The sequence below is a fragment of the Serratia sp. TMDUHS_CL genome, from assembly GCF_037137105.1.
GTDB classification, from domain to species: Bacteria; Pseudomonadota; Gammaproteobacteria; order Enterobacterales; family Enterobacteriaceae; genus Serratia; species Serratia nevei.
The window spans coordinates 57672-101122 of sequence record NZ_JBBBDV010000018.1; the positions used below are offsets into that span (position 1 = coordinate 57672).

The following is a 43451-nucleotide window of genomic DNA, read 5'->3' on the forward strand; positions in this document are numbered from 1 at the left end:
TTCTCTGCGCCGTGATAACCGCTGCCACTGCCTGCAGGTTTGTGCTAATGATAGCGGTATGTAGGGTAAAAACAGTTGAGGAACAGCAACATGATTATTTTTGTTACCGGCGCCACCTCCGGTTTCGGCGAGGCCATTGCGCGCCGTTTTATCCGTGAAGGCCACCAGGTGATCGCCGCCGGGCGCCGCCTTGAGCGTCTCGAAGAGCTGCAGGAAGAACTCGGCCAAGCCCTGCACATCGTGCGGCTCGACGTGCGCAACCGCGCCGCCATTCAGCAGGCGATCGAAGCACTGCCGGCCGAGCTGCGCCAGATCGACGTGCTGGTGAACAACGCCGGGCTGGCGCTGGGGCTGGAGCCGGCGCACAAAGCCAACGCCGATGACTGGGAAACCATGATCGACACCAACGCCAAAGGGCTGGTGAACATGACGCGCGCGCTGCTGCCGGCCATGGTCGAGCGCAACGTCGGCCATGTGATCAACATCGGCTCCACCGCCGCCAACTGGCCTTACGCCGGCGGCAACGTGTACGGCGCCACCAAGGCGTTCGTCAAACAGTTTAGCCTGGGCCTGCGCGCCGATCTGCACGGCACGCGCATCCGCGTGACCGATATCGAGCCGGGCCTGGTGGGCGGCACCGAATTCTCCAACGTGCGCTTCAAGGGCGATGACGGCAAGGTCAACAAAACCTACGAAGGCGCCGATGCGCTGACGCCGGAAGACATCGCCGAGTCGGTGTTCTGGGTCGCAACGCTGCCGGCGCGCGTCAACATCAACACGCTGGAAATGATGCCGGTCAGCCAGTCCTTCGCCGGGCTGAACATCCACCGCGGCGCCTGATCTCCATCGGCGGGAGGCGACTCCCGCCCTGTTTCCTCAGGCCGCACGCCAGCCGGAAACGATGATCAGCATGCCCACCAGCGCCACCCCGGCGCCCACCCAGTCCAGCGCGGACAGCTTCACCCCGTCCACCACCCGCAGCCACAGCAGCGCCGTCGCTACATACACGCCGCCGTAGGCCGCGTAAACCCGCCCGCTGGCCGCCGGATGCAGCGTCAACAGCCAGACAAACAGCATCAGGCTCAATGCCGCCGGCAGCAATAGCCAGGCGCTGCCCTGCTTCTTGAGCCAGAGATAAGGCAGGAAACAGCCGATAATTTCGGCGAGCGCAGTGGCGAAAAACAACAGCGTGGTTTTTAACATCGGTCGCAGTTTTCTCTCGGTAAATTAAACGAATCGGCGCTTGGCTGGTGAATTCCAGGAACGCAGTGGTATATTTGTCACCACGCCTGCGGGCGAGGTAACGCCAGTGTCGCCATCATCAGGCGCACTCACTCATAAGGATGAAACGATGAAAACATTTTCGACCCAACGACTGCTACGCGGGATGCTGCCGGTCGCCATGCTGGCCGTCATGGGCGCCTGGCAGGCGCCGGCGCTGGCCGCCACCTGCACTCAGGGCAGCACCTGCGTCACCGTCGATGGCAAAGGCAGCGGCGCGATGAGCACCGAAGAAGCGCGCCAGAGCAAAGAGCAGTGGAATGATACCAAAACCCTGCGCCACAAGGTTAACACTCGCGTCGAGAAAGAGTTCGACAAGGCCGATCGCGCGGCGGATGACGAAGACCGCTGCAACGACAGCAACAACGTCAACGCGTACTGGGAGCCGGACACCCGTAAATGCCTGGATCGCCAGACCGGGCGTCGGATTATTCCTTAATCCGCCTGCGGCGGGCGGGCAAGCGTGAAACCCGGCCGCCGTTACTGCTATCCTGTTACAGGAAGTCCATTGTCTAAAAGGATGACGTGATGAAAAAAACGCTGATATTAACCGCTGTATTGCTGGCCGGCGCGCCGTTGGCGGCCCTGGCCTCCTGCGAAAGCGTGAAAGCGGACATTTCGCAAAAAATCATCAATAACGGCGTTCCGGAGTCCGGCTTCAAACTGGAGATCGTGCCTAACGATCAGGCCGATCAAGCCGGCGGCCAAGTGGTTGGCCACTGCGAAAACGACACCCAGAAGATCGTCTATACCCGCCTGAACAACGGCGACGATCGCGGTGACGCGGCGCAGACCGGCACCAGCCAGGACACCTCCAACACGCAGTAAGCCGCTTCGGCTACCCAGGGCGCGCAACAGCCGCGCCCTTTCCTTTTCCCTTAAGCCTGCTCCGCCTCTTCCTCTTCGCCCTGCGGTCGACAACGCGCCGGGATCAGCATCGCCGCCGCCAGCGCCAGCAACGACACCAGCGCCGACACCAGGAACACCCAATGCAGCGAAGCCGCCACCTGCTGGATAAGCTGCGCCAGCGCTTCGCTCCCCATGCTCTGCCGCACCGCCGGCTCCATCAGCCGCTGCACCGGATCGTCGATTTCCGGCAAGCGCCACTGCAGGTTGAGGTTCAGCGTGGCGCCCAGAATGGCGGTGCCGATGGCCGACCCCACCATGCGGGTAAATACCGTACAGGCGGTGGCGATGCCGCGAATGCTGTAATGCGCCGCGTTCTGCACCGACACTAAAAACGTGGTGTTGCACAGCCCCATGCCGGCGCCGACCATAAACGCCGCCACCCGGCCCCACAGCAGGCCGCCGTTCGGCTGCAGCATCAGCAGGATCAGGCCGCCCGCCACCAACAGCAGCGCCCCCAGCAGCGCCGTCGCGCGATACGAGGTCATCAGCATCAAACGGCCGCTCAGCGTGCTGGCCAGCGGCCAACCGATCGACATCAGCGCCAGCGTGGTGCCCGCCTCCAGCGGCGAGCCGCCCATTACGCCCTGAATGAAAGTCGGCAGGAAGGCGCTGATGCCCATCATCGCCGCGCCGATCACCAGCCCGCCGATGTTACCGGCAACGATCACCCGGCTTTGCCACAGCGCCAGCGGGAACAGCGGTTCGACCGCGCGCCGCTCCTGGCGGACAAGCAAAGCCAGCGAAGCCGCCGCCAGCGCGAGCAACGGCGCCACCCACCATCCCAGGCTTTCCATCTGCAACAGCGCCAGCAGCAGCGCCGAAACGAACAGCGTCAGCCAGGCGGTGCCCGCCAGATCCAGCGCGTGCCGCCGCAGCTGCTGATGCGCCGGCAGATAGCGCCAGAGGAAGAACATCGCCAGCAGGCCGATCGGCAGGTTGACCCAGAACACCAGCGCCCACGGTAGATGCTGGACGATAAACGCGCCCAGCAACGGGCCGATGATCGCCGACACGCCCCACACGCTCGACAGGTAGCCCATCACCTTCGGCCGCTCGGTAGCGCTGTAAATATCGCCGATGATGGTGGAGGCGATCGGCATGATGGCACCGGCGCCCAACCCTTGCAGCAGACGGAAGCCGATCAGCCAATACATGTCGGGGGCGAAGCCGCACAGCACCGATCCCAGCAGGAACAGCGTAGCGCCGAAGAAGAACACCCGCTTGCGGCCGTAGAGATCCGCCAAGCGGCCGTAGATGGGAATGGTGATCGCCTGCGCCAGCAAATAGACCGCGAACACCCACCCCAGCAGCGAGAAGCCGCCGAGATCGCCGATGATGGTCGGCATGGCAGTGGCGACGATGGTGGCTTCGATCGCCGACATGAACATCGCCAGCATGCAGGCGATCAGAATCAATGGGCGGTGGGCGATGGGTGCGGGTGAAACGTTATTTGTCATGGCGTTATGCAGGTTTCCTGGCGTTTTTATTTTCCCTGAGTATATCAGCAAGCGCCTGCGCCAAGTCTATCCGCCCTCACATCCTGTCTTTGCCGGCGGCGAATCGCACCATTTGGACTGATTGTTACGGCGTAACGTTTTGCTGCGGATTTTTTTCACTTTCCGCGCATCCCAGCGCTGACGCGGGCTGAGGCGCCGATCCGCGTAATCTCAATCAACTGATTTTGTTCATAAAACTTGGCATGGCCAACGACAGGGTGCTATACCTTCCCTAGCCGGGGTCATTGGGCTTCGTGCTTTCTCTAGTTTAAATATCAGTATCTTATACTGATTAACTCACGTATTGAGCCACCGTTCAGCACGCTATGCCGAACACACCCTTCGCTCAATGTCGCTAACCTCATGCGAAACGCCCGTTTTGTACCGCCACGCCCGCCGGGCAGTGGGTAACAATCAGAGCGGAATGCGCCGTCTCATCGGCCGCTCCGCGCAACGGAGGACGCAACATCATGCACAAGTCAGCGCCATACCGGCGCCTGCTCCTCGGGAGCCTGCTGTTTATCGCCGTCATCGCGCTGCTGGTTTACGGCATCGGTTGGGAAACCCTTAAGTCGCGCCGGGAAGATTTGATTTACCTCGGCCAGCAGCACATGTTCCTGGTGGTGTGTTCCATGCTGCTGTCGCTGCTGGTCGGCATTCCCAGCGGCATCCTGCTGAGCCGCCCCTTCGCCCGCCGCTGGGCGGAGCACGTGATGCAGATCTTTAACGTCGGCAACACCCTGCCGCCGCTGGCGGTGCTGGCGCTGGCGATGGTGATTATCGGCATCGGCGACCGGCCGGCGGTGGTGGCGCTGTTCCTCGCCTCGCTGCTGCCCATCGTGCGCAATACCTATGCCGGCCTGCGTTCGGTGCCGCCGGCGCTGGTCGAGGCCGCCAACGGTATTGGCATGACCGCCGGGCAGCGGCTGCGCCAGGTCGAACTGCCCAACGCGCTGCCGGTGATCTTCGCCGGGGTGCGCATCGCGATGGCGATCAACGTCGGCACCGCGCCGCTGGCGTTTTTGATCGGCGCCAGCAGCTACGGCGAGCTGATCTTCCCCGGCATCTACCTGAACGACTTCCCGACGCTGATCCTCGGCGCCGCCGCCACCGCGCTGATCGCCCTGCTGCTGGATCTGGCGCTGGCCGGTCTCGGCCGCCGGCTCAGCCCGCACACCGCATCCTGATGGGAGAAACGCGATGACTCGATGGTTACAACGCCTCCGCCACGCGCTGCTGTTCTCTTTGCTGATGACCGGCGCGGCCGCCTGGGCCGCCCCGCTCACGCTGGCGAGCAAGAACTTTACCGAACAGCGCATTCTGTCGGCGATCACCGTGCAATACCTGCGGGCCAAAGGTTTTCAGGTCGAACCCAAGACCAATCTGGCCACGGTGATCACCCGCAACGCCATGATCAACAAACAGATCGACATGACCTGGGAATACACCGGCACCTCGCTGATCATCTTTAACCACATCAATAAGCGCATGACGCCGCAGGAAACTTACGACACGGTGAAAAAGCTCGACGCCAAACTCGGCCTGGTGTGGCTGCAGCCGGCGGACATGAACAACACCTACGCCTTCGCCATGCAGCGCCAGCGCGCGGAAAAAGAGCAGATTCGCACCATGTCGCAGCTGGTGGCCAAAGTGGAACAGGTGCGTAAAACCGACCCGAAACACAACTGGCTGCTGGGGCTGGATCTGGAGTTTGCCGGCCGCTCGGACGGCCTGAAGCCGATGCAGGCGCTGTACGACATGCCGCTCGATCGTCCGCAAATCCGCCAAATGGACCCCGGCCTGGTTTACAACGCCATCCGCGACGGCTTCGTCGATGCCGGGCTGGTGTACACCACCGACGGCCGGGTGAAAGGCTTCGATCTGCAGGTGCTCGAAGACGACAAGGGCTATTTCCCGAGCTATGCGGTCACGCCGGTGGTGCGTGCCGACGTGTTGCAAAACACGCCGGGGCTGGAAGCGGCGCTGAACACGCTGTCGAAACAGTTCAACAATCAGGTGATCACCGAGCTTAACGCCAGGGTGGATATCGACTACCAGACGCCGCAACAGGTCGCCGACGCGTTCCTCAAGCAGCGCGGCCTGATTTAGGGAGGCATGTGATGAATACTGTACTTTACGCCTGGCAAAACTGGGCCTATATCGCCGGATTGACGCTGGAGCACCTGCTGCTGGTCGGCGTCGCCGTCGGCCTGGCGATCCTGATCGGCGTACCGCTCGGCGTGCTGATCGTCCGCCACAAATGGCTGGCGACGCCGGTGCTGAGCCTGGCCACGCTGGTGCTGACCGTGCCCTCCATCGCCCTGTTCGGGCTGATGATCCCGCTGTTTTCCTTAATTGGCCACGGCATCGGCTACGTGCCGGCGATCACCGCGGTGTTCCTCTACTCGCTGCTGCCGATCGTGCGCAACACCCACACCGCGCTCGACAACCTGCCCGGCGGGCTGCGCGAAGCCGGCCGCGGCATCGGCATGACGTTCTGGCAACGCCTGCGCTGGGTAGAGATCCCGGTGGCGCTGCCGGTGATTTTCGGCGGCATTCGTACCGCCGTGGTGATGAATATCGGCGTGATGGCGATCGCCGCAGTGATCGGCGCCGGCGGCCTCGGCCTGCTGCTGCTCAACGGCATCAGCAGCAGCGACATCCGCCAGTTGATTACCGGCGCCGTGATGATCAGCCTGCTGGCGATCGTCCTCGATTGGTTATTGCACCGCTTGCAAATTGCGCTTACGCCCAAGGGGATCCGCTCATGATTAAATTGGAAAATCTGACCAAACAGTTCATACAGAAGAACGGCACGCCGTTCAACGCCGTCGACAACATCAATCTGGACGTACCGGAAGGCGAAATCTGCGTGCTGCTCGGCCCTTCCGGCTGCGGCAAAACCACCACGCTGAAGATGATCAACCGCCTGATCGAACCCACCGGCGGCACCATTCTGATCAACGGTGAAGACACCAGCGCGCTGGATACCGTCAGCCTGCGCCGCAAAATCGGCTACGTCATCCAGCAGATCGGTCTGTTCCCCAACATGACCATCGAAGAGAACATCACCGTGGTGCCGCGCATGCTGGGCTGGGACAAAAAACGCTGCCACGATCGCGCCGAGGAGCTGATGAGCATGGTGGCGCTGGATCCCAAGCGCTTTTTGCACCGCTACCCGAAAGAGATGTCCGGCGGGCAGCAGCAGCGCATCGGCGTGATCCGAGCGCTGGCGGCCGATCCGCCGGTGCTGCTGATGGATGAACCCTTCGGCGCGGTGGACCCGATCAACCGCGAAACCATCCAGAACGAGTTTCTCGACATGCAGCGCCAGCTGAAAAAGACCGTGATGCTGGTGAGCCACGACATCGATGAAGCACTGAAGCTCGGCGATCGCATCGCGGTGTTCCGCCAGGGCAAAATCGTACAGAACGCCAGCGCCGATGAGCTGCTGGCGCGGCCGGCGAACGAGTTCGTCGCCTCCTTTGTCGGCCAGGACCGCACGCTGAAGCGCCTGCTGCTGGTGCAGGCCGGCGACGTGGCCGATCGGCAGGAAACGGTGACGGTGCGGCGGGAGACGCCGCTAGTGGAAGCGTTTGGGTTAATGGACGATATCGACGCCCGCTCGGTGACGGTGGTGGACGCCGACGGCAAGCCGCTGGGGTACGTCAAACGCCGTGAGGCGCGCGGCGCGCCGGGCGTCTGCGCCGACAGTCTGCACCGTTTCCGCGTCACCGCCCGTGCGGAGGAGAACCTGCGCGTGGTGCTGTCGAAGCTGTACGAGCACAACACCTCCTGGATGCCGATCGTCGATGAAGACGGCCGCTACAGCGGCGAAATCTCGCAGGATTACATCGCCGACTACCTCAGCTCCGGCCGCACGCGCCGGGTGCTGACGCCGCAATAACTCACTCAGGGGCGCTCACCGCCCCGCCCACGCCGCAGTTTGCTAAAGATTCACTGGTCATCGGCCGGAGCGCCAAGCACAATGCGCTGATGACCCTTTGATTTTTCTCACGACGCCGCCCACGCATGAAAAGATTGGTCCACCTGCACCACTATCGCGCCCTGTTGCGCAGCCTGTTTATCGCCGTGTTCATCGGCGTCGCCGCCGCTCTGGCGGTGTGGCTGTTCCACCGTTCGATGATTGGCCTCGAGTGGCTGCTGCTCGGCAATGCCGACGGCAGCCTGGTGGCCGCCGCCGCCGCGCTGCCCGGCTGGCGGCGCGCCCTCACTCCGGCGTTGGGCGGCCTGGCGGCGGGCCTTCTGCTGTATATTCACCAGCGCTACCGCCACCAGCGCCCGGCGGCGCCCACCGACTATATGGAAGCGATCGAGACCGGCAACGGCAAGCTGGACACCGGCGCCAGCCTGGTGAAATGCCTGGCGTCGCTGCTGGTGGTGTCGAGCGGCAGCGCCATCGGCCGCGAAGGCGCGATGATCCTGCTGGCAGCGCTGGTGGGCTCGCTGTTCGCTCAGCGCTTTACGCACGAGAAAGAGTGGAAACTGTGGGTGGCCTGCGCCGCCGCCGCCGGGATGGCCAGCGCCTATCATGCGCCGCTGGCGGGCAGCCTGTTTATCGCCGAGATCCTGTTCGGCACCCTGATGCTGGCCTCGCTCGGCCCGGTGGTGATCGCCGCGGTCAGCGCTCTGCTGATGACCAACCTGCTCAACGGCGGCCAGGCGCCGCTCTATCTGGTGACGCCGCTCGCGGCTCCCTTGCCGACGCAATATCTGCTGATGGCGCTGGTCGGCGTGGTGGCCGGCGCCGGCGGGCCGCTGTTTTTATGGCTGATGACCGCCACCGGCCATGCCTTCCGCTCGCTGCGGTTGAAGCCGCCGTTGCAGCTGGCGCTGGGCGGCCTGATCGTCGGGCTGCTTTCGCTGCTGTTCCCGCAGGTATGGGGCAACGGTTACAGCGTGGTGCAGGCGCTGCTGATCGCGCCGCCGGGGGTGCTGCTGCTGGGGGCGATCCTGGTGTGCAAACTGTTGGCGATCCTGGCCAGCAGCGGGTCGGGCGCGCCGGGCGGGGTCTTCACCCCGACGCTGTTCGTCGGCGCCGCGCTCGGTTCGATCATCGGTCAGCTGTTTGGCCTGTGGCCGGGCATGGATACGGCGGTGCCGCTGCTGCTGGCGCTGACCGGCATGGCTACCCTGCTGGCCGCCACCACCCATGCGCCGATCATGGCGGCGCTGATGGTGTTTGAAATGACCGGCGAGTACGCCCTGCTGCCCGGCATTCTGCTCTCGTGCGTGATCGCCACCACCGTGTCGCGCGGCCTGCGGCCGGTGTCGGTGTATCATTCGGCGCCGCCACCCAAACGCGAGGCTTAGAACTCGCCCTGCTGCAGGATTTTCCTGAACTGCGGGCACTGCAGGTGCTCGGGTTCAGGGCAATCAACCAAGTGGCGCAGCCCGTCGCGCACCTGCACCAGGCGCTGGATATGGCGATCCAGCTCATCCGCCCGCGCCGCCAGCAGCCCGCGATCGAGCGCTATCTTGCCCCGTTCGTCAAACAAGGCGCTCATCTCGTCCAGCGTAAAACCGGCCAGGCGCGCCAGCGCGATCAGCCGCAGTTGGTCAAGCACGCCGGCGGCGTATTGGCGACGCAAACCGTGGCGGCCCGTCGACGCGATCAGCCCTTTCTTCTCGTAATGCCGCAGCGCGGAAGGCGCGATCCCGCTCAGGCGCGCCACCGTGCCGATATCCAGTTCTTTTGCCATTGACTTGAAGCCGACTTTAAGTTGCACACTGTGCGCACATTATCACGTCACTGAGCCAAGGACACCCCTATGACCCCTGAACTGTTAGTGCGCATTCTGTTAACCGGCGTTGGCGCCACCCTCTGCATGGATCTGTGGGCGCTGCTGCTGAGGCGGCGCTTCGGCATCCCTTCCCTCGATTATGCGCTGGTGGGCCGCTGGTTTCACGCCACCATCATTACGGCGCCGCCGCGCCGGGGAGAGAGAACAATCGGCTGGATATTGCATTACGCCATCGGCATCGCGTTTGCCTTTATCCCGATCGGTTTGGCGGGCATCGGGTGGTATGCGGCGCCGGAGCCGCTCATCGCGCTGTTGAGCGGCTGGCTGAGCCTGGCGGCGCCGTTTCTGGTGATGCAGCCCGCGCTGGGCTTTGGCGTGGCGGCGGCGAAAACCGCCTACCCGCGAAAAGCGCGGCTCCTCAGCCTGCTCACCCACACGGTGTATGGGCTGGGCCTGCTGATTGCCGCCCGGCTGTTGGCGGCGCTGTGCACCTGAGCAGGCTTACAGCAGCGTGGAAATATCGAGGTAGTGCGCCAGCTCGCGCTGCTCTGCGCGTGGCAAATAGGGAATCTCACCCAGCAGCGGCGCGGGAATGCGCTGCTGCAGCGCCGCGATGGTTTCGGCATAGTGCGCCAACCCCGGGTTGATGCGGTTGGCCACCCAACCCAACAGCGGCAGGCCGTCGTTGATGATCGACTGCGCGGTCAGCAGTGCGTGGCTGACGCAGCCCAGCTTGATGCCCACCACCAGCACCACCGGCAGCTGTTCCTGTACCACCCACTCGGCGTAAGGCCGCAGATCGTTCATCAGCACCCGCCAACCGCCGCTGCCTTCCACCACCACCGTGTCGGCTTTGGCGGACAGATCCCGCAGACCGCTGCTCATCACGCCATAGTTGATGTCCTCGGTCGCATGCGCGTGAAACACCTCATCCAGGCAGGTGATGGGATTGATCTCCTCGTAGGACAGCGGCAGGGTTGACGATGCCTGCAACACCAAAGCGTCTTTATTGCGGATGCCCTCGCTGGTTTCCTGGCAGCGTGCGGCGATCGGCTTGTAGCCGGCCACTGAACGGCCCTCGGCGGCCAGCGCCTGCATCAACCCGCGGGAAACCACGGTTTTACCGACGTCGGTATCCGTGCCTGTCACAAATAAACGCTTCAACATGAATAAAATGCCCCAGAATGCCCCGTTAACAATGTGTCGCCGCATCGGCGGCGAAGAAGTCTTTCGGAAAAATTCTAGGGGATGCGCCCCCATAGGGGCTTGAGGTAGCTCAATCTTTTGCGGAATTAATAAGAAGTTCTGATGTTAGCCCTGCAGCAGCTGTACCAGCAACGAACCGTTGTACAGCGCCTCTTTCACCAGCGCCGCGCCGGGCATGGTGCCCTGATTGAAGAACTGCGTGGATTCGACCTTGACCTGCTCGCTGTAGGCCGGCAGCGCCTGCTGGCGAATGCAGGAGGCGATGGCCGGGTGCAGGATCTCCGCCGCGCGGTTGAGCGGCGAGCCCACCAGGATCTTCTCCGGATTGAACAGATTGACCATGATTGCCAGAATGCGCCCCACGCTGTGCCCAACGCCGAGAATGATGTCCCGCGCCAGCTGATCGCCCGCCAGCGCGGCGTCGCACAGCGATTCGACGGTCAGCGGCGCGCCGTGCAGGCTGGAGCTCATCGAGCCGCTCAGCCGCTGCTGGGCGATCTCCAGCATGTTTTCGATGCTGGCCACGGTTTCGAGACAGCCGTGGTTGCCGCAGTAGCAGCGTTTGCCGTAGGGATCGACCTGGGTGTGGCCGATCTCCACCACGCTGTGGCTGCCGGCGTGCAGCACATGGCCACCGGTGATCACCCCGGCACCGACGTTGTGGTCGATCACCACCTGAATGACGTTCTGGCTGCCGCGCGAGGCGCCGTACAGCGCCTCGGCCATGGTCCAGGCGCTGATATCGTGCTGCAGGTAAACCGGCAGGCCGGTGCGGGTTTCCAATGCCGGACCGAGCGGCATCTCCAGCGCGTCGTAAAACGGCATGCGATGCACCACGCCGGACTGCACGTCGATCATGCCCGGCAGCGTGATGGCGATCGCCGTCAGCCGCTCCAGCTTGCTTTGGTGGCGGATAAAGAATTGGTCGACTTCGGTCAGGATGCGTTTCAGCAACGGTTCAGGGTGTTCGGCCGCCAGCGGCAGCTGCTCCTCAACCACCAGTTTGCTGCTGAGATCGCGCAGCGCCAGCGTGATGCTGCCGCGGCTGATGCGGGCGGAAAGGTAGTGCCAGGCCTCGGTGTCCAGCACCAGCCCCACCGCCGGGCGGCCCCGGCTGCCGATTTCCTGGTACTCGGTTTCCTTGACCAGATGGGCTTCCAGCAGTTCGCGCACGATCTTGGTGATGCTGGCGGGCGCCAGCTGCGCGCGTTTTGACAGTTCGATGCGCGAAATCGGGCCCAGTTGATCGATTAGCCGATAAACCGCCCCCGCATTGGTCTGTTTGATTTGATCGATATGCCCAGGCTGCCCAACCGCAATCACAAACCTGCTCCTACTATTTTTCGCGCTTCTAAATAAAGACTAGGGGTTATGGTGGGGCTTTTGTCATACAGCGTCAACTATTTGATTCGTTATGTGATTTGCTGCACAAATTCCTCGCAATTTCAGCGTGAATTGATTTTTATTTGCCCAAGCTCAACGTCATTTCAGCATCAACGCCATCAGCGCCTGCGCGGCGGCGGTCAGCGGCCGCCGGCGGTGATGCACCAGCCACACTTCGGTGGTGGCGTCCGGCTCCGCCAGCGGCAAATAGCGCACGCCGTCCACCCGCACCCGGGCAAATGAGGCCGGCAGAATCGACACCCCTAACCCGGCGGAGACCAGCCCGATGATGGTCATCGCTTCCCCCACTTCCTGGGTGATGTACGGGGTAATGCCTGCCTTGCCGAGCAACAGCAGTATTTCGTCGTACAGCGCGGTGCCCACTTCGCGCGAGAAGAACACGAACGGCTCCTGCGCCAGATGTTGGAAACGCAGCGCGCCGCCGGGCGTTTCCGCCAGCGGATGCCCTTCCGGCACCACCGCCACCAGCGGTTCGCGCAGCAGCAGCTGGTAGTGGAGCGCCTCCGGCAGCCGCGTGTTGCGCATTACCCCCAGATCCAGCTCACCGTTCAGCAACGGCTCGATCTGCTGTTTGGTGTTGATTTCGCGCATTTTGATATGCACCTGCGGAGACTGCTGACGGAAAGCGCGCAGGCTGCGCGACACCACGCCGATGAAGGGCGCGGAAGAGGTAAAGCCGATGGTCATTTCCCCCAGCTCGCCGCGATCCAGACGCGCCGCCTTTTCCGCCGCCCGTCCGACCTGATCGAGCACCTGATAGGCTTCTTTGAGGAACATCTCCCCGGCCTGGGTCAAACTGACGTTGCGGTTGTTGCGCGCCAGCAGCCGCGCGCCGACCATCTCTTCCAACGCCTGGATTTGCTGGCTGAGCGGCGGCTGGGAGATCCGCAGCCGTTCGGCGGCGCGGCCAAAATGCAGCTCCTCCGCCACGGCGATAAAGTAACGCAGGTGTCTCAATTCGATATTCATATTTAAAACGTCTTAATTTGAATTATTAATATATTAGACAAAAAATTCGCCGCTCCCTATCATTTTGTTATCTGTAAAGTGTCTGTTTATCTCCCCGAAGTTCGGTAAGGAAACGCTGTGACAACCCCTGTGCGTTCTGCGGCCGCGATGCCGTCGACGCTGGCCGCCAACGATGACGCGGCCGCTGCGCCAAAAGTAAAACGTTCCACCCTCAACAACAAACTCCCCTATATCGAACGCGGCACACCGCAGTTTATGCGCGTGACGCTGGCGCTGTTTTCCGCCGGGCTGGCGACCTTCGCGCTGCTCTACTGCGTGCAGCCGATTCTGCCGGTGCTGTCGCAAGATTTCGGCGTATCGCCGGCGGAAAGCAGCCTGTCGCTTTCGGTCTCCACCGGTCTGCTGGCGATCGGCCTGATGTTCACCGGGCCGCTGTCCGACGCCATTGGCCGCAAGTCGGTGATGGTGGTGGCGCTGCTGTTGGCGGCGGTCTGCACGCTGATCTGCGCCTTTATGACCAGCTGGCACGGCATTTTGCTGATGCGCGCGCTGATCGGCCTGTCGCTGAGCGGCGTGGCGGCGGTCGGCATGACCTACCTCAGCGAAGAGATCCACCCCAGCTTCGTCGCCTTCTCAATGGGGCTGTATATCAGCGGCAACTCAATCGGCGGCATGAGCGGCCGCCTGGTGACCGGGGTGTTGACCGACTTCTTCTCCTGGCGCGTATCGCTCGGGGTCATCGGCCTGTTCGCCCTCGCCGCCGCCTGCATGTTCTGGCGCATCCTGCCCGCCTCGCGGCATTTTCGCGCCAGCTCGCTGCGCCCGCGCACCCTGCTGATCAACTTCAAGCTGCATTGGCACGATAAGGGCCTGCCGCTGCTGTTCGCGGAAGGGTTCCTGCTGATGGGCAGCTTCGTCACCCTGTTCAACTACATCGGCTATCGCCTGCTGGCGGATCCTTACCACCTGAGCCAGGCGATTGTCGGCCTGCTGTCGGTGGTATACCTCACCGGCTCCTACAGCTCGCCCAAGGCCGGCGCGCTCACCTCGCGCTTCGGGCGCGGCCCGGTGCTGCTGGCCTCGATCGTGATTATGCTGATCGGGATTCTGATTACCGCGCTGCCGCAGGTGCCGGCTATCTTTATCGGCATGATGCTGTTCACCGCCGGTTTCTTCGCCGCCCACTCGGTGGCCAGCAGTTGGATCGGCCGCCGTGCGCGCCGCGCCAAAGGCCAGGCGTCGTCGCTGTATCTGTTCTGTTATTACGTTGGCTCCAGCGTAGCCGGCACCCTCGGCGGCGTGTTCTGGCACAGCTTCGGCTGGAATGGCGTGGCGGCGTTCATCAGCCTGATGCTGCTGCTGGCGCTGTTGGTGGTGCATTACCTGAAACGCCTGCCGGAAGCGGCCCGCCTCTGAAAAGAAAAAGCCGCGGTGGTTTGCCGCGGCTCGTCATGTCAGTGCCTGTGATTATTGACCGGTTTTCCAGCGGGTGCGCAGGTACTCCACCGCCTTGTCCGTTTGCGGCTCAGTCAAATAACGTTGCCGGAACAGAATGGTTCCCCCCATTCCCGGCAGGCTCTCGTTGAGATCCAGCTGCCTTTTCAGCTCGGGAACGCCGCCGTCGACGGTCCAGGCCGGCTCGCTAGCCGCAGGCGTACCCACTTTATACAACGCCACCCCGGCATAGAGCCGAACCGGCGTGCCTTTCACCACCTCGGCCCACCAGTGGGCCAGCACGTCGTAACGGACAATTTCACGATCAAAAGGCCAATACAGCTGCGGCGCGATGTAATCGAGCAGCCCCAGTTTGACCCACTGGCGCGTATCGGCATAGGCCGTATCGTACGATGGCGCGCCGGCCCGCGTCGCCGAGCCGGCAGGATCGTCCGCCTGGTTTCGCCAGACGCCCGCCGGGCTGACGCCAAACGCCACCGCGGGCTTCAATGCTCGGACGGTGGCTGAAACCTGTTTTATCAATTGCAGCGTGTTGTCCCTGCGCCAGGCGGCTTTGTCTGCAAACCCTTTGCCGTATGCGCGATACGTTCGTTCATCATCCAGCGGCGATTGCGGCGTTTCGTAATAGAAATAATCGTCAAACTGAATGCCGTCGACCTCATAGTTTTTGACAATTTCGGTCACCACGCTGGTGATCCAGTTGCGCACGTCGGGCAGACCGGGATCGAGCACGAAGCGCTCGTTGGCGGTGCGAATCCAGTCGGGATGCAGCGCATAGACGCTGGCCGGCGGCGACTGCAGCGTATGATTAAGTGCGTCAATCGTTTGTGGGCGGGTATTCATAGAAACCCGATAGGGATTCAGCCAGGCATGCACTTTGATGCCGCGGCGGTGCGCTTCTTGCAGCATAAAGGCCAGCGGATCGTAACCCGGATCCTGGCCCACGGTGCCGGTCAAGACTTCTGACCAGGGCAAGATATTTGAGCGCCACAGGGCCGTGCCGTCCGGTTTAACCTGAAAATACACCGCGTTAATCCCGGTTTTCACCATCTCGTCCAGCGCGTCCGTCAGCCCCTGTTTCTGCAGGCGAACCCGCTCTTGCGCGGTTTCCGCTTTCAGGGAGGCCGCCGGCGGCCAATCCAGGCCAATGACCGTGGCCAGCCAGATGCCCCGCATCGGTGTTATCGGCGGCGTCGGTTGCGGGGGCTTCTCCGGTTCGGGCGGCTTGGCGCACCCGCTCACGCCCAGCATGGCGGCCATCAACAGCCATCCGCCTAATTTTGTTGCGCCTGTCGGCATTCTGGTTCTCCTTCCGTGAGTGACGGTTATCCCATGTCGTTGCGTGCAGAGCAAGAAACGCCCCGATTTGTCAGTGCTATTTCGCTGCCGGCGTCGCCCTGTTCAGACGACGCCGGTGTCCTTATCCCATTACCAGCTCAGCCCCGTGCCGCGAGGGAACGCCACCTTGCCCGTATTGGTTTCCACATCGTAGTCATGCCAGGTGTTGACCGGCAATTTGCCCTGCGGTTTGATTTTACCCGTCAGCACCTGCGCCAAAGAGACCATCGAAGGCCCACGCCACACGCCGCTGTCATAGCCGTAATAGGAATAGGTGGCGACGGCCGCCTCCACCTCGGCGGCATAGTTCACGATATCGTAAGGTGCGCGCAGTGAGAGGTGAACGCGTTTCTTCCCCTGCTCGGCGGCGTATTTCAACCAGCCCGGATAAGGGCTGCTGTCATTGCTCGCTCCGGTTGCGGAGGTAACGACCCCATCCTGTTCAGCCGGCGTAAAGCGGGTTGATAGGGTTCCGAGCAAGAACACGTCGCAGCCGGCAATATGTTCCCTAACCTGGGCGTCGCTCAGCTCCGTTTCCTTCGCGGCAACGACGTTCTGATACCCCTCCTGCGCCATCACGCGCGCAATGCCGCTGGCTTGCTCGCCCCACGGCGTCAGAATAAAGTAGCGCAGCGCCTTGTCCTTTAACGGCAACAGGCTGTGGCGGTTGATCACCACGGTAATGGAACGATCGGCGATGCGTTTTTCCAGCTTGTGCGCTGACGACGCAACGTCGTTGGAACACGGCCTATCGCTATGGCCCATCAGGCTATGGCGTAATTTCAGGCGCAAAATTCGCTCGACCGAGGCATCGATATCGGCCTCGCTGAGATGCCCCGTTTTCACTCTGCCCGCAAGGTACCGGATCAACGCCGGCAGCTGGCTGGCCTGGGCCGGCGAGGCGATGCTGACAGGCATCAAAGCAATATCCACCCCGGCGGCAAAGACGTTTTCAGCCGCCGCTTGCTGGCTGAAATGCTCGGCAATCGCGCCCATATCCAGCGCATCTGAAATCGTTACGCCCGCATACCCCAATTCATTGCGCAGGATCTGGGTCTGAATTTCATGCGACATGGTGGCCGGCACCGTGATTTTTTCACCGCTGCGGGTATCTATCTGGCGGTTATCCAATGCCGGATACTGAATATGCGCGGTCATGACCATGTCCGGCGCCACGCAGCGATCGATGGCCTGCTTGTAAGGGGCGATATCGATGGCAAAGGCCTCTTCCCGCGTGCGATCGACGCGCGGCAGGCCGGTATGTGAGTCGGTGGAGGTGCTGCCATGGCCGGGGAAGTGCTTATACGCGGTGATCAGCCCCTGGTGTTTCATGCCCGCCACCATTTTCTCTGCCAGACGAGAAACGGTGTTCTTATCATCGCTGAAGGCGCGAACGTTAATCACCGGGTTGAACGGGTTGGTGTTGACATCCACGACCGGGGCAAAGTTGGTATTGATATGCAACGCGCGCATATCCTGAGCCATCAGCTTGCCCTGTTCAACGGCGAGCTGTTCATCCGCTCCCCCTTCAATCGCCGCCGCCAGCGCCATATTGCCGGGGAATGAGGCATAGTCGCCGCGCGGCAGCCGGAAAACGTTACCGCCTTCGTTATCCGTGCCGATAAACAAACGAATGCCCGCGTGGGTTTTCATCGCGGCATACCAGGCCGTCAACGTGTTGATCTGCTGCTTGTCTTTCAGATTATTGGCGAACAGGATCACCCCACCCACGTGGTTATCGGCGATCAGCTTGCCAATGGCTTCATCGGGGACGGTCATATCCTGATTGCTGCTACCGTTCCGATCCCAGTAGCGAAAATCCAGCATGATTTTTTGCCCGATCTTCTCTTCCAGCGTCATGTTTTTGACTTTCTGTTTAATATCCACAGTGAACCTCCGTTTAAAGCACCCGTTAATGACAGAAGAAAAGATAACCCCAAGGGCTCATAGCGTCCTGCCATTCTGTTTGTTCCAGTGATTGGACAACGGCGATCGGAAAATGGATTAAACAAAACGCAAACAAACAGGAGAAAATCCATCAATGAATCAAAACACTACGCATACCGGGTGTATTACGTGCCCTGCCGTAGAGGCCGCTATGGCGCATTTTCCGCTGGTAAGCCGGGTGGCCGGTGAAGCTGCCGTCGGCTCAGGGGCCGATGTTGCCCCCAGTTCGCCACTCTTCTATAGTATGTTGTAACTAATATAGGAGCATGCGATGAGCAGATACGATGTAATTGGCCGGATGAACGCCTGCTTTACCGAGCTGGAGCAGGCGCTCGGCGCGCTGCAGCAGCAGATCGCCCCGCTGCGGTTGCTGGCGGCGCGGGTGTTCAGCCTGCCGGAGGTTGAAAAAGGTCAGGAGCATCAGGCTATCTCGCATATCGCGGTCGAACAACATGTGGGGCAAGCGGCGCGCGATCTGGCGCTGGAGCATTATCAGCGGCTATTCATCCACCATAACCGGGAGAATGTCAGCAGCAAGGCCGCCGTGCGCCTGCCCGGCGTCATCTGTCTGGCGGTGGAGCAGCCGGAGTATCAGGCGCTGCAAACGCAGCTGGCGCTCATCAACCGACTGAAGGGCGAACTGGAACAGATTATCACCGTCGATTCCGGCCTGGCGCCGGAGCAGCGTTTCGAGTTCGTGCACACCCATCTGCACGGGCTGATTACCCTCAGCGCCTATCGCACCCTCACCGCCCTGACCAATCCCGACTCCGTGCGCTTCGGCTGGGCCAACAAGCACATCATCAAAAACGTCAAGCGGGACGACATCCTGGCGCAGCTGGAGAAAAGCCTGAAAGCCGGCCGTGCAGTGCCGCCGCACAGCCGTGAACAGTGGGCTGCCCTGGTCAGCCGCGAGATAGACGACGTCAGCCGCCTGCCGCAGCACGCGACGCTGAAAATCAAGCGGCCGGTCAAAGTGCAGCCAATCGCCCGAGTGTGGTATCAGCAGCAGCAAAAACAGGTGCAACACCCCTGCCCGCTGCCGCTGATCGCCCTGTGTCAGGCCGAGAGCGGCGCCACAGTGCCGAAGATTGGCGAACTGCTCAACTACGATGCCGACGCGGTGAAGCACCGCTACAAACCCGACGCCCGGCCGCTGCGGCTGCTGGTGCCGCGTCTGCACCTGTATACCGACGACGCTACTCGCTGAGGGCATACACCCGCAGGCGATGGCCGTCCGGATCTCGCGCCACGAAGGTGTAGCCGAATTCCATCTCGGTCGGCGCTTGCTCAATCGGCAGCCCGAGTTCGCGCCACTGGTTATAGCGCGCCTCGACCTCTTGCGGATCCTGGCACAAAAAGCCCAGTTCACCGCCGCCGCCGGTCAGGGTAGCCGTAGGTTTTACCCCCTGCTTGGCCCACATCCCCAGCTTGAAGCCGTTGTTGAGCACGAACAGGGCGAAGCCGGGAGAAAGCTCTACCGGCGCCTGTCCCAGTAAACGTTGATAAAAGGCGGCGCTGTTCAGCGGGTTGTCGACGTAAAGCAGGGTCATGCTGGGAAGGGTCATCGGTCTGTCCTCTGGGTGATGGGAACCGGCCGGTTCCCGATAGGCACAGACTAAGGGGTGCGACTGACAGTTTATGGCAGCAGCGTGCCGCTACTGCTCCGCAATGCCCTCGCGGAGGCGCCACTCTTTCAGCAGCCGCCGCCGGCCGCGCGGATAGCGCTGTTCCAAAGGCGTAGCGGCCTGAATGCGATCGAGGCGAAAATGGCGAAACGCCTGGCGCAGCTCGCACCAGGCGACCAGCATCTGGAACTGGTCGAAAAAACCCAGCGCAAAGGGCCACAGCAGGCGTTCGCTGCGCTGCCCCGCCAGATCGAGATAGTCGATATGCAGCTTGCGCTCGCGGCGGATGGTGTCACGGATCAGCACCCGCATCACATCCGCCACCGGCGGCGCCTGAACCGGCGCGATCAACAGCGTGTTGGCCTCCAGCTCCTCCCGCAGCGCCGGCGGCAGCACGTCGGCGATCTTGGCCAGCGCCTGGCCCGCCGCACTCGCCAGCTGGCTGTCGCCGCGGCGGCTGACCCAGCGCATCCCCAGCACCAGCGCCTCTGTCTCTGCCTGCGAGAACATCAGCGGCGGCAGCATAAAGCCGGGCCGCAGCACATAGCCGACGCCCGCCTCGCCGACGATCTCCGCCCCCTGCTGCTGCAGCGTAGCGATATCGCGGTACAGCGTGCGCATGCTGATGCCCAGCGTTTGCGCCAGCGCATGGCCCGCCACCGGATAACGGTGGCTGCGCAGCAGCTGCATCAGATCGAGTAAACGTTGTGCGCGCGACATATCACGGCTCCCTGCATAACGCAGTTTGGACAAAGTCGGCAAAGGCCCGCGCCTTGGCCGAGACGAAATGACCGCCGGGGAACACCGCCCACAGCGCCAGCGGCGGCAGCTGCCAGTCCGCTAATGCCGCGATCGCCGCCCCGCTTTGCAGCTCGCTGCGGAACATGCCTTCGCTGGCGATAGTGGGCCCGAATCCCGCCAACACCAGCTCGCGCACGCACTCCGCCGCATTGACCCGCATGCGCCCCGGCAGCCGCAGCGCGCGCTGTTCTCCTTCGCGGCTGAAGCGCCAGTGCTCGCCGCCACCACGGCGGTGGTAAATCACCAGCTCGTGCTGCAACAGATCTTCCGGCCGCTGCGGCATGCCGGCGGCGGCAAAATAGCCGGGCGTGCCGATCACACATTGCTTTACCTCACCCAGTTTACGGGCGGTAAAGCCGGAATCTTCCAGCTCGCCGATACACAGGGCAATATCGATGCCCTCTTCAATCAACGACAGGTTGCCGTCATCCAGCAGCAGATCGATGCTCAAACGCGGGTTGGCGCGCATAAACGCCGTCAAATCAGGCAAGGGAACGATGCGGGCGAACACCGCCGCCGAGGCGACCCGCAGCCGGCCGCTCAGCGTTTCGCCGGCGTTCTGCACCAGCGCTTCCGTCTCCGCCAGCTCGTTCAGGATACGCCGAGTGCGTTGATACAGCTGCTGCCCCGCATCCGTCGGCTGCAGGCCGTGGGTCGAGCGCAGCATCAGGCGTGTGCCGAGCTGCTGTTCCAGCCGCGCCACCGCTTTCGAGACCGCCGGCTGCCCCACGTGCAGCCGCCGCGCCGCTGCGGTAAAGGAACCGCTCTCGTAAACGCAGGCATAGGTTTCGTAATCGGCAAACTTGCCCATAGCATTCCTTACTGGAATAACGGTTAGCATTTATTGCAGTCTACACGCGTCATTCAGGAATGGGCAAGATGAGCGCAACCCTCACTCCTGTCAGGAGAACGCATGACACTGCAAGACAAACTCGATGCCTTCAAAGCGGAGTTCGAATCCGGCCAACTGCCGTTCACACTCACAGAACAAGAGCACGCGCTGATGCGTAAGGCGATCCAAACGCAGATCGCTGCCGGCATCGCCGAACGCGCCCTGAGGGTCGGCGACGCCGCGCCCGACTTTACCCTGTCGGACTGCGAAAACCGGCCATGTTCCTCCGCGGCGCTGTTGGCGAAGGGCCCGCTGGTCGTCAGTTTCTATCGCGGGATTTGGTGCCCCTACTGTACGCTCGATCTGCAGGCCCTGCAGGCCGCATTGCCCGCCATCACGCAGTACGGCGCGCAGCTCGTGGCCGTTTCGCCACAGAGCGCGGTGCATAACCGCCAGGCCATGCGCGATCACGATCTCATCTTTGCGCTGCTCAGCGATGCCGGCAACCGTCTGGCGGCCCAATTCGGCCTGCGTTACCGCCTGCCGGACGCGCTGATCGCCCTGTATCAACAGCGGCTCGGCCTCGATTTGGCGCAGTTCAACCAGGATGATAGCTGGACGCTGCCGCTGCCGGCGCGGTTCGTCATCGCCCGCGATGGCCGTATCGCCTATGCCGAAGCGCACGCCGATTACACCCGGCGGCCTGAGCCGCAGGCGCTGTTGTCGGTGCTGGAGAGATTGGCTTGAAAAGACGGGGCGCAAACGCGCCCCGTTTGAACATGACGTGATTATTTCTGCATGCTGCCGACCATCGCTTCCGGCCGCACCCACTCGTCGAACTGCGCGTCGGTCAGGTAGCCGAGCTTCAGCGCCGCGGCTTTCAGCGTCAGCCCTTCCTTGTGCGCCTTCTTGGCGATTTCCGCCGCCTTGTCGTAGCCGATGTGGGTGTTGAGCGCCGTCACCAGCATCAGCGATTCGTTCAGCAGCTGGGTGATGCGATCTCGGTTCGGTTCGATGCCCACCGCGCAGTGCTCGTTGAAGCCCTGCATGCCGTCGGCCAGCAGCCGAATCGACTGCAGGTAGTTGTGGATCACCATCGGGCGGAACACGTTCAGCTCGAAGTTGCCGGAAGCGCCGCCGATGTTCACCGCCACGTCATTGCCCAGCACCTGGGCGCACAACATGGTCATCGCCTCACACTGGGTCGGGTTAACTTTGCCCGGCATGATGGAGCTGCCCGGTTCGTTCTCCGGGATCGAAATCTCGCCGATGCCGCAGCGCGGGCCGGACGCCAGCCAGCGCACGTCGTTGGCGATCTTCATCAGCGAAGCCGCCAGCCCTTTCAGCGCGCCATGCCCTTGCACCAGCGCGTCGCAGGTCGCCAGCGCTTCGAACTTGTTCGGGGCGGTGACGAACGGCTGATGGGTCAACTCCGCCAGCGCTTTGGCCACGCGCACCGCGTACTCAGGATGGGTGTTCAGGCCGGTGCCAACCGCCGTGCCGCCCAGCGCCAGCTCGGCGATGTGCGGGATACTGTCTTCGATGTGCTTCAGGTTGTGCGCCAGCATCGCCGCCCAGCCGGAGATCTCCTGCCCCAGGGTCAGCGGCGTGGCGTCCTGCAGGTGGGTGCGGCCGATTTTGACGATGTCGCGGTAGGCTTCGGCCTTGTCGCTCAGCGTCTTGTGCAGCACTTTCAGCTCGGGGATCAGGTGCTCGCGCAGCGCAATCACCGCCGCCACGTGCATCGCGGTGGGAAACACGTCGTTGGAGCTCTGGCTTTTATTGACGTCGTCGTTCGGGTGCACCTTGCGCTCTTCACCGCGCACGCCGCCCAGCAGCTCGCTGGCGCGGTTGGCCAACACTTCGTTCATGTTCATGTTGGTCTGGGTACCGGAACCGGTTTGCCAGATGGACAGCGGGAACTGATCGGCATGGCTGTCCGCCAGCACTTCGTCGGCGGCGTTGATGATGGCGGCGCCCCGCTCGGCCGGCAGCAGCCCCAGATCCACGTTCACCTGCGCAGCGGCGCGCTTGGTCAACGCCAGCGCATGGATCAGCGCGGTCGGCATCTTTTCGGAGGAAATGCGGAAATGCGCCAACGAGCGCTGGGTCTGCGCGCCCCACAGCTTGTCGGCCGGTACTTCGATGGGGCCCATAGAGTCTTTTTCGATACGAACGCCTGCCATCATTGTCTCCTTAGCATAATTCCTAAAATTGTAGGGTTAGGCCGACGCGCTACCCCCCGTCGGCACGCACTCCCAGTATAGTGACATAATAACTATTCGCATTAAGAGAGTTATCTCACAGCACGTTTCATCTCTTTTACTCCTTCATGACGCGGTTATTTGCCGCCGGTTAACCCGCGCCAAAATAAACGGCCGGGCATGCCCCGGAGAATAAAAGCGTGGGTCACGATTAACGCGGATGGCGCGAATTAAAATTATTGATGCGCTGGGCCTGTAAATGATTAAGCTCATCGATGCGTTGCTGCTGCAGATGATTGATTTCGTCGTAGGCGTCCTGCCGTTCATTATGGCGATAGGCCCCCGCCGCCGCCGCGCCGGCGGTGAGCGCCAGCGGATGGGCCACGGGCGCGATCGCGGCGGGAAGCACGACCGGCGCGGGTGCAACGACAATCGGCGCCGGCGCGATCACCACAGTGCGCGGCGCGGCGTAAGGATAGGTGACAATCACCGCCGCCTGGGCTGCGCCGGTGCAAAGCCCCAACAGCAACAACAGTTTTTTCATGCAACAGACCTCTGGTTTCGTTAAATCGACTCGTTAGCCCTTACGGTAAAGAGGTCTGGCGCGCCGATTTAAGCTCGGCGTGTGATCGCCCCGCGCAGCGCGAAAATAATAATAAGGGAATGGCTCAGACGGTAAAAAATAAATTCAGCCGACATATTTTGACATGCTGAAAAATAAATAATGAGGCAGGATGCCCGGGCTATCGGCAATAACCCCACTGCCCCAAAGAATAATCGATTAGCGGCTTTTGACGGCCGCCTTGAGGCCCAGTGCGCCATTTGAGGCGCCGATCGTTATCACGTTATACTTTGGCCCGTTGCCGGGCGCGACGTTATCCGGCGTTATTTTGATCGCGCCCATGATTTTTCCCGCCGACGCGGGCGTATGATGGTCGTCGGCATAGATTAAGTTAATCTTATAAAATCAGTGAGTTATTGCTATGCAGTGCGGCAATGACGCAGAAGGACGTTTATCGACATGCAAAAAATGACCAACGCGGTACAGAATTACGCCTGGGGCAGCCACGATGCGCTGACCCGTCTTTACGGCATCGCCAACCCCGATAATCAGCCGATGGCCGAACTGTGGATGGGCGCCCATCCCAAGAGCCCTTCCCGCGTGCCGGGCGCCGATGGCGCACTGCGTTCGCTGCGCGAGCTGATCGATGAAGACCAGCCAAAGCAACTGGGCGCCGACGTCGCCAGCCGCTTTGGCGAGTTGCCGTTCCTGTTTAAAGTGCTGTGCGCCGATCAACCGCTGTCGATCCAGGTCCACCCGAGCAAAGCGGCGGTCGAGATCGGCTTCGCGAAAGAGAACGCCGCCGGCATCCCGCTGAGCGCCGCCGAACGCAATTACAAAGACCCCAATCACAAGCCCGAGCTGGTCTTCGCCCTGACGCCGTTCCTGGCGATGAACGGCTTTCGCGAACTGACCGATATCGTTTCCCTGCTGCAGCCGATCGCCGGCGCGCACCACGACATCGCCACCTTCCTGCAGCAGCCGGACACCGCGCATCTGTCCACCCTGTTCGCCAGCCTGTTGACCATGAGCGGCGAGCAAAAGTCGCTGGCGCTCGGCGTGCTGAAAGCCGCGCTCAACAACCAGCAGGGCGAGCCCTGGGATACCGTGCGCTTTATCGCCGGCTTTTATCCGGACGACAGCGGCCTGTTCTCACCGCTGCTGCTGAACGTGGTGCAGCTCGCGCCGGGCGAAGCGATGTTCCTGTACGCGGAAACACCGCACGCCTACCTGAAAGGGGTGGCGCTGGAGGTGATGGCCAACTCGGATAACGTGCTGCGCGCGGGCCTGACGCCGAAATTCATCGACGTGCCTGAGCTGCTGGCCAACCTGCAGTTCCGCCCACAGCCGGCGTCCGGCCTGCTGACCCAGCCGGAGCAACGCGGCAACGAGCTGTTCTTCCCGATCCCGGTGGAGGATTTCGCCTTCTCGCTGCACGATTTGACCGCCGCACCGCAGGCGCTGGCGCAGCGAAGCGCGGCCATCGTGTTCTGCGTCGCCGGCGAAGCGACGCTGGAAAAATCCGGGCAGCGCCTGACGCTCAAACCGGGCGAATCCTGCTTTATCGGGGCTTTCGAATCCCCGGTCAACGTCAGCGGCAGCGGCCGCATCGCCAGGGTTTATAACCAGCTGACCTAACCGTTGATAAATTTCAGCAAATTGCTTGCTGAAAGCGAGAGCTACCCCCACAATTAAACGCCTGCGGGCGTTGTTTGTCGGCCCCTATTTGCCCCTCCCGCGCAACGGAGGGTGATAAGAAAAAAGGATGAAACAGAGCTATGAAAAAATCGTTAGTCGCTGTCAGCGTCATTGTGGTTCTTGGCGCAGCATGGACCGGGGCATCCTGGTACACCGGGAAACTGATCGAGCAGCACATGGGCGAAGTCGTCGACAACGCCAACGGCCAGCTGAAAGCTTACCTGCCGAAAGCCGGCGTGAAGCTGAGCTATGAAAATTACCAGCGCGGCCTGTTCAGCAGTAAAGTGCGTTATGTGCTGCGTTCCGACGGCACGGATACCAGTGAAAACGCGGCGCTGAAAGCCGGTGAAGAAGTGGCGTTCCTGGAAACCATCGATCACGGCCCGTTCCCCTTCGCCCAGCTGAAAAAATTCAATCTGCTGCCGAGCATGGCGTCGGTGCATACCGAGCTGGAAAATACCCCGGCGGTGAAAGGTCTGTTTGACACCACCAAAGGCAAATCGCTGTTTACCGCCGATTCGCGCATCTCTTACAGCGGGGACACCTCGTCTGCCATCGACATCATCCCGCTGGACTACCAAAAAGATAAGTCTTCGCTGAAATTCAGCGGCGCCACCATTAACGCTGACGTGTCCAGCGATCTGAAAAAATTCGTGCTGGACGCCAATAGCGACAATATCGTGTTCGCCAGCCCGAACGAATTCGGTCAAAACGAGCAGATCACCTTCCAGGGCTTCAACCTGAAAGGCAACAGCAACGAGAGCAAGTTCGGCGTGAAGCTCGGCGATCAGACGATGACGCTGAAGCAGTTCAAACTGACGATCGACGGTAAAGATACCGTGGCGTTGGACGGTTTCAACCTGGTGAGCAAGTTCGGCGAGCAAGGCAGCAGCAACATCGGCGGCCAGATCGACTACACCATGGACGCGCTCAAGGTGCAGGGCAACGACTTCGGCGCCGGCAAGCTGGCGCTGAAAATCGACAACGTCGACGGCAAGGCGCTGAAAGACTTCGCCGACAGCTACAACCGCCAGACCATGGCGCTGCTGCAACAGGGCGAGAACCTGGATCCGGCCGTGTATGAGCAGCAAAACGCCGAACTGCTGCAAAAGAACCTGCCGCTGCTGCTGAAAGGCAACCCGAGCCTCAGCATCGCACCGCTGAGCTGGAAAAACAGCAAGGGCGAGAGCACCTTCACGCTGGATCTGGCGCTGACCGATCCGAGCAAGGCCGCTTCCCCGGCACAATCGCCGGATCAGCTGATCGCGCAGGCGGTTAAAAAGCTGGATATCAACCTGACCATTCCGGAAGCGATGGCTACCGAAGTGACCGCGAAAACCGCGCTGTTGCAGGGTTACAACGAGGAAGACGCGCAGAAACTGGCGCAGCAGCAAGTGCAGGGCCTGGCGGCCATGGGCCAGATGTTCAAGCTGACCACCCAGAAAGACGGCGTGATCGCGAGCACGTTCCACTATGCCGACAATCAGGTTGACCTGAACGGCAACAAAATGTCGCTGCAGGAGTTCATCGGCCAGTTCGGCCTGCTGGGCGCCCCGGCGGAAGACGGCGAACCGGCGCAGGATGCACAACCTGCTCCGGCACCGGCGCAGTAAGCGTTTGAAAGCCTGATCAAGGGCCCCAATGGGGCCCTTTTTATTTACGTCGCGTAAACCGCATCGCGGATCTGCTGCGGATAGCGGCCGCACATGCCCTCAAACGCGGTGTTGGTCAGTATCACTACGCTCAGCTGCGCCTGTGGATCAAAGAACCAGCTGTGGCCGTAAACCCCGCCCCAGGTCAGCGTGCCGGCATGCTGCGGCGTCTGCGCCGCTTCTGCGTCCACCAGCAGCGCCCCGCCAAAACCGAATCCCCAGCCCGGCCCTTGCGTTTGCGCCTGCGCGCCCACGTGCGGGCTGCGCAGCAACGCCACTGTGTCCGGCTGCAAAATACCCTGCCCGCCGCTGCGTAATGCCTCCACCAGCTTCAGCACGTCGTCGGCATCGCCGACCATGCCCGCGCCGCCGGAAGGATAGGCCCCGGCGTTGAGCGCCCGCATCGGTGAAAACAGCACTTCGCCCCCCGCCATCTCCTCCGGCAGCGCCACCCGCAGGCCTTCATGCATGCGCTGCGGCCCTTGCGGGGTGTTGTAATACGGCGTCGCCAGGTTCGCGGCGTCCGTCGCATGGAACGCGGTATTGCCTAGCCCCAGCGGCTGCGCCACCCATTCGACAAACAGCTGCGGCAGCGGCATGCCCGTCACCCGTTCCAGCACCGCACCAAGCACGTCGATCGCCAGCGAATAGTTGAAGCGCTCCCCCGGCGCCGACAGCAACGGCGCCTGCGCCAGCAGCCGCAGGTTTTGCTCCAGCGTCAGCGTCGACAGCTCCACGCCGTCCTGGATCCCCAACTGATGATAAACGCCCGCCGGTGGTTGGTTCAGCCGGTAGTCCAGCCCCGCGGTATGGCTCAGCAAATGACGAATCTTGATCGTCGGGCGCCGGCCGTCGGCGAGCGCCGGAGTAAACCACGGCAGCCACTCGCTGACCGCGTCGTCCAGGCTCAGCTTGCCCTGTTCGATCAGGCGCAGCGCCGCCAGCGTGGTATAGGGTTTGGAGACCGACGACAGCCGGAACTGCGTTTCTCGCCGCATCGGCCGCCGCGCTTCGCGATCGGCATAGCCGGCCGCCCCGGCGTAACAAATCTCGCCCTGCCGCGCCACCAGCACCACGCTACCCACGATGCGCCCTTCGGCCATCGCCTGTTGATCGATCGCCGCGATCCGTTCTGTTAACGCCCGTTGTTCTGCCGACATGATTTTCATCTCGCTAATGGAAAGTAAAATCAGTCTAAAAGGTTCGTCATAAATTAAAATAAGGCATAATTTAATGAATCATTAAGCACAGGTTATTGATAGATGAGTTCACTCCTGCAGCTGCTGCCCTATTTCGAAGCCGTCGCACGCCTGGGCAACTTTACCCGCGCGGCCAGCCAGCTCGGCGTCACGCCGCCGGCGGTGTCGCAAAACATTCAGGCGCTGGAGAATCAGCTGGGAGTGCGGCTATTTCACCGCACCAGCCGCTCGGTGCGCCTCAGCGACGAGGGCCGGTTGTTCTATCAGAAGGTGTCGCCGGCGATGAGCCAGATCGACGTGGCGGCGGACGACGTGCGCGCCCTGGGCGCACAACCGGCGGGCCTGCTGCGCATCACGCTGCCGCAGCTGGCCGCCTCGCTGCTGGTGATGCCGCACCTGGCGGAATTTCAACGGCGCTATCCCGACGTGCAGCTGGAGCTGTTTACCGAAGACCGCTTTTCCGATCTGGTGCTGGGCAGTTTCGATGCCGGCATTCGCATGCACGCCATGCTGCAAAAAGACATGATCGCCGTGCCGATCGACAACGGCCAGCGCCGGGTGCTGGTCGCCTCTCCCGACTATCTGGCGCGTTGCGGCGTTCCGGCCACGCCGGACGATCTGCCTGCTCACCACTGCCTGCGCTACCGTTTCCCCGGCAGCGGCAAACTGGAACCCTGGTATTTTAGCCTGGGCGACGATGAACGCGCGCTGGACGTCAGCGGCAGTTTGATTTTTAACGAAGATCGGCTGATCAAGGATGCCGCGTTGGCGGGCCTGGGTATCGCACAGCGTTTTCAGGGCACGGTGTTGCAGGAGCTGGCGCAGGGGCAACTGGTGGAAGTGCTGCCGGGTTACGCCAGCGAAGCGTCGGGCTTTTTCATCTACTTTCCCGCCGGCAAGCATCTGCCGCTCAAGCTGCGCGCCTTTATCGATTTCATGCGCGAGCGGCGTGAACGGCAGCACCGGTGGTAGGGGCGCCTCGCCGGCGCCCCTGACCGTCAGCGCTTCTCCAGCGCCTGGATGATATGGTAAGCCGCTTCGACGCGATCGTCGTTCGGGAACCACTTGTTGGCCAGCATCACCACGGCGATATTCTTCGCCGGGATAAATACCGCGTAGGTGGAGAAACCGCCGGTGGAGCCGGTTTTGTTATACCAGCCGGCGCGCAATTCCGGCTGCGGCGGCGTGATGGCGGTGGCCGGCGTGCCGTTCATGATCATCCCGGCGTTGTTGCCTTCAATCAAACGCGACAGTTTCACCGGATACGGGTAGTTCTCCCACATCAGATCCTGCGTGAACGCGCCCGCCTTGTAATAACCGACGTGCGTCGCGGCCAGCGCGTCGCGCCACGGCTGCGCTACCTTCACCTGCTGCAGGTTGGCGTCCAGATAGCGAATCAGATCGCGGGCGTTGGACTTGATGCCGTAAGACTCGGCGTCCAGCGGGCCAGGATTGACCCGCACCGGCTTATCGTCCTTGCTGTAACCCTGCGCATAGTTGGCCATCTGCGCCGCCGGCACCTGCACGTAGGTGTGGCTCATGCCCAATGCCGGCAGCATCCCCTGTTCCATCGCCTGGATAAACGGCTGGTCGAGGCTCTTGGCGGCGATCATGCCCAGCATGCCGATGCCGAGGTTGGAATAGACGCGGTAGCTGCCCGCCGGGTGTTTCGGCTGCCAGGCCCGGTAATAGGCCATCAGCTGGGCGTTGTTGGTCACGTCGTCCGGCACAAACAGCGGCAGGCCGGAGGTGTGGGTCGCCAGATTCAGCAGGCTGACGCCGTCGAAGGCGCTGCCGCGCAGCTCGGGCAGATAGTGGCTGGCCGGGTCTTTAAACGACAGTTTGCCCTGCTGCTGCGCATAGACCGCCAGCGTCGCGGTGAAGGTTTTGCTCAGCGAGCCCACTTCAAACAGCGTCTGCTCGGTGATCGGTTTACCGGTCTGCTTCGAGGCGACGCCATACGGGTAAATCTGCTGTTTGCCGTCGACCGACACGGCGATCGCCATGCCCGGCACGCCGTATTTTTTCATCAGCGGCTGAATAACGGCGTCGATATCCTGCTGCTGTGCGGCGTGCGCGGTCGGCAGGATCAGTGCGGCGATCAGCGCGGCCGCCAGGCGGTTCATTTTCGTCATGATAGAAGCTCTTAGGTTGCAGGGCATCGGCCGCGGCCAAAAGTTTTTATTGGCGTTATATACGGCGCTTTCCCTGATTGATGATGTCATTCCTTTACGGCTGCCGTGACACTCTGAGCAGCCGCGCCAAATATCGGATTTTGCCGCCGGGTTGACAAGCGATAATAATTTCAGCCAGCATAAAGAAAAACTTATGGCTATCGACAATGCGCAATCGACTTCCCCTCAACGCCCTGCGGGCGTTCGAATCCTCCGCTCGTCACCTGAACTTCACCCGCGCCGGTCTGGAGCTGCGCGTCACCCAGGCCGCCGTCAGCCAGCAGGTGCGCATGCTGGAAGAACAGCTGGGCATTCAGCTGTTCCGCCGCCTGCCGCGCGGGCTGGATCTGACCGAAGAGGGCCAGGCGCTGCTGCCGGTATTGAGCGACGCCTTCGACCGCATCGAGGCGGTGCTGCAGCAGTTCGAAGGCGGGCATTTCCACGAGGTGCTGACGGTGGCGGTGGTCGGCACCTTCGCCGTCGGCTGGCTGATGCCGCGGCTGGCGGCGTTCCGCACGGCGCACCCGTTTATCGATCTGCGGGTGCTCACCCACAACAACCTGGTCAATCTGTCGGCCGACGGCATGGATTTCGCCATCCGCTTCGGCGAAGGGCTCTGGCCCGCCACCTGCAATATCAAGCTGTTCGACGCGCCGCTGACAGTGCTCTGCCCGCCGGCGGTCGCCGCGCGCCTGCGCACGCCGCAGGATCTGCAGCACGAGCAGCTGATGCGCACCTACCGCAAGGATGAATGGGAGCGCTGGTTCGCGGCGGCACAGGTGACGCCGTGGCGGATCAACGGCCCGGTGTTCGACTCGTCAAGGCTGATGGTGGAAGGCGCTATCCAGTGCGACGGCGTGGCGCTGGCGCCGGTCAGCATGTTCCGCCGCGAACTGGCCGCCGGCGCGCTGCAGCGGCCGTTTGCCGCCGAGGCCGCGCTCGGCGCCTATTGGCTGACCCATTTGAAATCGCGGGATCTGACGCCGGCGATGAAAACCTTTATCGGCTGGATCCGCCGGGAGGCGGAAGAGGAACAGCGGCAGGGCTAGGCGGAACCGCGCCGGATCAGCGTCGGCGGCAGAATGACGTTCTGCGCCGGCAGGTCGGCGTCACCGATGCGCTGCAGCAGGCGCGCGGCGGCGCTGCGCCCCACTTCCCGCGCCGAGCTGGAGACGAAGGTCAGCGGCGGCTCGGTCAGTTCGGCCTCCGGCACGTCACCGAAGCCGATCAGCGCCACCTGCCGCCCGTAGTAGGCGTCTACCCCGTCCGAACCGATGCTGCGGCCGCTGCGCGCCAGGCCAAAATAGGCGCCGAGCGCCACCGACGCCTTGTGGCAGACGATGGCGGTAATGTTCGGGTAATGGCGCAGCAGTTGCTCCGCCGCTTCCGCCGCCTGGCGCTGCCGGCAATCGCACTCGACGATCCATTCGCTGCGAAACGGCAGGCCGTACTGCACCAGGGTGGCGCAAAAGCCGCCCAGCCGCTCGGCGCGCGTCAATGAATCGCTCTGGCCGCCGAGGTAGGCGATTTGGCTGTGGCCGCGCTTGATCAAAAATTCGGTGGCCAGCTTGGCGGCCTGCATGTTGTCCGGCCGCACCACGTCCACGCCATCGAGACCGCTGGAGCGCGCCACGCAGACCAGCGGTACGCCCTGCTCGGCCGCCTTCTCCTTCAGGCCCGCCGCCGCGCGAATGCCGCCCGCCAGCACGATGCCGTCGACGCCCTGCGCCAGCAGCGCGTCAAACGCCCGCTGCTGGCCCTGGCCGTCGCGCCCGCTCTGCGTCAAAAACAGCAGCTTGTCGTGCGCCTCCAGCGCTTCGCTCAGCCCGGCGGTCATTTCGGCATAGAAGGGTTCGCAGATGTCGCGCAGAATAAGGCCAATCACTCCGGACTCCCCGCCGCGCAGCGTCGCCGCCTGGCGATTGCGCACGTAGCCCAGCAGCTCTATCGCCTGATTGACCTTCTCGACGGTGGTCGGCGAAATGCGCCCCTTGCCGCTCAACACCAGGGAAACCGTGGTGACCGACACGCCCGCCTGCTGCGCCACATCGGTGATGGTGATTTTTTTGATGCTCATAGTCTCTGCGAACCCGTTCCTGGGCAACCCGCCGTAATGATCAAGGGTATACCGAATCCGTTAGCTCAGTAAAACGTTTTACTGCCTGCCGCATTGTCGCCAAAAACCGGGCGGCAGATTTGTGATTGGCGGCGCATTTTTGCTAGGTAAAACGTTTTATCTTCTTTTTACCTAATCAGAAGTCCCCTTTTTGCTCGTCTTTTCGCCAGGAGAAGTCGGTTATGTCAGCAGCCAACAAACCAAAAATCACCCTCTGGGAGTTCTTCCAGAGCCTGGGCAAAACCTTCATGTTGCCCGTCGCCTTGCTCTCTTTCTGCGGCATCATGCTGGGGATCGGCAGCTCGCTGAGCAGCCGCGACGTGATCACCCTGATGCCGTTTATCGGCCACCCGATCTTCCAGCTGATCTTTACCTGGATGAGCAAGGTCGGTTCCTTCGCCTTCAGCTTCCTGCCGGTGATGTTCGCCATCGCCATTCCGCTGGGCATGGCGCGTGAGAACAAGGGCGTCGCCGCCTTCTCCGGCTTCGTCGGCTTCGCCGTGCTGAATCTGGGCACCAATTTCTACCTGACCGCCGCCGGCGTGCTGCCCACCAGCGATCCGCTGGTGCTGAAAGCCAACAACATCCAGAACATTCTCGGCATTCAGTCGATCGATACCGGCATCCTCGGCGCGGTGATCGTCGGCATCATCGTCTATCGCCTGCATGAACGTTTCCACACCATCCGCCTGCCGGACGCGCTGGCGTTCTTCGGCGGCACGCGCTTCGTGCCGATCGTCACCACCGTGGTGCTGGGCCTGTGCGGCCTGGTGATCCCGCTGATCTGGCCGTGGTTCGCCGCCGGCATCACCGGGCTGGGCTGGGTGATCAACAGCGCCGGCGCCTTTGGCCCGATGCTGTTCGGCACCGGCGAACGTTTGCTGCTGCCGTTCGGCCTGCAGCACATTCTGGTGGCGCTGATCCGCTTTACCGAGGCGGGCGGTACGATGGAAGTGTGCGGCCACAGCGTCAGCGGCGCCCTGACCATCTTCCAGGCGCAGCTCTCCTGCCCAACCACCACCGGCTTCGCCGAGAGCGCCACTCGCTTCCTGTCGCAGGGTAAAATGCCGGCGTTCCTCGGCGGGCTGCCGGGCGCGGCGCTGGCGATGTATCACTGCGCCAAACCTGAGAACCGCCATAAAATCAAAGGGCTGTTGATTTCCGGCGTGGTGGCCTGCGTGGTCGGCGGCACCACCGAGCCGATCGAGTTCCTGTTCCTGTTCGTCGCGCCGTTCCTCTACCTGATCCACGCGCTGCTCACCGGGTTGGGCTTTACCGTGATGGCGCTGCTGGGCGTGACCATCGGCAATACCGACGGCAATATCATCGACTTCGTGGTGTTCGGCATTCTGCACGGCACCGCCACCAAGTGGTATCTGGTGCCGGTGGTGGCCGCCGTCTGGTTTGTCGGCTATTACGCCATTTTCCGCTTCGCCATCCAGCGCTTTAACATCAAAACGCCGGGCCGCGAAAGCGACAGCGCCGTCAGCCAGAGCGCGCCGGCCGGCACGGTGGGCAAATCCGGCTACAACGTGCCGGCGATTTTGGCGGCGCTCGGCGGCCCGGACAACATCATCACGCTGGACAACTGCATCACCCGCCTGCGCCTGTCGGTCAACGACATGAGCCGGGTGGACGACGCGGCGCTGAAGGCCAACCGCGCCATCGGCGTAGTGCATCTCAACGAGCATAATCTGCAGGTGGTGATCGGCCCACAGGTGCAATCGGTGAAGGATGAATTAGACTCACTGATAGCCACGGCGCAACCTGCCGCGGCGCTGCAGGGAGCCACCCATGTTTGATTTCGCCACCCCGATCGACCGCCACGGCACCTGGTGCACCCAGTGGGACTATATCGCCGATCGCTTCGGCAGCGCCGATCTGCTGCCGTTCACCATCTCCGATATGGATTTCGCCACCGCGCCGTGCATTCTCGAGGCGTTGCAGCAGCGCCTGCAGCACGGCGTGCTGGGCTACAGCCGCTGGCAGCACGAGGATTTTCTCGGCGCGCTGCGCCACTGGTATCAGCAACGTTTCAACGCCGCCATCGACACCGCAACGGCGGTGTACGGCCCTTCCGTTATCTACATGGCGGCGCAGCTGATCCGCCAATGGTCCGTACCGGGCGACTACGTGGTGACCCATACTCCGGCCTACGACGCCTTCTACAAGGTGATCCTCGCCAACCAGCGCCAGCTGTTGGCCTGCCCGCTGCAAAAAGCCGGCGACGACTGGCGCTGCGACATGGCGCACCTTGAGGCCTTGCTGGCGCGGCCGCAGACCAAGATCCTGCTGCTGTGCAGCCCGCATAACCCCACCGGCAAAGTGTGGCGCCGCGACGAGCTGCAGCAGATGGCCGAACTGTGCGAGCGCCACGACGTGCGCGTCATCAGCGATGAGATCCACATGGACATGGTCTGGGGGGAACACCGCCATACGCCGTGGAGCCAGGTGGCGACCGGCGGCTGGGCCCTGCTGACCTCCGGCTCCAAGAGTTTCAATATCCCGGCGCTGACCGGCGCCTACGGCTTCATCAGCGACGACGCCAGCCGCGAAGCCTACTTCCAGCAGCTCAAAGCCCGCGACGGCCTCTCCTCGCCGGCGGTGCTGGCGGTGGCGGCGCACGTGGCCGCCTATCGCCACGGCGAACCCTGGCTGGACGCCCTGCGCGACTACCTGCAGGATAATCTGACCTACGTCGCCGAGCGGCTGGAGCAGGCGTTTCCCGCGCTGGGCTGGCGCCCGCCGCAGGCCACCTACCTGGCCTGGATCGATCTGCGGCCGCTGGCCGTTGACGATCGGGCGCTGCAGCAGGTGCTGATCGAGCGTGAAAAGGTGGCGATCATGCCGGGCTTTACCTACGGCGAGGAAGGCCGCGGGTTCCTGCGCCTCAACGTCGGCTGCCCGCGCAGCAAGCTGGAGGCCGGCATGGACAAGCTGATCGCCGGATTGCGACTGGTGCTGGGCACCGAGTAGCCACTAAACCATGCACAATAATGCGGCGCCAGTCGCATTATTTGTGATTCAAGTCACTTTTTTATGCAACAAGATAGCAAGTTTCATTCATTTGTTTTTATACTGTTCTGCACTTTACCTACGATAAATTAGCGAGTGCCCAGCATGATCGATCCCCGCCTACCGCTTACCGATATTCACCGCCATCTCGACGGCAACATCCGCGCGCAGACCATTCTCGACCTCGGTCGTCAGTTCAACCTCGCCCTGCCGGCCAACGATTTGGAGAGCCTGCGCCCGCACGTGCAGATCACCCACGCCGAACCGGATCTGGTCAGCTTCCTGCAGAAACTGGACTGGGGTGTGGCGGTGCTGGGCGATCTGGACGCCTGCCGCCGCGTGGCTTACGAAAACGTCGAAGACGCGGCCAACGCCGGCCTGCACTACGCCGAGCTGCGTTTTTCCCCTTACTACATGGCGATGAAGCATCAGCTGCCGGTCGCCGGCGTGGTGGAAGCGGTGATCGACGGGATCCGTTCGGGCTGCCGCGATCGCGACATCGACATTCGCCTGATCGGCATCATGAGCCGCACCTTTGGCGAGGCCGCCTGTCTGCAGGAATTGGAAGGGTTACTGGCGCACCGCGACGGCATTACCGCGCTGGATTTGGCGGGCGATGAGCTGGGCTTCCCCGGCAGCCTGTTCCTCAGCCACTTCAACCGCGCGCGCGACGCCGGCCTGCGCATCACCGTGCACGCGGGCGAAGCCGCCGGCCCGGAAAGCATCTGGCAGGCGATCCGCGAGCTGGGCGCCGAGCGTATCGGCCACGGGGTAAAAGCGGTCGAAGATCCGGCGCTGATGGATTTCCTGGCGGAACACGGCATCGGCATCGAGTCCTGCCTGACCTCCAACATCCAGACCAGCACCGTGCCGTCACTGGCGCAGCATCCGCTGGCCACCTTCCTGCGCCACGGCGTGCTGGCATCGATCAACACCGACGATCCGGCGGTTCAGGGTATCGAGATCGAGCACGAATACCGCGTCGCCGCGCCGCAGGCTGGGCTGACGCCGGAGGAAATCCGCACCGCGCAGGAAAATGGCCTGAAGCTGGCTTTCCTCAGCGAGCAGGAAAAACAGGCGCTGCGCGCCAAAGTTCAGGGCTAAATCCCCCAAGGCGCCAAACGGCGCCTTCTTCTCATCCCCCGTTTTCTTCCGCCTGCTCGTCTTTATCGCTGTTTTCACCCCATGACTCTGCTGCAAGAGAGGAATGCCGTATGTCTGACAAACTGCGCCGCATCGTGCTGACCGGCGGCCCGGATTCGGGCCAACGCACGCTCATCCGATACGGTGTTCATCGCCCCGCCGTGGCGAGCGATTTATGCGCAGGACAGCGAGAGCAAACAATCTTTCGCCGAAGCCGAACAGACCTATCGCCGTTATGGCTATCGGCTGCAAGAGCTGCCGCGCGCTTCACCCGACGAGCGCGCCGAGTTTCTGCTCGACGCGCTGGGCTGCGGTTAGCGGCCTATTTGGCCACCAGCGTCTCCGCCTCGGCCCGCTGTTTGGCGGTTTTACGCGCATAGCGCTGCGCCAGCACCGCGCACACCATCAGCTGCACCTGGTGGAAGATCATCAGCGGCAGCACCATGGCGCCCACCGCCGCGGCCGGGAACAGCACGTTGGCCATCGGTATGCCGTTCGCCAGGCTCTTTTTCGAGCCGCAGAAGACGATGGTGATCTCATCGGCGGTGTTGAAGCCCAGCCAGCGTGCCGCATAGGTGTTGATCACCAGCACCACCGTCAGCAACACCAGCGACATCACCAGGATAGTCAGCAGCGACCAGCCGTCGATGCGATGCCAAATCCCTTCCACCACCGCCGCGCTGAACGCGGTATATACCACCAGCAGGATCGACGAACGGTCGGTCAGGTTGATCAGTTTGCGATGGCGGTCGATCCACTTGCCGATCAGCGGCCGCGCCAGGTGACCGACCACAAATGGCACCATCAATTGCAGAATGATCGAACCGATGGCGTGCAATACGTCGGTATTGCCGCCCTGGGTATGCATCAACGCCCCCACCAGCAGCGGCGACAGGAACACGCCGAGAATGCTTGACGCCGAGGCGCTGCAGATCGCCGCCGCCACGTTGCCGCCCGCCGCAGAGGTAAAGGCGATGGCCGATTGCACCGTGGCCGGCAGCGCGCACAGATAGAGGAAGCCGAGATAGACCGTCGGCGTCATGATGCCCGGCACCAGCAGGTTCATCGCCAGCCCGAGCAGCGGGAACAGCGCAAAGGTGCTGAGGAACACCAGCAGATGCAGCTTCCAGTGGCTCATGCCGGCGACGATCGCCTCGCGCGACAGCTTGGCGCCGTGCATAAAGAACAGCAGCGCGATGGCGGCGGTGGTCAAGTGCTCAAAGAAGGTTTTCCAGATGCCTTCACAGGGGAATAGCGAGGCGACGATCACCACCAAAATCAGGACCAGCAAAAATTTATCAATGCGCAAACGCTGCAACCAGGACATGAAACGGATTTCCTTGCACGTAAAGTCGTAAAAAGGCCCGACGTGGCGCCGGGCACAGAGAAATAAACGGGATCAGACCACCGGCAGCGCCTGCTGCAGCCGGGCCGATTCCAACCCCAGTTCGATCAATGCCATCACCGCAATGGCGTCGGCGGCCGGCACCGGGTTTTCGCCTGTGCCGGCGATCGCGTCGCGCACCGCGGCGTAATAGGCCGGGTAATTGCCGGGAATGTTGAGCAGCGGTTGCTCCGCCAGCAGATCGCCACGTGACAGCGTCACTACGCCGTCGCGCATGTCATAGCCCCAGTCGGCCTGAGGCAGGCGCTCGCCGGCCTTCAGCCGGTCTTCCTGCGGGTCCAGGCCGTATTTGATATAGCTGCCGCGGGTGCCGTGCACCACGTAGCGCGGGCTCTCCGCCGCCGCCAGCATGCTGGCGTGCAGCACCACGCGGCGATTGCCATAGCTCAGCAGCGCGTGGAAATAGTCCACCGCCTGCGCGCCCGGCCGCAGCTCCCCCAAATCGACGAACAGCCGGTCGGGCTTGCCGAATAACTGCAACGCCTGATCGAGCAGATGCGGCCCTAAATCGTACCAGATTCCGCTGCCGACGCCGCCTTGTTCGCGCCAGCGCTGGCGCACCTGCGGCCGGTAGCGATCGAAATGCGACTCGAAATAGACCACCTCGCCCAGCGCACCCTCATTCAGCAGCGCTTTCAGGGTAAGGAAGTCGCTGTCCCAGCGGCGGTTGTGAAATACCGACAGCAGCAAACCGCTCTGCTGCGCCTGCTGTTGCAGCGCCTGCGCTTGTGACAATGTCACGGTAAACGGTTTATCCACCACCACATGCTTGCCCGCGGCCAGCGCCTGCTGCGCCAGCGGGAAATGGGTATCGTTGGGGGTAGGAATCACGATCAGATCGAGGGCCGGATCGGCGAACAGCGCCTGCGCATCGCCCACCACCGCCATCGACGGCCAGTCGGCGTGCACTTTGCCGGCATCGCTGCTGGCGACGGCGGCCAGCTCGAGCCCCGGCGTACCGGCGATCAGCGGCGCATGAAAGGTTTTGCCGGCGTAGCCGTAACCGACCAGCCCGACACGAATTTTTTCAGCCATGGGATTTCCTCTTGCAGGCTCACGACAGACCTTTCGATTTGACACTATGCGGCCGGATGGAACAAGAAGTAAATGAGATGTTAATTTGAAGCAGGCTCAATACGGCGTCGAGTAGCCAAACGTGCTGCCACGCGCCGCGATGCCGAGCTATCCGGTTGATAGAGATGACGAAGCCGGTATTACCCGCTAAGCTATGCCGCCTGTGATCCCCGTTTCAATCAGGAAGCCTTTATGTCTCAAGCTGAATACTCTCGTATCGGCGGTTGGTTGCTGGCCCCGATGGCCTATCTGATCGTCACCCTGCTCAGCGCCAGCCTGATGCTGCTCCTGTACGCCATGGCGATCTTTATGCCCGAGTCGCGCGACTACCTGCTGACCAACGCCCAGGCGTTTACCCTGCAATGGTACTTTTCGGTGCTGACCACGCTCTTGATGTGGTGCTTCACCCTGTGGCTGCTGTGGCTGTTTTGCCAGCGCTCGCAGCGCTTCCCCAAGCTGTTCTTGCTGTGGCTGCTGATCACGGTGATCCTGGCGGTGAAAGCCTTCGCCTTCGCGCCGGTGCCGGATGAAGTGGCGGTGCGCAGCCTCGGCTGGCCGCTGCTGATGGCGGCGTTGCTGGTGCCTTACATCAAGCGCTCGCAGCGGGTCAAAGGGACCTTTACCGAACGTTAAAGGCGCTTGCAGCACGTTTTATTGGGTGATTTGTGTAAATTTTCACCAAAAAAGGCAATACCCCTGCGATTCATATGTTGTCGTCCGGCCGCCGATTCCCGATAATAGGCGGCTTTTATTTTTTTAGGCATCGCAATGACCGAATACCTGCTCCTGTTTGTCGGCACCGTACTGGTGAACAACTTCGTTCTGGTGAAGTTTCTTGGCCTGTGCCCGTTCCTCGGCGTTTCCAAGAAGCTGGAAAGCGCCATCGGCATGGGAATGGCCACCACCTTCGTTATGACGCTGGCCTCCGTCAGCGCCTGGGTGATCAACACCTTTATTCTGGTTCCGCTGGATCTGGTGTACCTGCGCACGCTCTCCTTCATTCTGGTGATCGCCGTCGTCGTGCAGTTCACCGAGATGGTGGTGCGCAAAACCAGCCCGGCGCTCTACCGCCTGCTGGGCATCTTCCTGCCGCTGATCACCACCAATTGCGCGGTGCTGGGTGTGGCGTTGCTTAACGTTAACCTCGGCTACAACTTCCTGCAGTCCGCCGTTTACGGCTTCAGCGCCGCCGCCGGTTTCTCGCTGGTCATGGTGCTATTCGCCGCCATTCGCGAACGCCTGGCGGTCGCCGATGTGCCGGCGCCGTTCCGCGGCTCCTCGATCGCGCTGATCACCGCCGGGCTGATGTCGCTGGCCTTTATGGGCTTTACCGGGCTGGTGAAATTCTAATGACTGCGTTGTGGATAGCTATCGCGGCTTTAAGCGCGCTCGGCCTGCTGTTCGGACTGGTGCTGGGCTACGCCGCGCGCCGTTTTGAGGTGGAAGAGGATCCGGTCGCCGAGCAGGTCGACGCGATCCTGCCGCAGAGCCAGTGCGGCCAGTGCGGCTACCCCGGTTGCCGCCCCTACGCCGAGGCGGTGGCCAACGGCGAGATGATCAACAAATGCGCGCCGGGCGGCGAACAGGTGATGCTGAAACTGGCGGAGCTGCTCAACGTCGAGCCGCAGCCGCTGGGCAGCGAAGCCGCAGCCGAGCCGGAGCGTAAAGTGGCCTATATCGACGAGGCCAACTGTATCGGCTGCACCAAGTGCATTCAGGCCTGCCCGGTGGACGCCATCGTCGGCGCCACCCGCGCCATGCACACCGTCATCACCGACCTCTGCACCGGCTGCGATCTGTGCGTCGCCCCTTGCCCTACCGACTGTATTGAAATGAGACCGGTCGCCACCACCACCGCCAACTGGAAGTGGGACATGAAGACGATCCCGGTGCAAGTGATCCACGTGGAGCAACATGCTTAATCTGTTCGCCGCCTTTAAAAAAGACCGGATCTGGGATTTCGACGGCGGGATCCATCCACCGGAAATGAAAACGCAGTCCAGCGGTGCGCCGCTGCGTGTCGCTCCCCTGCCCAAGACCTTTATCATTCCGCTGCAGCAGCATCTGGGGCCGGAAGGCGAGCTGTGCGTCAACGCCGGCGATCGGGTGTTGAAAGGCCAGCCGCTGACCGTCGGCCGTGGCCGCACCGTGCCGGTACACGCCCCAACCTCGGGCACCGTCAGCGCCATCACGCCGCACATCACCGCTCACCCTTCCGGGCTGACGGAACTGTGCGTGATTATCGAGGCGGACGGGGAAGACCGCTGGTGCGAGCGCGATCCGGTGGCGGACTATCGCCAGGCGCCGGCCGCAGAGCTGATTCAACGTATTCATCAGGCCGGCATCGCCGGTCTGGGCGGCGCCGGTTTCCCGACCGCCAGCAAACTGCAGGGCGGCATGAGCGGCGTGGAAACGCTGATCCTCAACGCCGCCGAGTGCGAGCCTTACATTACCGCCGACGACCGCCTGATGCAGGAACATGCCGACCAGATCATCGAAGGCACGCAGATCCTGCAACACATTCTGCAGCCCAAGGTCACGCTGATCGGCATCGAAGACAATAAACCGGAGGCGATCGCGGCGCTGAAGCAGGCGCTGCGCGGCCAGTCCGGCATTGGGCTGCGCGTTATCCCCACCAAATACCCGTCCGGCGGCGCCAAGCAGCTGACCAAGATCCTGACCGGCAAGGAAGTGCCGCACGGCAAGCACTCCTCCGCCATCGGCGTGCTGATGCAGAACGTCGGCACCGCCTTCGCCATCAAACGAGCGATCGTCGACGGCGAACCACTGATTGAGCGCGTGGTGACCCTGACCGGCGAGGCTATCGAGCGCCCAGGCAACCTGTGGGCGCGCATCGGCACGCCGGTGCAGCACCTGCTCGACTTCGCCGGTTTCCGCCCGCAGGCGCAGCAGATGGTAGTCATGGGCGGCCCGCTGATGGGCTTCACCCTGCCCGCGCTGAATGTACCGATCGTCAAGATCAGCAACTGCATTCTGGCGCCGACGGTCGATGAAATGACGCCGCAGGAGCCGGAGCAGTCCTGCATCCGCTGCGGCCTGTGCGTAGACGCTTGCCCTGCCGGGCTGCTGCCGCAGCAGCTGTACTGGTTCAGCCGCGGACAAGAGCACGACAAGGCGCGCAACCATAACCTGTTCGACTGCATCGAATGCGGCGCCTGCGCGTTCGTCTGCCCCAGCAACATCCCGCTGGTGCAGTACTACCGTCAGGAAAAGGCCGAGATCAAGGCTATCGATCTGGAGGCGGCGCGCACCGCCGAGGCCAAGGCGCGTTACGAAGCCAAACTGGCCCGTCTGGAACGCGAGAAGCTGGCGCGCGAAGAGCGGCACAAAAAAGCCGCCGTCAAACTGACCGACGACGATCAGGGCGCGGTGCAGGCCGCGTTGGCGCGCGTGCGCAGCAAAAATGCCGAAGCGGCGGTCACGCCGGTCGACGGCCAGCAGCCGGATAACAGCGAGATGATCGCCGCCCGCGAAGCGCGTAAAGCGCAGGCGCGCGAACGCCGAGCCCAGTTGGCTGCCGAAGCAGAGCAAGCCTCACCGGCCGTTTCCGGCGACGACGCGCGCAAAGCCGCCGTGGCCGCAGCGCTGGCCCGTGTGAAAGCACGCAAAGAAGCGCCGGCCGCAGATGGCACTGCTCCTGCCGTAACAGAGGACGATCCGCGTAAGGCGGCGGTCGCTGCCGCCCTGGCGCGCGTCAAAGCCAAAAAAGCAGAGCAGCAGGCGGACGCTCCTGCTCCAGCGGAAACGACGCCAGCAACCGCCGAGGAAGACCCGCGCAAGGCCGCGGTCGCTGCCGCTCTGGCGCGTGTAAAGGCCAAGAAAGCGGCACAGCAGGCGGACGTTCCTGCTCCAGCGGAAACGACGCCGGCAACCGCCGAGGAAGACCCGCGCAAGGCGGCGGTGGCAGCGGCTATCGCGCGCGCCAAAGCCAAGAAAGCGGCGCAGCAGGCGGACGCCCCTGCATCGGCGGAAACGGCGCCAGCAACCGCCGAGGAAGATCCGCGCAAGGCGGCGGTGGCAGCGGCTATCGCGCGCGCTAAAGCCAAGAAAGCGGCGCAGCAGGCGGACGCCCCTGCACCGGCGGAAACGACGCCGACAACCACTGAGGAAGACCCGCGTAAAGCGGCGGTGGCGGCGGCTATCGCCCGCGCCAAAGC

At 62.5% G+C, this 43451-nt stretch carries 43 protein-coding genes; 24 read left to right on the plus strand and 19 right to left on the minus strand.

The features are described from left to right. Window positions 1-90 precede the first annotated feature (90 nt). Window positions 91-840 carry a bifunctional NADP-dependent 3-hydroxy acid dehydrogenase/3-hydroxypropionate dehydrogenase YdfG gene (gene ydfG / locus WCL58_RS23795; RefSeq protein WP_016927858.1) on the plus strand — a complete coding sequence of 250 codons (750 nt, stop codon included), beginning with the start codon at window positions 91-93 and terminating at the stop codon, window positions 838-840. 36 nt (window positions 841-876) lie between these two features. On the opposite strand, the gene WCL58_RS23800 is transcribed toward ydfG, so the two are convergent. Then, window positions 877-1203: a YnfA family protein gene (locus tag WCL58_RS23800; RefSeq protein WP_025302721.1), complete on the minus strand. Its 327-nt coding sequence runs from the start codon at window positions 1201-1203 to the stop codon at window positions 877-879. Window positions 1204-1351: 148 nt separating this feature from the next. Between WCL58_RS23800 and WCL58_RS23805 the strand changes: the two genes are divergently transcribed. Further along, a complete protein-coding gene (locus tag WCL58_RS23805; RefSeq protein WP_038873959.1) occupies window positions 1352-1720 on the plus strand; it encodes a DUF1283 family protein in 369 nt (122 codons plus the stop codon). Between the two features lie 89 nt (window positions 1721-1809). Next, window positions 1810-2109 (plus strand): DUF1161 domain-containing protein, encoded by a 300-nt coding sequence (locus tag WCL58_RS23810; RefSeq protein ID WP_049199199.1) that lies wholly within the window; start codon window positions 1810-1812, stop codon window positions 2107-2109. Between the two features lie 50 nt (window positions 2110-2159). Here the strand turns inward: WCL58_RS23810 and WCL58_RS23815 are convergent, their stop codons facing one another. Further along, window positions 2160-3647: an MDR family MFS transporter gene (locus WCL58_RS23815; RefSeq protein ID WP_055312384.1), complete on the minus strand. Its 1488-nt coding sequence runs from the start codon at window positions 3645-3647 to the stop codon at window positions 2160-2162. A gap of 509 nt (window positions 3648-4156) precedes the next feature. On the opposite strand from WCL58_RS23815, the gene WCL58_RS23820 reads away from it, so the two are divergent. The 5 genes from WCL58_RS23820 (at window position 4157) to clcB (ending at window position 9020) form a co-directional block, all read left to right on the plus strand. Further along, entirely contained in the window at window positions 4157-4873 is a 717-nt protein-coding gene (locus WCL58_RS23820) for an ABC transporter permease (RefSeq protein ID WP_004938551.1), read from the plus strand. 64 nt (window positions 4874-4937) lie between these two features. Next, entirely contained in the window at window positions 4938-5795 is an 858-nt protein-coding gene (locus WCL58_RS23825) for a glycine betaine ABC transporter substrate-binding protein (protein WP_204275976.1), read from the plus strand. An 11-nt stretch (window positions 5796-5806) separates the two neighbouring features. Continuing rightward, window positions 5807-6457, plus strand: coding sequence for an osmoprotectant ABC transporter permease OsmW (osmW, locus tag WCL58_RS23830; protein ID WP_049199194.1), 651 nt, complete (start codon window positions 5807-5809; stop codon window positions 6455-6457). Continuing rightward, window positions 6454-7593, plus strand: a complete 1140-nt coding sequence (gene osmV / locus WCL58_RS23835) for an osmoprotectant ABC transporter ATP-binding protein OsmV (protein WP_336851684.1) — start codon at window positions 6454-6456, stop codon at window positions 7591-7593. The genes osmW and osmV overlap by 4 nt, the downstream gene beginning before the upstream one ends. Window positions 7594-7718: 125 nt before the next feature. Next, window positions 7719-9020, plus strand: coding sequence for a voltage-gated ClC-type chloride channel ClcB (gene clcB / locus WCL58_RS23840; RefSeq protein ID WP_038873948.1), 1302 nt, complete (start codon window positions 7719-7721; stop codon window positions 9018-9020). Here the strand turns inward: clcB and WCL58_RS23845 are convergent. Beyond that, window positions 9017-9409, minus strand: a complete 393-nt coding sequence (locus WCL58_RS23845) for a helix-turn-helix domain-containing protein (RefSeq protein WP_060428154.1) — start codon at window positions 9407-9409, stop codon at window positions 9017-9019. The two genes, clcB and WCL58_RS23845, sit on opposite strands and share 4 nt — an antisense overlap. Window positions 9410-9478: 69 nt before the next feature. On the opposite strand from WCL58_RS23845, the gene WCL58_RS23850 reads away from it, so the two are divergent. Beyond that, the gene (locus tag WCL58_RS23850; protein WP_336851685.1) at window positions 9479-9946 is read left to right on the plus strand and encodes a DUF2938 family protein; all 468 of its coding nucleotides are present in this window, start codon (window positions 9479-9481) and stop codon (window positions 9944-9946) included. A 6-nt stretch (window positions 9947-9952) separates the two neighbouring features. Here WCL58_RS23850 and bioD read toward each other — a convergent pair whose 3' ends face one another. From bioD to WCL58_RS23865, 3 genes are all read right to left on the minus strand, one after another. Beyond that, on the minus strand, window positions 9953-10618 hold the full coding sequence (gene bioD, locus WCL58_RS23855; protein WP_049199186.1) for a dethiobiotin synthase: 666 nt from the start codon (window positions 10616-10618) through the stop codon (window positions 9953-9955). Window positions 10619-10762: 144 nt separating this feature from the next. Then, window positions 10763-11980, minus strand: coding sequence for a sugar metabolism global transcriptional regulator Mlc (gene mlc, locus WCL58_RS23860; RefSeq protein WP_060440025.1), 1218 nt, complete (start codon window positions 11978-11980; stop codon window positions 10763-10765). Window positions 11981-12139: 159 nt separating this feature from the next. Continuing rightward, window positions 12140-13030, minus strand: a complete 891-nt coding sequence (locus WCL58_RS23865; protein WP_047727629.1) for a LysR family transcriptional regulator — start codon at window positions 13028-13030, stop codon at window positions 12140-12142. A gap of 147 nt (window positions 13031-13177) precedes the next feature. Here WCL58_RS23865 and WCL58_RS23870 point away from each other — a divergent pair, with 147 nt between their 5' ends. Further along, window positions 13178-14446 carry an MFS transporter gene (locus tag WCL58_RS23870; protein ID WP_031300458.1) on the plus strand — a complete coding sequence of 423 codons (1269 nt, stop codon included), beginning with the start codon at window positions 13178-13180 and terminating at the stop codon, window positions 14444-14446. A gap of 51 nt (window positions 14447-14497) precedes the next feature. On the opposite strand, the gene WCL58_RS23875 is transcribed toward WCL58_RS23870, so the two are convergent. Further along, a complete protein-coding gene (locus WCL58_RS23875) occupies window positions 14498-15784 on the minus strand; it encodes a glycoside hydrolase family 10 protein (RefSeq protein WP_060440027.1) in 1287 nt (428 codons plus the stop codon). 129 nt (window positions 15785-15913) lie between these two features. Further along, on the minus strand, window positions 15914-17710 hold the full coding sequence (locus WCL58_RS23880; protein WP_336851686.1) for a glycoside hydrolase family 3 protein: 1797 nt from the start codon (window positions 17708-17710) through the stop codon (window positions 15914-15916). A 331-nt stretch (window positions 17711-18041) separates the two neighbouring features. Here WCL58_RS23880 and tus point away from each other — a divergent pair, with 331 nt between their 5' ends. After that, window positions 18042-18980 (plus strand): DNA replication terminus site-binding protein, encoded by a 939-nt coding sequence (gene tus / locus WCL58_RS23885; RefSeq protein ID WP_336851687.1) that lies wholly within the window; start codon window positions 18042-18044, stop codon window positions 18978-18980. Here the strand turns inward: tus and WCL58_RS23890 are convergent. The 3 genes from WCL58_RS23890 to WCL58_RS23900 form a co-directional block, all read right to left on the minus strand. Beyond that, window positions 18970-19338 (minus strand): VOC family protein, encoded by a 369-nt coding sequence (locus WCL58_RS23890; protein WP_336851688.1) that lies wholly within the window; start codon window positions 19336-19338, stop codon window positions 18970-18972. The genes tus and WCL58_RS23890 overlap by 11 nt on opposite strands. Window positions 19339-19428: 90 nt before the next feature. Further along, window positions 19429-20118: an HTH domain-containing protein gene (locus WCL58_RS23895; RefSeq protein ID WP_197756505.1), complete on the minus strand. Its 690-nt coding sequence runs from the start codon at window positions 20116-20118 to the stop codon at window positions 19429-19431. Between the two features lies 1 nt (window position 20119). After that, window positions 20120-21010 carry a LysR family transcriptional regulator gene (locus WCL58_RS23900; RefSeq protein ID WP_060440030.1) on the minus strand — a complete coding sequence of 297 codons (891 nt, stop codon included), beginning with the start codon at window positions 21008-21010 and terminating at the stop codon, window positions 20120-20122. A gap of 102 nt (window positions 21011-21112) precedes the next feature. Here WCL58_RS23900 and WCL58_RS23905 point away from each other — a divergent pair, with 102 nt between their 5' ends. Continuing rightward, window positions 21113-21778: a peroxiredoxin-like family protein gene (locus WCL58_RS23905; protein ID WP_336851689.1), complete on the plus strand. Its 666-nt coding sequence runs from the start codon at window positions 21113-21115 to the stop codon at window positions 21776-21778. A 41-nt stretch (window positions 21779-21819) separates the two neighbouring features. Here the strand turns inward: WCL58_RS23905 and fumC are convergent, their stop codons facing one another. The 3 genes from fumC to WCL58_RS23920 form a co-directional block, all read right to left on the minus strand. Continuing rightward, on the minus strand, window positions 21820-23217 hold the full coding sequence (fumC, locus tag WCL58_RS23910) for a class II fumarate hydratase (RefSeq protein WP_060419115.1): 1398 nt from the start codon (window positions 23215-23217) through the stop codon (window positions 21820-21822). Window positions 23218-23446: 229 nt separating this feature from the next. Continuing rightward, window positions 23447-23779: a hypothetical protein gene (locus tag WCL58_RS23915; protein WP_180548556.1), complete on the minus strand. Its 333-nt coding sequence runs from the start codon at window positions 23777-23779 to the stop codon at window positions 23447-23449. A gap of 237 nt (window positions 23780-24016) precedes the next feature. After that, window positions 24017-24139: a hypothetical protein gene (locus tag WCL58_RS23920; RefSeq protein ID WP_255359321.1), complete on the minus strand. Its 123-nt coding sequence runs from the start codon at window positions 24137-24139 to the stop codon at window positions 24017-24019. Window positions 24140-24256: 117 nt separating this feature from the next. Here WCL58_RS23920 and manA point away from each other — a divergent pair, with 117 nt between their 5' ends. Both manA and WCL58_RS23930 read left to right on the plus strand, forming a co-directional pair. Then, window positions 24257-25435, plus strand: coding sequence for a mannose-6-phosphate isomerase (gene manA / locus WCL58_RS23925; protein ID WP_336851690.1), 1179 nt, complete (start codon window positions 24257-24259; stop codon window positions 25433-25435). A 140-nt stretch (window positions 25436-25575) separates the two neighbouring features. Further along, on the plus strand, window positions 25576-27108 hold the full coding sequence (locus WCL58_RS23930; RefSeq protein ID WP_060419122.1) for a YdgA family protein: 1533 nt from the start codon (window positions 25576-25578) through the stop codon (window positions 27106-27108). A 44-nt stretch (window positions 27109-27152) separates the two neighbouring features. Here the strand turns inward: WCL58_RS23930 and WCL58_RS23935 are convergent, their stop codons facing one another. After that, window positions 27153-28307, minus strand: a complete 1155-nt coding sequence (locus WCL58_RS23935; protein ID WP_336851691.1) for a serine hydrolase domain-containing protein — start codon at window positions 28305-28307, stop codon at window positions 27153-27155. A gap of 102 nt (window positions 28308-28409) precedes the next feature. Between WCL58_RS23935 and WCL58_RS23940 the strand changes: the two genes are divergently transcribed. Then, window positions 28410-29318: a LysR family transcriptional regulator gene (locus tag WCL58_RS23940; RefSeq protein WP_100396350.1), complete on the plus strand. Its 909-nt coding sequence runs from the start codon at window positions 28410-28412 to the stop codon at window positions 29316-29318. Between the two features lie 26 nt (window positions 29319-29344). On the opposite strand, the gene blaSRT is transcribed toward WCL58_RS23940, so the two are convergent. Further along, window positions 29345-30481 (minus strand): SRT/SST family class C beta-lactamase, encoded by a 1137-nt coding sequence (gene blaSRT, locus WCL58_RS23945; RefSeq protein ID WP_060440035.1) that lies wholly within the window; start codon window positions 30479-30481, stop codon window positions 29345-29347. Window positions 30482-30687: 206 nt separating this feature from the next. Here blaSRT and WCL58_RS23950 point away from each other — a divergent pair, with 206 nt between their 5' ends. Then, a complete protein-coding gene (locus tag WCL58_RS23950; RefSeq protein ID WP_049196838.1) occupies window positions 30688-31569 on the plus strand; it encodes a LysR family transcriptional regulator in 882 nt (293 codons plus the stop codon). On the opposite strand, the gene WCL58_RS23955 is transcribed toward WCL58_RS23950, so the two are convergent. Continuing rightward, window positions 31566-32597 (minus strand): Mal regulon transcriptional regulator MalI, encoded by a 1032-nt coding sequence (locus WCL58_RS23955; RefSeq protein ID WP_336851692.1) that lies wholly within the window; start codon window positions 32595-32597, stop codon window positions 31566-31568. The two genes, WCL58_RS23950 and WCL58_RS23955, sit on opposite strands and share 4 nt — an antisense overlap. A 221-nt stretch (window positions 32598-32818) precedes the next feature. On the opposite strand from WCL58_RS23955, the gene malX reads away from it, so the two are divergent. The 4 genes from malX to WCL58_RS23975 all read left to right on the plus strand — a co-directional run bounded on the left by malX (window position 32819) and on the right by WCL58_RS23975 (window position 37112). Further along, window positions 32819-34438: a maltose/glucose-specific PTS transporter subunit IIBC gene (gene malX, locus WCL58_RS23960; protein ID WP_141959104.1), complete on the plus strand. Its 1620-nt coding sequence runs from the start codon at window positions 32819-32821 to the stop codon at window positions 34436-34438. After that, entirely contained in the window at window positions 34431-35612 is a 1182-nt protein-coding gene (locus WCL58_RS23965; RefSeq protein WP_141959102.1) for a MalY/PatB family protein, read from the plus strand. Before malX ends, WCL58_RS23965 begins: the two co-directional genes overlap by 8 nt. A gap of 144 nt (window positions 35613-35756) precedes the next feature. Next, a complete protein-coding gene (gene add / locus WCL58_RS23970) occupies window positions 35757-36755 on the plus strand; it encodes an adenosine deaminase (protein WP_016927887.1) in 999 nt (332 codons plus the stop codon). A gap of 183 nt (window positions 36756-36938) precedes the next feature. Then, entirely contained in the window at window positions 36939-37112 is a 174-nt protein-coding gene (locus WCL58_RS23975; RefSeq protein ID WP_260439710.1) for a hypothetical protein, read from the plus strand. 4 nt (window positions 37113-37116) lie between these two features. Here the strand turns inward: WCL58_RS23975 and WCL58_RS23980 are convergent, their stop codons facing one another. Next, a complete protein-coding gene (locus WCL58_RS23980; RefSeq protein WP_336851693.1) occupies window positions 37117-38121 on the minus strand; it encodes a bile acid:sodium symporter family protein in 1005 nt (334 codons plus the stop codon). Between the two features lie 72 nt (window positions 38122-38193). Beyond that, window positions 38194-39234, minus strand: coding sequence for an oxidoreductase (locus tag WCL58_RS23985; RefSeq protein WP_336851694.1), 1041 nt, complete (start codon window positions 39232-39234; stop codon window positions 38194-38196). A 231-nt stretch (window positions 39235-39465) separates the two neighbouring features. On the opposite strand from WCL58_RS23985, the gene WCL58_RS23990 reads away from it, so the two are divergent. From WCL58_RS23990 to rsxC, 4 genes are all read left to right on the plus strand, one after another. Continuing rightward, entirely contained in the window at window positions 39466-39906 is a 441-nt protein-coding gene (locus WCL58_RS23990; protein WP_047567683.1) for a DUF2569 domain-containing protein, read from the plus strand. 135 nt (window positions 39907-40041) lie between these two features. Further along, window positions 40042-40623, plus strand: a complete 582-nt coding sequence (gene rsxA / locus WCL58_RS23995) for an electron transport complex subunit RsxA (protein ID WP_004938443.1) — start codon at window positions 40042-40044, stop codon at window positions 40621-40623. Next, a complete protein-coding gene (gene rsxB, locus WCL58_RS24000; RefSeq protein WP_004938428.1) occupies window positions 40623-41195 on the plus strand; it encodes an electron transport complex subunit RsxB in 573 nt (190 codons plus the stop codon). The genes rsxA and rsxB overlap by 1 nt, the downstream gene beginning before the upstream one ends. Then, on the plus strand, window positions 41188-43451 hold a 2264-nt coding region (rsxC, locus tag WCL58_RS24005), incomplete at its 3' end, for an electron transport complex subunit RsxC (protein ID WP_336851695.1). The genes rsxB and rsxC, both read left to right, overlap by 8 nt.

What these genes read in the sequence shown, in the direction of transcription:
- ydfG (WP_016927858.1), top strand. Translation starts at nt 91, where the DNA reads ATGATTATTTTTGTTACCGGCGCCACCTCCGGTTTCGGCGAGGCCATT.
- WCL58_RS23800 (WP_025302721.1), bottom strand. Translation starts at nt 1,203, where the DNA reads ATGTTAAAAACCACGCTGTTGTTTTTCGCCACTGCGCTCGCCGAAATT.
- WCL58_RS23805 (WP_038873959.1), top strand. Translation starts at nt 1,352, where the DNA reads ATGAAAACATTTTCGACCCAACGACTGCTACGCGGGATGCTGCCGGTC.
- WCL58_RS23810 (WP_049199199.1), top strand. Translation starts at nt 1,810, where the DNA reads ATGAAAAAAACGCTGATATTAACCGCTGTATTGCTGGCCGGCGCGCCG.
- WCL58_RS23815 (WP_055312384.1), bottom strand. Translation starts at nt 3,647, where the DNA reads ATGACAAATAACGTTTCACCCGCACCCATCGCCCACCGCCCATTGATT.
- WCL58_RS23820 (WP_004938551.1), top strand. Translation starts at nt 4,157, where the DNA reads ATGCACAAGTCAGCGCCATACCGGCGCCTGCTCCTCGGGAGCCTGCTG.
- WCL58_RS23825 (WP_204275976.1), top strand. Translation starts at nt 4,938, where the DNA reads ATGACCGGCGCGGCCGCCTGGGCCGCCCCGCTCACGCTGGCGAGCAAG.
- osmW (WP_049199194.1), top strand. Translation starts at nt 5,807, where the DNA reads ATGAATACTGTACTTTACGCCTGGCAAAACTGGGCCTATATCGCCGGA.
- osmV (WP_336851684.1), top strand. Translation starts at nt 6,454, where the DNA reads ATGATTAAATTGGAAAATCTGACCAAACAGTTCATACAGAAGAACGGC.
- clcB (WP_038873948.1), top strand. Translation starts at nt 7,719, where the DNA reads ATGAAAAGATTGGTCCACCTGCACCACTATCGCGCCCTGTTGCGCAGC.
- WCL58_RS23845 (WP_060428154.1), bottom strand. Translation starts at nt 9,409, where the DNA reads ATGGCAAAAGAACTGGATATCGGCACGGTGGCGCGCCTGAGCGGGATC.
- WCL58_RS23850 (WP_336851685.1), top strand. Translation starts at nt 9,479, where the DNA reads ATGACCCCTGAACTGTTAGTGCGCATTCTGTTAACCGGCGTTGGCGCC.
- bioD (WP_049199186.1), bottom strand. Translation starts at nt 10,618, where the DNA reads ATGTTGAAGCGTTTATTTGTGACAGGCACGGATACCGACGTCGGTAAA.
- WCL58_RS23865 (WP_047727629.1), bottom strand. Translation starts at nt 13,030, where the DNA reads ATGAATATCGAATTGAGACACCTGCGTTACTTTATCGCCGTGGCGGAG.
- WCL58_RS23870 (WP_031300458.1), top strand. Translation starts at nt 13,178, where the DNA reads ATGCCGTCGACGCTGGCCGCCAACGATGACGCGGCCGCTGCGCCAAAA.
- WCL58_RS23875 (WP_060440027.1), bottom strand. Translation starts at nt 15,784, where the DNA reads ATGCCGACAGGCGCAACAAAATTAGGCGGATGGCTGTTGATGGCCGCC.
- tus (WP_336851687.1), top strand. Translation starts at nt 18,042, where the DNA reads ATGAGCAGATACGATGTAATTGGCCGGATGAACGCCTGCTTTACCGAG.
- WCL58_RS23890 (WP_336851688.1), bottom strand. Translation starts at nt 19,338, where the DNA reads ATGACCCTTCCCAGCATGACCCTGCTTTACGTCGACAACCCGCTGAAC.
- WCL58_RS23895 (WP_197756505.1), bottom strand. Translation starts at nt 20,118, where the DNA reads ATGTCGCGCGCACAACGTTTACTCGATCTGATGCAGCTGCTGCGCAGC.
- WCL58_RS23900 (WP_060440030.1), bottom strand. Translation starts at nt 21,010, where the DNA reads ATGGGCAAGTTTGCCGATTACGAAACCTATGCCTGCGTTTACGAGAGC.
- WCL58_RS23905 (WP_336851689.1), top strand. Translation starts at nt 21,113, where the DNA reads ATGACACTGCAAGACAAACTCGATGCCTTCAAAGCGGAGTTCGAATCC.
- fumC (WP_060419115.1), bottom strand. Translation starts at nt 23,217, where the DNA reads ATGGCAGGCGTTCGTATCGAAAAAGACTCTATGGGCCCCATCGAAGTA.
- WCL58_RS23915 (WP_180548556.1), bottom strand. Translation starts at nt 23,779, where the DNA reads ATGAAAAAACTGTTGTTGCTGTTGGGGCTTTGCACCGGCGCAGCCCAG.
- WCL58_RS23920 (WP_255359321.1), bottom strand. Translation starts at nt 24,139, where the DNA reads ATGGGCGCGATCAAAATAACGCCGGATAACGTCGCGCCCGGCAACGGG.
- manA (WP_336851690.1), top strand. Translation starts at nt 24,257, where the DNA reads ATGCAAAAAATGACCAACGCGGTACAGAATTACGCCTGGGGCAGCCAC.
- WCL58_RS23930 (WP_060419122.1), top strand. Translation starts at nt 25,576, where the DNA reads ATGAAAAAATCGTTAGTCGCTGTCAGCGTCATTGTGGTTCTTGGCGCA.
- WCL58_RS23935 (WP_336851691.1), bottom strand. Translation starts at nt 28,307, where the DNA reads ATGTCGGCAGAACAACGGGCGTTAACAGAACGGATCGCGGCGATCGAT.
- WCL58_RS23940 (WP_100396350.1), top strand. Translation starts at nt 28,410, where the DNA reads ATGAGTTCACTCCTGCAGCTGCTGCCCTATTTCGAAGCCGTCGCACGC.
- blaSRT (WP_060440035.1), bottom strand. Translation starts at nt 30,481, where the DNA reads ATGACGAAAATGAACCGCCTGGCGGCCGCGCTGATCGCCGCACTGATC.
- WCL58_RS23950 (WP_049196838.1), top strand. Translation starts at nt 30,688, where the DNA reads ATGCGCAATCGACTTCCCCTCAACGCCCTGCGGGCGTTCGAATCCTCC.
- WCL58_RS23955 (WP_336851692.1), bottom strand. Translation starts at nt 32,597, where the DNA reads ATGAGCATCAAAAAAATCACCATCACCGATGTGGCGCAGCAGGCGGGC.
- malX (WP_141959104.1), top strand. Translation starts at nt 32,819, where the DNA reads ATGTCAGCAGCCAACAAACCAAAAATCACCCTCTGGGAGTTCTTCCAG.
- WCL58_RS23965 (WP_141959102.1), top strand. Translation starts at nt 34,431, where the DNA reads ATGTTTGATTTCGCCACCCCGATCGACCGCCACGGCACCTGGTGCACC.
- add (WP_016927887.1), top strand. Translation starts at nt 35,757, where the DNA reads ATGATCGATCCCCGCCTACCGCTTACCGATATTCACCGCCATCTCGAC.
- WCL58_RS23980 (WP_336851693.1), bottom strand. Translation starts at nt 38,121, where the DNA reads ATGTCCTGGTTGCAGCGTTTGCGCATTGATAAATTTTTGCTGGTCCTG.
- WCL58_RS23985 (WP_336851694.1), bottom strand. Translation starts at nt 39,234, where the DNA reads ATGGCTGAAAAAATTCGTGTCGGGCTGGTCGGTTACGGCTACGCCGGC.
- WCL58_RS23990 (WP_047567683.1), top strand. Translation starts at nt 39,466, where the DNA reads ATGTCTCAAGCTGAATACTCTCGTATCGGCGGTTGGTTGCTGGCCCCG.
- rsxA (WP_004938443.1), top strand. Translation starts at nt 40,042, where the DNA reads ATGACCGAATACCTGCTCCTGTTTGTCGGCACCGTACTGGTGAACAAC.
- rsxB (WP_004938428.1), top strand. Translation starts at nt 40,623, where the DNA reads ATGACTGCGTTGTGGATAGCTATCGCGGCTTTAAGCGCGCTCGGCCTG.